Source organism: Paenalicyclobacillus cellulosilyticus (genome assembly GCF_014647315.1).
In the GTDB taxonomy this organism is placed as follows: Bacteria; Bacillota; Bacilli; order Alicyclobacillales; family Alicyclobacillaceae; genus Alicyclobacillus_J; species Alicyclobacillus_J cellulosilyticus.
In genome coordinates, this window is sequence record NZ_BMOY01000002.1 from 55971 (window position 1) to 112272 (window position 56302).

At 64.8% G+C, this 56302-nt stretch carries 65 protein-coding genes and 1 other annotated feature (1 of these 66 running past the window's edge); of the genes, 6 read left to right on the top strand and 59 right to left on the bottom strand.

The genetic code is table 11. From position 1 onward, the window contains the following. Window positions 1-413: 413 nt before the first annotated feature. The 19 genes from IEX97_RS00990 to spoIIIAA form a co-directional block, all read right to left on the bottom strand. Window positions 414-1319 carry a polyprenyl synthetase family protein gene (locus IEX97_RS00990; protein WP_188880691.1) on the bottom strand — a complete coding sequence of 302 codons (906 nt, stop codon included), beginning with the start codon at window positions 1317-1319 and terminating at the stop codon, window positions 414-416. Window positions 1320-1324: 5 nt separating this feature from the next. Continuing rightward, window positions 1325-1567 carry an exodeoxyribonuclease VII small subunit gene (gene xseB / locus IEX97_RS00995; RefSeq protein ID WP_229776195.1) on the bottom strand — a complete coding sequence of 81 codons (243 nt, stop codon included), beginning with the start codon at window positions 1565-1567 and terminating at the stop codon, window positions 1325-1327. Continuing rightward, window positions 1533-2927, bottom strand: coding sequence for an exodeoxyribonuclease VII large subunit (gene xseA, locus IEX97_RS01000; RefSeq protein ID WP_188880612.1), 1395 nt, complete (start codon window positions 2925-2927; stop codon window positions 1533-1535). The genes xseB and xseA overlap by 35 nt, the downstream gene beginning before the upstream one ends. A gap of 179 nt (window positions 2928-3106) precedes the next feature. After that, on the bottom strand, window positions 3107-4114 hold the full coding sequence (locus IEX97_RS01005) for an NAD(P)/FAD-dependent oxidoreductase (RefSeq protein WP_188880613.1): 1008 nt from the start codon (window positions 4112-4114) through the stop codon (window positions 3107-3109). Window positions 4115-4250: 136 nt separating this feature from the next. Next, complete coding sequence (locus IEX97_RS01010; protein ID WP_229776196.1) at window positions 4251-5345, bottom strand: Kae1-like domain-containing protein; 1095 nt, start codon at window positions 5343-5345, stop codon at window positions 4251-4253. Between the two features lie 94 nt (window positions 5346-5439). Beyond that, complete coding sequence (nusB, locus tag IEX97_RS01015) at window positions 5440-5859, bottom strand: transcription antitermination factor NusB (RefSeq protein WP_188880615.1); 420 nt, start codon at window positions 5857-5859, stop codon at window positions 5440-5442. A 53-nt stretch (window positions 5860-5912) separates the two neighbouring features. Next, entirely contained in the window at window positions 5913-6143 is a 231-nt protein-coding gene (locus IEX97_RS01020; RefSeq protein WP_188880616.1) for a DUF2273 domain-containing protein, read from the bottom strand. A gap of 3 nt (window positions 6144-6146) precedes the next feature. Next, on the bottom strand, window positions 6147-6704 hold the full coding sequence (amaP, locus tag IEX97_RS01025) for an alkaline shock response membrane anchor protein AmaP (protein ID WP_188880617.1): 558 nt from the start codon (window positions 6702-6704) through the stop codon (window positions 6147-6149). A 33-nt stretch (window positions 6705-6737) separates the two neighbouring features. Next, window positions 6738-7160 (bottom strand): Asp23/Gls24 family envelope stress response protein, encoded by a 423-nt coding sequence (locus IEX97_RS01030; protein WP_188880618.1) that lies wholly within the window; start codon window positions 7158-7160, stop codon window positions 6738-6740. Between the two features lie 36 nt (window positions 7161-7196). Further along, window positions 7197-8537: an acetyl-CoA carboxylase biotin carboxylase subunit gene (gene accC, locus IEX97_RS01035; protein WP_188880619.1), complete on the bottom strand. Its 1341-nt coding sequence runs from the start codon at window positions 8535-8537 to the stop codon at window positions 7197-7199. A gap of 11 nt (window positions 8538-8548) precedes the next feature. Continuing rightward, a complete protein-coding gene (gene accB / locus IEX97_RS01040; RefSeq protein WP_188880620.1) occupies window positions 8549-9061 on the bottom strand; it encodes an acetyl-CoA carboxylase biotin carboxyl carrier protein in 513 nt (170 codons plus the stop codon). 140 nt (window positions 9062-9201) lie between these two features. Continuing rightward, window positions 9202-9858 (bottom strand): SpoIIIAH-like family protein, encoded by a 657-nt coding sequence (locus IEX97_RS01045; RefSeq protein ID WP_188880621.1) that lies wholly within the window; start codon window positions 9856-9858, stop codon window positions 9202-9204. Window positions 9859-9873: 15 nt separating this feature from the next. After that, window positions 9874-10458 carry a hypothetical protein gene (locus IEX97_RS01050; protein ID WP_188880622.1) on the bottom strand — a complete coding sequence of 195 codons (585 nt, stop codon included), beginning with the start codon at window positions 10456-10458 and terminating at the stop codon, window positions 9874-9876. 4 nt (window positions 10459-10462) lie between these two features. Next, on the bottom strand, window positions 10463-10981 hold the full coding sequence (gene spoIIIAF, locus IEX97_RS01055; RefSeq protein ID WP_188880623.1) for a stage III sporulation protein AF: 519 nt from the start codon (window positions 10979-10981) through the stop codon (window positions 10463-10465). Then, window positions 10978-12201, bottom strand: coding sequence for a stage III sporulation protein AE (gene spoIIIAE / locus IEX97_RS01060; RefSeq protein ID WP_188880624.1), 1224 nt, complete (start codon window positions 12199-12201; stop codon window positions 10978-10980). The genes spoIIIAF and spoIIIAE overlap by 4 nt, the downstream gene beginning before the upstream one ends. Before the next feature lie 45 nt (window positions 12202-12246). Then, complete coding sequence (gene spoIIIAD, locus IEX97_RS01065) at window positions 12247-12633, bottom strand: stage III sporulation protein AD (protein ID WP_188880625.1); 387 nt, start codon at window positions 12631-12633, stop codon at window positions 12247-12249. 10 nt (window positions 12634-12643) lie between these two features. Next, window positions 12644-12847 (bottom strand): stage III sporulation protein AC, encoded by a 204-nt coding sequence (gene spoIIIAC / locus IEX97_RS01070; protein ID WP_188880626.1) that lies wholly within the window; start codon window positions 12845-12847, stop codon window positions 12644-12646. A 36-nt stretch (window positions 12848-12883) separates the two neighbouring features. After that, window positions 12884-13399 carry a stage III sporulation protein SpoIIIAB gene (gene spoIIIAB / locus IEX97_RS01075; protein WP_188880627.1) on the bottom strand — a complete coding sequence of 172 codons (516 nt, stop codon included), beginning with the start codon at window positions 13397-13399 and terminating at the stop codon, window positions 12884-12886. Further along, on the bottom strand, window positions 13392-14414 hold the full coding sequence (gene spoIIIAA / locus IEX97_RS01080) for a stage III sporulation protein AA (RefSeq protein WP_188880692.1): 1023 nt from the start codon (window positions 14412-14414) through the stop codon (window positions 13392-13394). Before spoIIIAA ends, spoIIIAB begins: the two co-directional genes overlap by 8 nt. 153 nt (window positions 14415-14567) lie before the next feature. Between spoIIIAA and IEX97_RS13880 the strand changes: the two genes are divergently transcribed. Continuing rightward, the gene (locus IEX97_RS13880; protein WP_268238296.1) at window positions 14568-14693 is read left to right on the top strand and encodes a hypothetical protein; all 126 of its coding nucleotides are present in this window, start codon (window positions 14568-14570) and stop codon (window positions 14691-14693) included. Window positions 14694-14731: 38 nt separating this feature from the next. Here IEX97_RS13880 and efp read toward each other — a convergent pair whose 3' ends face one another. The 3 genes from efp to IEX97_RS01095 all read right to left on the bottom strand — a co-directional run bounded on the left by efp (window position 14732) and on the right by IEX97_RS01095 (window position 17037). After that, window positions 14732-15289, bottom strand: a complete 558-nt coding sequence (efp, locus tag IEX97_RS01085) for an elongation factor P (RefSeq protein ID WP_188880628.1) — start codon at window positions 15287-15289, stop codon at window positions 14732-14734. 147 nt (window positions 15290-15436) lie between these two features. Further along, window positions 15437-16516, bottom strand: a complete 1080-nt coding sequence (locus IEX97_RS01090) for an aminopeptidase P family protein (protein WP_188880629.1) — start codon at window positions 16514-16516, stop codon at window positions 15437-15439. After that, window positions 16513-17037 carry a type II 3-dehydroquinate dehydratase gene (locus IEX97_RS01095; RefSeq protein ID WP_188880630.1) on the bottom strand — a complete coding sequence of 175 codons (525 nt, stop codon included), beginning with the start codon at window positions 17035-17037 and terminating at the stop codon, window positions 16513-16515. The genes IEX97_RS01090 and IEX97_RS01095 overlap by 4 nt, the downstream gene beginning before the upstream one ends. Window positions 17038-17237: 200 nt before the next feature. Here IEX97_RS01095 and IEX97_RS01100 point away from each other — a divergent pair, with 200 nt between their 5' ends. The 3 genes from IEX97_RS01100 to IEX97_RS01110 are packed head-to-tail and all read left to right on the top strand — an operon-like array spanning window position 17238 to window position 20560. Next, on the top strand, window positions 17238-17849 hold the full coding sequence (locus IEX97_RS01100; protein ID WP_188880631.1) for a histidine phosphatase family protein: 612 nt from the start codon (window positions 17238-17240) through the stop codon (window positions 17847-17849). Between the two features lie 42 nt (window positions 17850-17891). Continuing rightward, window positions 17892-19658 (top strand): DEAD/DEAH box helicase, encoded by a 1767-nt coding sequence (locus tag IEX97_RS01105; RefSeq protein WP_229776198.1) that lies wholly within the window; start codon window positions 17892-17894, stop codon window positions 19656-19658. Continuing rightward, window positions 19655-20560 carry a YqhG family protein gene (locus tag IEX97_RS01110; protein ID WP_188880632.1) on the top strand — a complete coding sequence of 302 codons (906 nt, stop codon included), beginning with the start codon at window positions 19655-19657 and terminating at the stop codon, window positions 20558-20560. The genes IEX97_RS01105 and IEX97_RS01110 overlap by 4 nt, the downstream gene beginning before the upstream one ends. Before the next feature lie 53 nt (window positions 20561-20613). Here the strand turns inward: IEX97_RS01110 and zapE are convergent, their stop codons facing one another. The 23 genes from zapE to IEX97_RS01225 all read right to left on the bottom strand — a co-directional run bounded on the left by zapE (window position 20614) and on the right by IEX97_RS01225 (window position 37472). After that, on the bottom strand, window positions 20614-21534 hold the full coding sequence (gene zapE / locus IEX97_RS01115; RefSeq protein WP_188880633.1) for an AFG1/ZapE family ATPase: 921 nt from the start codon (window positions 21532-21534) through the stop codon (window positions 20614-20616). Between the two features lie 4 nt (window positions 21535-21538). After that, window positions 21539-22099, bottom strand: coding sequence for a shikimate kinase (locus tag IEX97_RS01120; protein ID WP_188880634.1), 561 nt, complete (start codon window positions 22097-22099; stop codon window positions 21539-21541). A 90-nt stretch (window positions 22100-22189) separates the two neighbouring features. Then, window positions 22190-22630 carry a hypothetical protein gene (locus IEX97_RS01125; protein WP_188880635.1) on the bottom strand — a complete coding sequence of 147 codons (441 nt, stop codon included), beginning with the start codon at window positions 22628-22630 and terminating at the stop codon, window positions 22190-22192. A 75-nt stretch (window positions 22631-22705) separates the two neighbouring features. Continuing rightward, on the bottom strand, window positions 22706-23065 hold the full coding sequence (locus tag IEX97_RS01130; RefSeq protein ID WP_188880636.1) for a hypothetical protein: 360 nt from the start codon (window positions 23063-23065) through the stop codon (window positions 22706-22708). 76 nt (window positions 23066-23141) lie between these two features. Then, window positions 23142-23432 (bottom strand): hypothetical protein, encoded by a 291-nt coding sequence (locus IEX97_RS01135; RefSeq protein WP_188880637.1) that lies wholly within the window; start codon window positions 23430-23432, stop codon window positions 23142-23144. Continuing rightward, the gene (locus IEX97_RS01140; protein WP_188880638.1) at window positions 23429-23896 is read right to left on the bottom strand and encodes a prepilin-type cleavage/methylation domain-containing protein; all 468 of its coding nucleotides are present in this window, start codon (window positions 23894-23896) and stop codon (window positions 23429-23431) included. The genes IEX97_RS01135 and IEX97_RS01140 overlap by 4 nt, the downstream gene beginning before the upstream one ends. Continuing rightward, window positions 23893-24300 (bottom strand): competence type IV pilus major pilin ComGC, encoded by a 408-nt coding sequence (locus tag IEX97_RS01145; protein ID WP_308426172.1) that lies wholly within the window; start codon window positions 24298-24300, stop codon window positions 23893-23895. Before IEX97_RS01145 ends, IEX97_RS01140 begins: the two co-directional genes overlap by 4 nt. A 101-nt stretch (window positions 24301-24401) precedes the next feature. Beyond that, entirely contained in the window at window positions 24402-25433 is a 1032-nt protein-coding gene (locus tag IEX97_RS01150; protein WP_188880639.1) for a type II secretion system F family protein, read from the bottom strand. After that, window positions 25430-26431 carry a GspE/PulE family protein gene (locus IEX97_RS01155; RefSeq protein ID WP_188880640.1) on the bottom strand — a complete coding sequence of 334 codons (1002 nt, stop codon included), beginning with the start codon at window positions 26429-26431 and terminating at the stop codon, window positions 25430-25432. Before IEX97_RS01155 ends, IEX97_RS01150 begins: the two co-directional genes overlap by 4 nt. Before the next feature lie 116 nt (window positions 26432-26547). Further along, a complete protein-coding gene (gene obgE / locus IEX97_RS01160) occupies window positions 26548-27840 on the bottom strand; it encodes a GTPase ObgE (protein ID WP_188880642.1) in 1293 nt (430 codons plus the stop codon). After that, window positions 27827-28357 (bottom strand): Spo0B domain-containing protein, encoded by a 531-nt coding sequence (locus IEX97_RS01165; RefSeq protein WP_188880643.1) that lies wholly within the window; start codon window positions 28355-28357, stop codon window positions 27827-27829. Before IEX97_RS01165 ends, obgE begins: the two co-directional genes overlap by 14 nt. 105 nt (window positions 28358-28462) lie before the next feature. Next, window positions 28463-28777, bottom strand: coding sequence for a 50S ribosomal protein L27 (gene rpmA / locus IEX97_RS01170; protein WP_188880644.1), 315 nt, complete (start codon window positions 28775-28777; stop codon window positions 28463-28465). Window positions 28778-28838: 61 nt separating this feature from the next. Beyond that, window positions 28839-29183: a ribosomal-processing cysteine protease Prp gene (locus IEX97_RS01175; RefSeq protein ID WP_188880645.1), complete on the bottom strand. Its 345-nt coding sequence runs from the start codon at window positions 29181-29183 to the stop codon at window positions 28839-28841. 15 nt (window positions 29184-29198) lie between these two features. Then, window positions 29199-29510, bottom strand: a complete 312-nt coding sequence (rplU, locus tag IEX97_RS01180) for a 50S ribosomal protein L21 (protein ID WP_188880646.1) — start codon at window positions 29508-29510, stop codon at window positions 29199-29201. A 133-nt stretch (window positions 29511-29643) separates the two neighbouring features. Then, window positions 29644-30549, bottom strand: a complete 906-nt coding sequence (locus tag IEX97_RS01185) for a site-2 protease family protein (RefSeq protein ID WP_229776199.1) — start codon at window positions 30547-30549, stop codon at window positions 29644-29646. Beyond that, the gene (locus tag IEX97_RS01190) at window positions 30546-31298 is read right to left on the bottom strand and encodes a murein hydrolase activator EnvC family protein (protein WP_188880647.1); all 753 of its coding nucleotides are present in this window, start codon (window positions 31296-31298) and stop codon (window positions 30546-30548) included. The genes IEX97_RS01185 and IEX97_RS01190 overlap by 4 nt, the downstream gene beginning before the upstream one ends. 72 nt (window positions 31299-31370) lie before the next feature. Then, window positions 31371-32165: a septum site-determining protein MinD gene (gene minD, locus IEX97_RS01195; protein WP_188880648.1), complete on the bottom strand. Its 795-nt coding sequence runs from the start codon at window positions 32163-32165 to the stop codon at window positions 31371-31373. A 51-nt stretch (window positions 32166-32216) separates the two neighbouring features. Next, window positions 32217-32855 (bottom strand): septum site-determining protein MinC, encoded by a 639-nt coding sequence (locus IEX97_RS01200; RefSeq protein ID WP_229776201.1) that lies wholly within the window; start codon window positions 32853-32855, stop codon window positions 32217-32219. 114 nt (window positions 32856-32969) lie between these two features. Next, entirely contained in the window at window positions 32970-33491 is a 522-nt protein-coding gene (gene mreD, locus IEX97_RS01205) for a rod shape-determining protein MreD (RefSeq protein ID WP_188880650.1), read from the bottom strand. Beyond that, window positions 33488-34351: a rod shape-determining protein MreC gene (mreC, locus tag IEX97_RS01210; RefSeq protein ID WP_188880651.1), complete on the bottom strand. Its 864-nt coding sequence runs from the start codon at window positions 34349-34351 to the stop codon at window positions 33488-33490. The genes mreD and mreC overlap by 4 nt, the downstream gene beginning before the upstream one ends. Before the next feature lie 78 nt (window positions 34352-34429). Next, window positions 34430-35464: a rod shape-determining protein gene (locus IEX97_RS01215; RefSeq protein ID WP_188880652.1), complete on the bottom strand. Its 1035-nt coding sequence runs from the start codon at window positions 35462-35464 to the stop codon at window positions 34430-34432. Between the two features lie 37 nt (window positions 35465-35501). Next, the gene (gene radC / locus IEX97_RS01220) at window positions 35502-36134 is read right to left on the bottom strand and encodes a RadC family protein (protein WP_229776210.1); all 633 of its coding nucleotides are present in this window, start codon (window positions 36132-36134) and stop codon (window positions 35502-35504) included. Window positions 36135-36446: 312 nt separating this feature from the next. Further along, window positions 36447-37472 carry a hypothetical protein gene (locus IEX97_RS01225; protein ID WP_188880654.1) on the bottom strand — a complete coding sequence of 342 codons (1026 nt, stop codon included), beginning with the start codon at window positions 37470-37472 and terminating at the stop codon, window positions 36447-36449. A 257-nt stretch (window positions 37473-37729) separates the two neighbouring features. On the opposite strand from IEX97_RS01225, the gene IEX97_RS01230 reads away from it, so the two are divergent. After that, window positions 37730-37909: a hypothetical protein gene (locus IEX97_RS01230; RefSeq protein ID WP_188880655.1), complete on the top strand. Its 180-nt coding sequence runs from the start codon at window positions 37730-37732 to the stop codon at window positions 37907-37909. A gap of 153 nt (window positions 37910-38062) precedes the next feature. Here IEX97_RS01230 and murC read toward each other — a convergent pair whose 3' ends face one another. The 4 genes from murC to IEX97_RS01250 form a co-directional block, all read right to left on the bottom strand. Further along, a complete protein-coding gene (gene murC / locus IEX97_RS01235) occupies window positions 38063-39469 on the bottom strand; it encodes a UDP-N-acetylmuramate--L-alanine ligase (protein ID WP_188880696.1) in 1407 nt (468 codons plus the stop codon). A 5-nt stretch (window positions 39470-39474) separates the two neighbouring features. Then, window positions 39475-40827, bottom strand: coding sequence for a bifunctional folylpolyglutamate synthase/dihydrofolate synthase (locus tag IEX97_RS01240; RefSeq protein ID WP_188880656.1), 1353 nt, complete (start codon window positions 40825-40827; stop codon window positions 39475-39477). Continuing rightward, entirely contained in the window at window positions 40824-43490 is a 2667-nt protein-coding gene (locus IEX97_RS01245; RefSeq protein WP_188880658.1) for a valine--tRNA ligase, read from the bottom strand. Before IEX97_RS01245 ends, IEX97_RS01240 begins: the two co-directional genes overlap by 4 nt. 128 nt (window positions 43491-43618) lie before the next feature. After that, window positions 43619-43817, bottom strand: a binding site (T-box leader). Window positions 43818-43901: 84 nt separating this feature from the next. Then, on the bottom strand, window positions 43902-44381 hold the full coding sequence (locus IEX97_RS01250) for a hypothetical protein (RefSeq protein ID WP_188880659.1): 480 nt from the start codon (window positions 44379-44381) through the stop codon (window positions 43902-43904). A gap of 160 nt (window positions 44382-44541) precedes the next feature. Here IEX97_RS01250 and IEX97_RS01255 point away from each other — a divergent pair, with 160 nt between their 5' ends. Then, window positions 44542-44709, top strand: a complete 168-nt coding sequence (locus IEX97_RS01255; RefSeq protein ID WP_188880701.1) for a hypothetical protein — start codon at window positions 44542-44544, stop codon at window positions 44707-44709. A gap of 82 nt (window positions 44710-44791) precedes the next feature. On the opposite strand, the gene IEX97_RS01260 is transcribed toward IEX97_RS01255, so the two are convergent. The 10 genes from IEX97_RS01260 to lonB all read right to left on the bottom strand — a co-directional run. Beyond that, window positions 44792-46351, bottom strand: coding sequence for a LysM peptidoglycan-binding domain-containing protein (locus tag IEX97_RS01260; RefSeq protein WP_188880660.1), 1560 nt, complete (start codon window positions 46349-46351; stop codon window positions 44792-44794). A gap of 77 nt (window positions 46352-46428) precedes the next feature. Then, on the bottom strand, window positions 46429-47724 hold the full coding sequence (gene hemL, locus IEX97_RS01265; RefSeq protein WP_229776203.1) for a glutamate-1-semialdehyde 2,1-aminomutase: 1296 nt from the start codon (window positions 47722-47724) through the stop codon (window positions 46429-46431). Continuing rightward, window positions 47715-48698, bottom strand: coding sequence for a porphobilinogen synthase (hemB, locus tag IEX97_RS01270; RefSeq protein WP_188880661.1), 984 nt, complete (start codon window positions 48696-48698; stop codon window positions 47715-47717). The genes hemL and hemB overlap by 10 nt, the downstream gene beginning before the upstream one ends. A 19-nt stretch (window positions 48699-48717) precedes the next feature. Continuing rightward, on the bottom strand, window positions 48718-49566 hold the full coding sequence (locus tag IEX97_RS01275; RefSeq protein WP_188880662.1) for a uroporphyrinogen-III synthase: 849 nt from the start codon (window positions 49564-49566) through the stop codon (window positions 48718-48720). Window positions 49567-49574: 8 nt separating this feature from the next. Then, entirely contained in the window at window positions 49575-50492 is a 918-nt protein-coding gene (gene hemC, locus IEX97_RS01280; protein WP_188880663.1) for a hydroxymethylbilane synthase, read from the bottom strand. A gap of 12 nt (window positions 50493-50504) precedes the next feature. After that, entirely contained in the window at window positions 50505-51311 is an 807-nt protein-coding gene (locus IEX97_RS01285) for a cytochrome C assembly family protein (protein ID WP_188880664.1), read from the bottom strand. Between the two features lie 12 nt (window positions 51312-51323). Further along, complete coding sequence (gene hemA, locus IEX97_RS01290; RefSeq protein WP_188880665.1) at window positions 51324-52736, bottom strand: glutamyl-tRNA reductase; 1413 nt, start codon at window positions 52734-52736, stop codon at window positions 51324-51326. Between the two features lie 137 nt (window positions 52737-52873). Next, window positions 52874-53485 (bottom strand): ribosome biogenesis GTP-binding protein YihA/YsxC, encoded by a 612-nt coding sequence (gene yihA / locus IEX97_RS01295; protein WP_188880698.1) that lies wholly within the window; start codon window positions 53483-53485, stop codon window positions 52874-52876. Then, on the bottom strand, window positions 53485-55908 hold the full coding sequence (gene lon / locus IEX97_RS01300) for an endopeptidase La (protein WP_188880666.1): 2424 nt from the start codon (window positions 55906-55908) through the stop codon (window positions 53485-53487). Before lon ends, yihA begins: the two co-directional genes overlap by 1 nt. 232 nt (window positions 55909-56140) lie before the next feature. Then, window positions 56141-56302, bottom strand: partial view of an ATP-dependent protease LonB gene (gene lonB / locus IEX97_RS01305; RefSeq protein WP_188880667.1) — the 3' portion only. Its footprint extends 1530 nt past the window's final position; the window shows 162 of its 1692 coding nt (coding positions 1531-1692); its start codon lies off the right edge, out of view — the gene reads right to left on this strand; it ends in the stop codon at window positions 56141-56143.

Consider the following 56302-nt stretch of genomic DNA (forward strand, 5'->3'; position numbering starts at 1 on the left):
AGTACCACTCAAGGCAGGCTACGCTGCACACAGATTGCCTCCGCATGCAGGTTCATCCCCCAAGCCGTAGCGCGTGAAGGCACGCCACGAACTTGGGCCTCCGCGAAAGTTGGGTCAGATCCCGCATGCCGTTGCAGGTTGCCCAACTTTCTTAACTCCCAGCATCAACCCAAGGCTGGGCGCCTCAAGCCAACACCAGGAACTTCATCGATGTGCCCTTTGGCGGATTTTTAGCCCCGCCTTCAGAGACGGACGGTTGACTAGAATACTGCGCCACCCGCGCCGAACACCCTTGATTATATCATACGCAACGGATGGGGCCGAATCCGCCGGAACCGGCGTGCCGGGCGCCACAACCCGCGGCGAGCAGCCATCGCGACTGAGTGCTAACAGACGCCGGGAAGCTCGTCCGTTCACCGCTGCCGCTCCACCATCCGCTGTGCCAAGCCGACCAAGAGCGGGCTGTCGATCCCGGCTGCCGCCAGTGCCCCCACGGCTTCCGCCAAGTGTGCTTCCGCCTGCCGGCGCGTTTCCGCGAGCCCGAACAAACGCGGGTACGTCAATTTCTGCAGACGCTCGTCCGAACCCCGCGCTTTCCCCATCTCGGCCGCATCGCCGGCCACATCCAACCAATCATCCATAATTTGAAAAGCCCACCCCGCATGCAGTCCGAACCGGGCGAGCGCATCCCGTACGGATTCCGCCACATCGGCGAACCACGATCCGATGAGGACCGCTGCCTGGATCAGCTTGGCCGTCTTGTGGGTGTGGATGTACGCCAGGTCTTCCGGCGTCCCGTCGCGCCGCTCTGCTTCCAAATCGGCCATTTGTCCGCCGACCATGCCGTAACACCCCGCGGCATGCGCCAGCGTGCGCACCATCGCCATCTGACGGTCCGGCGGCACAGGCAGCGGTTGTGCCAACTGTTCGAACGCGTACGTGAGCAACGCGTCTCCCGCGAGCAGGGCGGTCGCCTCGCCGAACACCTTGTGGTTGGTCGGGCGCCCCCGGCGCAGGTCGTCGTCGTCCATGCACGGCAGGTCATCGTGGATGAGCGAGTAGCAATGCACCAGCTCGATGGCTGCCGCCGCGGGCATCACCACGTCCTCCGCCACGCCGAACGTGCGCGCGGTCGCCAAACACAAGACGGGGCGCAACCGCTTGCCGCCCGCCAGCAGGCTGTAATTCATCGCTTCGCGCAGGCGCGCGGGCATCGGCGCCCCTTCCGGAAACAAGGTGGCCAAATACGCGTCGACCGCCGGGGCGAACGATGTGAGATACGCCTGCGCCGCATCGACCGGAGAACGGGGATGCGACATCGTCATCACGCCTCCTCGCCCGGCTGCGCTGAAACCGCCGCCTGGGGCGGCTCCTGGAGCAGCTGTTCGATCTCCAACTCCGCCTTGTCCAACATCTCGCGGCAGAAGCGCACGAGGTGCAAGGATTCTTTATACTGCTCAATCGCCTCGTGCAGCGGCAGCTCGGCCGATTCCAACCTGCGAATGATCTCCTCGAGGCGCTTCATCGCGGTCTCAAAGGTCCAATCGGGCTTGTTCGGTTCGGTCATACCCATCTTCCTTTCCACCGGCCACCTTGGCCAGGACGCTGCCGTCCGCGAACTGAATGCGGACGGGATCGCCAGGTTGAACCTGCCGGACCGAGGTCAACACCTGGTCGGTGTCCGCCCGGTAGACGACGCTGTAGCCGCGGCGCAAGACCGCGAGCGGGTTGAGGGCTTCCAGCGCGGCCGCCACCCGCTCCCACTGTGTCTTCGCCTGCGTCAGGCGCTGGAACATCAGGGTGCGTGCGCGCAGGTGGCGCTGTTCCAAGATGGATGACGCGCGCCGAACCGGCATGCGGACGTCGAGCCGGTGCAGCCGCTCCTGCAGGCGATTCACCTGCTCCCGCGCGATGTGCACCCGGCGCACGCCGAACCGGCGGGCCTGGCCCTCCAGGTGATCCACCACCTGCCGGCGCAGGTCAAGCCACCGCTTCGGCTGTGCCCACGCTGGCGACCCCACGGCCCGCTGCAGGCGTTCGTGCGCCACGTCCAACTTCCAGCGCAACGCCTGCCGCGCCCGCGCCTCCATCTGAAGCAAGGCGACGCGCAGGTCCGCTTGATCCGGAGCGACCATCTCCGCAGCCGCCGTCGGTGTCGGGGCGCGCTTGTCCGCAGCGAAATCGCAGATGGTCACGTCGGTCTCGTGGCCGACCGCCGACACCACCGGCACGGGACAGCCGGCCACCGCCCGCGCGACACGCTCTTCGTTGAACGGCCAGAGCTCTTCGAGCGATCCGCCGCCCCGCCCGACGATGATGACGTCGACGCGCTCATCCCCTTGCAACCCGGCCAGGCGCTGCAGCGCCGCCTCGATGGAAGCGGCCGCCTCCGGACCCTGCACGAGCGCCGGGGCCAACACCACCGAGGCCAGCGGATAGCGGCGCTGGAGCGTGGCGCAGATGTCGCGGATCACGGCTCCGGTCGGAGACGTCACCACACCGATGCGCCGCGGGTAACGCGGCAGCGGGCGCTTGCGCGCCGGATCGAACAGCCCTTCGGCGGCGAGGCGGTCACGCAACTGGAGAAACGCCACGTAAAGCGCGCCAATCCCGTCCGGCTGCATCTCTTCGACATAGAGTTGATATTGGCCGTCGCGCTCGAACACCCCGACGCTGCCGCGGCAGATGACCCGCATCCCGTCTTCCGGGCGAAACGTCAGATTCCGGTTGCGGCCGGCGAACATCACCGCCCGGATGCGGGCCTGGTCGTCCTTGAGCGTGAAGTACATGTGGCCGCTGGTGTGGTGCTTGAAATTCGAGATCTCCCCCACCACCCAGCAGTTCACCAACCGCTCGTCCGACTCCAGCCTGGCTTTGATGAGAGCGGTCAGCTGGCTGACCGACCAGACGCCATCCTCACCCTTCACCCCATCTCCCCCTTGGCGAGAGGAAAAAATTCACACCGCCCGCGCGCGGTGTGAACAGGATGTCTGCACTACGAGGAACGGGCCGGTTCCGCCTGAAGCGGGATCCGTCCCGCCCGCCGCCGGGACGCCGAGCCGCCGGGTTTTGCTGCCATGCCATACAAGGACAAGCAGGCCGCGGCTCACTCCTTGCGGTTGCTGCTGTGCCCTGGGAACAGCCTTGCTTTCGGATCGATATACGTCTTGGCGTTGTTGACCGCCGTCGGGGCCTCGCCCAGCCCGGTGGCGATCAACTTCACCTTGCCCGGGTACGTCACGATGTCCCCCGCGGCGTAGACCCCGGGGATGTTCGTCTCCATCTTGGTGTTGACGACGATCTCGTTGCCCTCAATCTGCAGCCCCCAGTTGGCGATGGGCCCGAGCGAGGCGCTGAAGCCAAGGCCGCTGACGATGGCGTCCACCTCGATGTCGAACGTCTCCTTGGTCTTGTTGTGGATGAGCGTCGCCCGCTCCACCCAGTCGCCGCCGTGCACCTCGTGGAGTTCCACGAACGTCTTGACCTCGACCGACGAATTGAACAACTGCTTCACGCTGTCCTCATGCGCGCGGAACTGGTCGCGGCGGTGGATGAGCGTCACCTTCGCCGCGACGCTCTCCAGCATCAAGGCGAAGTCGACGGCCGTATCGCCGCCGCCGATGACGAGCGCCCGCTTGCCCCGGAACTTCTCCAGGTCGTCAATGAAGTAATAGACCCCTTTGCCCACAAACTGCTTCGCGCTTTGCGCCGGCAACTCCTTGGGCGTGAACGCGCCGATGCCCGCGCAGATGATGACCGCGCGCGAATAATGGGTCCCTTTGTCCGTCACCAACTCGATGATGCCGTCCTCCCGGCGGCGGAGGTGTTCCACACGTTCATTGAGATGCACCGCCGGGTTGTACTGGAACGCCTGTTCCTTGAGTTGTTCCACCAACGTCCTCGCCTTGATCTTCGGAAATCCGCCCACATCGTAGATGTACTTTTCCGGATACAAGGTGGCCAATTGGCCGCCCAACTCAGGCAGGCTGTCGATGATTTTGCACGTGGCGTCGCGCATGCCGCAATAGAATGCCGCGAACAGCCCGGTCGGCCCCCCGCCGATGATGGTGATGTCGAATACCTTTTCCGTTTGCGCGCTCGGGGTATTGCTCAACGTGGCGTACCTCCTCTTGCCGCTCGTACACGCGAATCATCGCCTGTCCTACCGCGATGGTCGCGATCAAGCTGCGGGACCTGTTGGCATACTGCGCTCATTATACCGCGAATTTTGGCGAGAGGCCACGGATTTTTTAGAAGAGCACAGATAGCCCGCGCCACGCGATGTACGCCACGCCCACCGCGTTATCGGACGCATAGCGCGCCGGGGCAAACGCCACCGCCAAGCCTGGGCACGCCTTGGCCAAACGCCGCTCGATCCGATCCCGCACATACCGGTTGCTCGCCACGCCGCCCGCGACGATGCAGCGCGGCGCCGGGCGTTGCCGGTACGCATAGGCCACCGCCTTTGCCACCGCATTGGCGATGGCGCGCTCCACCCCGCGCGCCACCTCCGCCGCCGGTGCCCCGCCGTCGATGGCCCGCAGCGCCGCGCTGCACGGACCGGAAAAACTCATCCGCGCCCCGTCGACCCGCACCGGGAAGGTCAGGCCGTCGCCCGCCGCCTCCGCGGCCAACCGCTCCAAGGCAGGCCCTGCCGGAAACGGCAGGCCGAGAGCCACCCCGACGCGATCGACAAACTGCCCGGCGTGCAGGTCCGCTCCCTCGCCCACCATCTCAATCCGGTAGCCCCACCGCGTTCGTTCGGCGTACAGCACGTCCGATGTGCCACCGGAGAGGTGGACCGCGAGGAACGGGGTGTCGGACGAACCACGGGTGCCGTGGGATGATGAGGCGTCAAGCGCCGGATGGCCGCCGAAGGCGGAGAAAGCATGCGGCGCCTCCACCTGCTCCCGCGCCGCCTCCACGCGCGACCCCGGCCCATGGAGGAAGTACTCCGCCGCCGCCAGGTGCCCCTCTTGATGGGACGTCGGGATGAACACCAATCCCGCCGCGCGCGCCAACGACCAACCGAAGCTCACGCCCGCCGTGAACACCGGCATGTAGGAGCGTCCGAACGGCCGCGGACGGACCGACGCCCCGACCGCACACCACCGCCACTTCGTACATCCTCGTCCACGCAGTTGACGGACCAACTCGTCCATCAGCGACGGCAGGCGCTGGATATGAAAAAAGAGCGCGTCCGATTGCCGCAGCCCGCGCTCCCCTTCCGCGACCGGGAGCACCCTCCGCACGTCGGCCAGGAGCGTGCCGTCCTCTGCGGAGAGCGCACACAACGAGGTGGTGTAGTTGCTGGTGTCGATGCCAAGAATCAATCCGGCCGGCAAGCCATCCCCCTCCCGCCGCCACGCGCTGATCCCGCGGTGTGCTCCAAAGCCGGCAGACATCCGCGCGCCGTGTCTGCGGTGAAACGACGGACCGTCAGGCCCGAAACGCCGTCGCCGCCGGCAACACGCGCGCCAACACACCGTTCACAAAACGTCCGGACGCCTCGGTGCCGAACTCCTTGGCCAATTCCACCGCTTCGTCGACGATGGTGGCCACATCCACGTCGCGTTCGTACATCAGCTCGTACACCGCGAGACGCAACACGTTCAAATCCACCTTGGCAATCCGGTCGAGCCGCCAGCCCTGCACGTGCTTGGCGAGCAGTTCATCGATGGCCTCCCGGTGGGCGGCGGTCCCTTCCACCAAGGTGCGCACATACTCGGCGTCACGCTCGCGCTTGGGATGCTCCGCTTCCGCCAGGACGTGCGCGACCGCGGCCGCAGGCCGAACCCGTCCGACATCGATTTGATACAGTGCCTGCAACGCGCACCGGCGCGCTTCATGCCGACCCATCTCGTTCCTCCTCCCGCCGTCCCCGCATCCGCTGTGTCCATGCGCTACCCGAACTATTCCCCGAACCTGTCGGACAGCAGCTTCTCCACGACGTCGCGCCACGACTTGCGCTGTTCACTGAGCAGACCGGCCGCGTATCCGAGCCCGGCGAGAACAAGCAGACCCAACGTGGCCCAAAACCCGAACAGCATCCACAAGGCCCAGATCCCGCAACCCGCCAGGCAACCCTGCCACCGCCGCGGGAGGTTCCGCAGCCACATCCAGACGGCCAGCAGCCAGTTCATGGCTCACTCCACCCACGCCCGGGTGCTCTTCACCGGCGGCGGCGAACCGGCCAGCGAGACCACGTGCACGAACACCTTTTCCACGCCGACGCCCGCCGTCTGTTCCACGTACGACTTGACCGCGCGTTGGATCTCCGCGCTCATCTGGGCCAAATCCACGTCGGGCAAAGCCCGGACGCGAATGGACAACAAGACACCCGTTTGGCCGCCGCGCACCCGGGTATCGAGATCGTGCACACCGCGGACAGTCTGACCCGTACGGTTCGCCAATTCCCGCACCGTGTCAAACGAGATGCGGATGCTGCCGTGATCCCCGCTCAGGACGACGGCGTGCCCGTCCCGTGCCCCGCCGATGCGGTAGAACAAAAAGCGCACGCCGAGCAGGATGAGGACGATGCCGGCGATGACCGCGTACACATCGCCAGGAAACGCGGTCACGCCGTTGAATACCGCCGCGGACCAATCGCCGGGCACCCCGATGCCCAGCGACAAAAGCACAATTCCCGCGCCGACGCCCGCCAGGGAAAGGATGACGAGCAGGATCCGATCCAACGCACTCACGCGATCCGCCTCCTCCGGCTCACGGCCCGCCCCTCACGGCTTGCTGCGGCGCTCCCCGCCTGCGTCCGGGAGCTCCCTTCCTTTCTCCTGCTGAAACACGATGCCGGACACATGGAGGTGCACAGCGGAAACCTTCAGGCCGGTCATGCTCTCGATGGCCTGTTTGACATTCTCCTGGACAGCGAGGCCGACCTCCGGGATGTTCACCCCGTATTCAAGCACCACCGACAGGTCCACCGCACAACTTTTATCCTCGTCTTCGAAGCGGACTTTTACACCCTTGGCCAGATTCTTGCGTCCAAGGATAGACTCGGTCAGCCCGCCGGCGAAGCTCCCGCTCATCCCGGCGACACCCGGTACCTCGCTCGCCGCCAAGCCGGCGATGACCTGGATGACCTCGTCGGCAATCTGGATCTTTCCGAATTCCGTCGCCTGAAAACCCATCTCATCCGCCATGGGCCGTCCTCCTGTTCTTTCGTCATGGCCAGTATATCAGAGCGGGTGCTCCTCCAGGAAGCGGGTGGTCACCTCGCCGCGCTGGAAGCGTTCGTTCTGCATCAACTTCATGTGAAACGGGATGGTGGTCTTGACGCCTTCAATCCGAAACTCGCCGAGCGCACGCAGCATGCGCTGGATAGCCTGTTGCCGGTCCGGCGCCCACACAATCAGCTTCGCGATCATCGAATCGTAGTAGGGCGGCACCACGTACCCCGGGTACGCCGCGCTGTCCACCCGCACGCCGATGCCGCCCGGCGGCAGATACTCGGTGATCTGCCCGGGACAGGGCATGAAATTACGGTCCGGGTCTTCCGCGTTGATCCGGCACTCGATGGCGTGTCCGCGCAACACCACGTCCTCCTGCCGGATGGACAACGGGTACCCCGCTGCCGCGAGGATCTGCTCGCGGACGAGATCGACACCCGTCACCCACTCCGTGACCGGGTGCTCGACTTGGATCCGCGTGTTCATCTCCATGAAGTAAAACGAGCCGTCCAACGAATAGATGAATTCAACGGTGCCCGCCCCGACATAATCCACCGCGCGTGCCGCCGCCACCGCCGCCTCGCCCATGCGCCGGCGCGTTTCCTCCGACAAGACGGGACACGGCGCTTCTTCCACCAGTTTCTGCAGACGGCGCTGCACAGAGCAGTCGCGTTCGCCAAGGTGGATCACGTTGCCGTGGCGGTCTGCCAATATCTGGATTTCCACGTGCCGCATCCGTTCAATATACTTCTCGATGTACACACCAGGGTTGCCAAACGCCGTTTCCGCCTCATGCTGGGCAGTGGCGAACGCCTGCCTGAGCGACGCCCGGTCGTGGACAACGCGGATGCCCTTGCCCCCGCCACCCGCGGTCGCCTTGATGAGCACCGGGTACCCAATCTCTTCCGCAATCCGCTCCGCTTCGTTGGCGTCGGCCACCAACCCGTCACTGCCCGGTACGGTCGGTACGCCGGCACGGCGCATCGCCGCGCGGGCGGCCGACTTGTCCCCCATCGTTTCGATGGCCCGCGGACTCGGGCCGATGAACGTGATGCCGCAGGCCTCGCAGACATCCGCGAAGTCGCTGTTTTCCGCCAAAAACCCGTATCCAGGGTGAATCGCGTCCACACCCGTCAACGCCGCGACCGTGATGATGCTCGGGATGTGCAGGTAGCTTTGCTTGCTCGGCGTCGGGCCGATACAATACGCCTCATCGGCCAACTGGACATGCAACGCGTCGCGATCAGCCTCCGAATACACCGCCACCGTCTCAATCCCCAGTTCCCGGCAGGCGCGGATGATGCGAACGGCGATCTCGCCTCGATTTGCGACCAAGATGCGGTTGAACATATGGCGATTCCTCACCCGAGCCGGACGCGGAACAACGGCTGGCCGTATTCCACCAACTGGCCGTTCTCCGCCAATACTTCGATGATCTCCCCGCGGCACTCCGCCTCAATCTCGTTCATCAGCTTCATGGCTTCCACGATGCATACCACCGTCTTTTCCGTCACCCTGGATCCCACATCCACATACGGCGGCGCGTCGGGCGACGGCGCGCGGTAAAACGTCCCCACCATCGGCGAGGTGATGGTGTGGATGTTCGCCTCTTGCACCGGCGCCGGACCCGCCGGCCCTGCCGGGGGTGCAGGGTCGGCAGCCGGCGCAGCGGCGGCCTCGGGGGAAGGCAAGAACGAGGCAGCAGCTGCCGGAGGCGGCGCGACGGCCGCGGCCGCTGCGGCAGGCGGTGTCACGGGGGCCGTCAGGGCCTTCTTGAGGCACAGCTTCATGTCTTCCGTCTCTATCCTCAACTCCGTCAAGCTCGATTCGTCGAGCAGGCGGATCAGGTCCCGGATGTCGTCGATCTTCAACAACGGTCACCCACTCCTCGGCGGTCCCCGCCTCGAACTTGCTCGTCCTAGTATAGCATAGGCGAAAACTGCCGTGCATGCCGGTGCCGCCCATAACAAGCGCCCCGCCGTGCACCGGCGGGGCGGCCGCATCCTCTCTGCGGTCACTTCCAATTGACGTACACATGGTTGATGGGCACGTTCATCTGGCGCGAGACGATGTTCATGATCTGCACCGCTTGATCGGCCGTCAGCCCTTTCGGCGCTTGCACGTATACCGTGACCGAGTTGCCGTCCACGTTCGGGACAATCACACAGTTCTTGTACCCTTCGCCCTTGATGGCGTCCATCGCGTCCGCCATGCCGCCCTCCAGGTTGTGCAACTGCTGCAACTCCTGCTCCGCGCGCGCAATCTGCTCGGTCGACGCGTTGTTGTTGGTGAGGATGCTCTGGTACATGTCTTCCTTTTGCGACAAGTTCTGTTCCACCTGGTTCTGATAATTGATGAACCAATCGCTCACCGACTCGTTCGGCACGCCGCTCGTCGTTTGCGCCGATGTGCTCTTCGCATTCGCCGGGGTCGTCGCCGTGGCCGCTTGCGTCGCCTTGGTACCCGTCCCTTGGGCGGGAGACGTTTGCGGCGCATGCGCTGCACCTGTCTGGGAGCCGCTTGGCGCCGGCTCGACGGCGGTGCTCACCATGGGGCCGTTGTCGTTCGAGGTCGCCGCCTGCTGGCCGCCGTTGTTCATGGTGTAATAACCGATGAGCATCAGGGACAACACCATCATCGTCGAGAGCCAGACGGTTTGCCGTTTGACCATTCCCTTCTCCTCCCATCACTCGCCGTTTGCTTGCTCGGGCGCCACGCTAATTTTATATGCGGGCACGTCCAGCACATGACTGACCGCGTCCACAATCTCGCTCTTGGCGACATAGAAATCGTCCGCCGCGACCGTGACGAGTACGCCGCGAACCGTGGGTGTGTCCTTGCGGACCACAAACGGGACCTCCGCCCCGTCGGCGGTGTGCTCCACGAACACTTGTTTGTCCACCGTCTGGGAAGACGAACTGCCCTGACCGCCGTTCTGCCGCTGCGTCGTCGTCCGCTCCTGGGTGGCCACCTGGAGCTGCTCGGTGGAATCCAGGGTGACCATCACCGACACGTCGTGGATCCCCGCAATGCGCCTGAGCATCTGGGTCAACCGCTGTTCGAGCTGGCTTTGGTATGAGATGAGCGAACCTGCGCCGCCTGCGCCCGTCCCGGCAGCGCCTTGTCCCCCGGTATCCGCCCTGGTCATCGCGGGTGCGGCGGCTGGCAGACGGCTGGAACCTTGCCACCAAGTGCCCGCCAGCAGACAGGCCACACCGGCAAGCCCCAGGACAATCAACCACCGGTTTTGCTGCACAGGCTTCCAATCCATCCCTTCACCCCCCTCCCGTCCGGATCACGACCTGCGCGGGTGCCACGCCGAGCCATGCGGCTACACCGTCGCGCAGCGCGATCGCGTCGATGGGCGCGGGCCGCGGTATGTTGACGAACACCCGGAGTGCGCGCACGCCTTCGGCGCTGCCCGTCACGGACACCTGCGCGCCGTGCACGCCGAAGCGACGAGCGAGCTCCTCGGCGATCGTGCGCGCCAGATACTGGTCCGCCGTCGCCGCCGCCTGCCGCTCCATACCGGCGGTGTAATCCTTGAGCGCCGGCGTGGCCACCTGGGCCGGCGGGGCGCCGAACCACTCCGTCTCGACCGCCTGTGCCAGATGCTGCATCCAGTCCCCGCGGAAAAACGGGATCACCGGTTGCAGCATGGCGGCCACGACGGCGAGCCCCAACACGGTGCGGACGTATTTTTGCAGAGTCTGCGTGGGCAGAAGCATGTCGGTGATGACCGCGAGCAGCACGAGGAGGATGATCTGTTTCAGCCATGCGCCGAGCACCGTCACCGCATCACCACCGCCAGGTTGGCTGACGCGAGGAGCACGCACACGCTGAGAAAGAACATCAGCGCCACCACCGCGACCGCCGCGAACACGTGCAGCAGGCTCTTCGCCAGCGCGCCGAGGCAAGCCACCATCGGGTTGTCCCCCAACGGCTGCATGAGCGCGGCGCTGCCGTTGTAGACAAACACCAGGGCGAGGATCTTCACCGCGGGAAACAGGGCGATGCACGCCAGGATGATGACCGCCGCGATCCCGACCGCGTTCTTCACCAACATCGAGGCGCTCGCCACCGTTTCCCAAGCATCCGACAGCGACTTGCCGACGACAGGGATGAAATTGCTCGAGACGAACTTCATCGCCCGCAGCGCCACGCCGTCCGCGACGCCTTTGCCCACCCCTTGCACGGCGCTGACGCCGAGAAACACGCTCATCGAGATCCCGAGGACGAACACTCCGCCCGAACGGAGCAACGATGCGAGCCGTGTGAGGGAATACCGGGGCGAGAGGGCGCTGGTGATGTCGAGCAGCGCGGCGAAGAAGATGAGCGGGAACACGACCAGCAAGACCACGTTGCTCACGAAGTTGACCGTCAGCATCAACATCGGCTTGAAGAATGCGGCCGATGCCACCGAACCGGACGCCGCCAACAGGGCGATCAGCACCGGCACCGACGCCATCATGAAGTCGACCATCGCCTGGATGGCGTGTTTTCCGTATCCAATCGCCTCCGTGAACGAACCGATGGCCAGGACCATGAGGACCATAAAGACGGCAAAATACGCGACCTGGCTCACCGTCTGGCGTTCGAACGCCGTCTGCAGCGACGCAAGCACCGCCGCCAGCACCGACAGCATGAGCATGGTCCCCAACAGGCGTGCGTTATCGAACAACTCCGACAAAAAGTAGCGCAGCAGGCCCTTGCACAAGCCTGCCACGTTGAAGCCGCCGCTCTCCAGGACCGCCCGGGTGAGATTCGTTCCCTGTGCATCAGGCAGATACCCGCCGTACTCAGACACAAGCTGCCGCCAGAACTGATCGATGGCCTGGGTCGGCACTTCGTCCAGCTGTTCCTCCGCTTGCGCCTTGACCCCGGCGGCCGCAGTTTGCGCATCATCCGCCCGCGCAGACGGCACCCACAGGACGCAGCAAGCTGCGAACCATGCCAGGAAAGCCAAGGACAACAGGAAGCGCGTTCGCGGACGGCGAGGCCGACGGCCGTGCATGCGACAGCCCTCCTCTCCGAGAGGGATACCCCTTTGCCTCGGTGCTTACGGCAGCAGATGTACGAGCGCTTGCACCACATCGGTCACGATGGGGATGGCGAGGACCGCGATCCCGACCTTGCCTGCCAGTTCGATCTTCCCCGCCAGCGCGTTTTCCTGGGCGTCGCGCGCCACCTGCGCGGCGAACTCCACGATGTACGCAATCCCGATGATCTTGAGCACGGTGGTCAAAAAACCGTGATCGACCCGGGCGGCTTCGGCGAGCGCGGAGAGGGTTGCGAGCACCGGCTCCATGCCGCCGACCACCATCCACAGGAGCACCACGCCTGCCAGCATGCCCACCAGCATGGCGAATCCCGGCACCAGAGGCCGCAACAGGGCCACAAGCACCGTGGCCACCATGCCCACGCCCACCATCTGCAGCACGTGCATCGCAGCCCACCTACTGGTGGAGAAAGACTTGTTCAATCTCACGATACAGGTGGTCCACGTACCCGATGACGACAATGAAGACCACCACCATGCCCAGAAAAGCGGTCCAGTGCGCAAACTCCTCTTTGCCGCTCTGTTTGAGCAGGGTGTGGAGGATGGCGACCAAAAACCCGATGCCCGCCAGTTGAAAGACCACCCGAATCTCCGGCGTCATGCGTGTCCCCTCCGTCGCAACAGGTTGGGCTGACGGCTATGACAGCAGGATGAGCAAGGCGATCCCGGTGAGGACGCCCAGGTATTGCCATAGTCGTTCGTTGCGTCGTTGCAGATCGCGCGCCTCCCGTTCGAGCGCCGCCAGATGCTCCAGCGTGGCCGCGATGTGCTGCGTTTGGTGCAACCGGTCCGACGTCCCCAGCGTGCGGCCGAACTCCCACAGCACGTCGTAGTCCTGCTTGCGCAACGCCGATTGGGCATCGAGCGCGGCCATGCCCGCCTGAAAGGCCGTGTCCAACGTCTGTTGCGGATCGCGGAGACCTTCGGCCGCCGTTTCGAACAACACCTTGACGGGTGCGGGTGCACGGCGCGCCACACGCTCCAGGGCTTGCGGCAGCGGCGTCGCCGTGTATTCAATCTCGGTCTGCAGCACCCGCAGTGCATGCATCAGCCCGCGCAATTGGCGCGGCCGCTCCCGGTAGTCGCGGGCGATGCGAAAGCCGATGCCTGTGCACGCGACCATGATCAGTGCTGCGCCGAGCAGCCTAACCATCGCTCTGCCGACCTCGTCCATGCCGGTCCAACGTCCCGAGCGGCGTCCCTTCCCGGCCAAGCACCTGCTCGATGGTCCCCGGGCCGCGGCGCCGGCTGAGAATTACGTAGCGGTCGAATACGCGCGCATCGAACAGGTCGCGCATGTACGGCCGCGATCGCCACTCGTCCACGCTGCGGGCGTGGGCGCTCGCCACCACCGCCACACCGGCGTGCGCGGCCTCCAAGATGGCATCGCGGTCGGCTTGGCGGCCGATTTCGTCGGTGACCAACACCTCGGGCGACAGGCTGCGGATGGCCATCAGCATCCCCTCCGCCTTCGGACAACCGTCCAAGACATCCGTGCGGGGACCCAGGCGAAAATACGGCACCCCGTGGACACACCCCGCGATCTCGGATCGTTCGTCGACGATGCAAACCTTCCGCGGCCTGATGCCGCGCCACCCGCCCTCGCTCCAACTGCGGGCGAGATCGCGCAACAACGTGGTTTTGCCGCACTGCGGAGGCGAAAGGATGAGCAGATTGCAGGGAGCGTCCGTCCCCGGGTGGACGACGTACGGCGCCAAACCGGCGGCTGCGCCGAGGCGTTCGCGCGCAATCCGGACGTTTAACGACGTGATGCTGCGCACGGTGCGAACCTGTCCGCTCTCAAACAAAACCGCCCGCCCGGCGATGCCGACGCGGTGCCCGCCCGGGATGGTGACAAAACCGCGGCGCAGGTCTTCCTCGACGGCGTAAAGAGACGACTGGGTCACCGCCTGCACCATCTGGGTCAAGGTTTCCTGCGTGACCACGTAACCTGCACGGGTGTCGTCCGTCAAGCCGTGGTCTTGGTGGAGGAACCTGTCGAAGTCCCTGCCGCACAGTTGCAGCGGCTGGCCGATGCGGAAGCGGATTTCTTCGGCGTGCGTCCATACGCTGGCCGGCAACTGGGCCAGGCGGCGCTGGATCTCGGCAGGGCACAGCCGCACCACCGCCTGCCACCCTGCATCCTGACCCCATGTCTCTCTCTCCATCCCGGCCACGGTTCTCGTCCACCTCCCCAGTCAGTGCATGTATATGGACGCACCCTGAGGGATATGACCTTGCCCGGCAGGTGACAGGAACGATTCGACGCCGTACAGCATGCTATGGCAGGGAACGAGGTGCAAGGCCACACGGAGGAGGTCGTGATGGTGGATGCAACGAGCATGATCCGTTGGATCGTCGTGTTTCTGATGGTCTTTGTGATCCTGATGTTCTTCGTCTTCAGTTTCGCCCGCCAAAAAACCGCGCACGAAAAAACCGGCGGCTGAGGGAATGCCCTCAGCCACCGGCAGCAGGCCGCGCCGGGTCAGGCGCGGGAGATGTACTCGCCGGAGCGGGTATCGATGATGATCCGGTCGCCCTCGTTGACGAACAACGGCACCTGCAGGGTGTACCCGGTCTCGACGGTGGCGGGTTTGCTGCCGCCGGTCGCGGTGTCGCCGCGGATGCCCGGCTCGGTCTGCACCACCACCAGCTCCACGGTGTTCGGCAGGTCGATGCCGATGGGTTGACCCTCGTGGAGCACCACGTAACAGTTCATGTTCTCCTTCAGGAAATTCAGCTCGTACTCCAACTGCGACCGCGGGATCTGGATCTGTTCGAACGTCTCCGTGTCCATGAACGTGTACAGATCGCCGTCGTGATACAAATATTGCATTTCGCGCGTCTCGATGCGGGCGCGCGGCACCTTCTCCCCGGCGCGGAACGTCTGCTCCTTCACGGCGCCCGTCTTGACATTTTTGAGTTTCGTGCGCACGAACGCGGCGCCCTTGCCGGGCTTGACATGCATGAATTCGATGACGCGATAGATCTCCCCTTCGTACTCAATCGTCGTCCCCGGGCGGAAGTCGTTGCTGGAAATCACCCTTGTAGCCTCCTTGTCAGCCGCGGTATGGCGGAACTCCTCTCCAAATGCAGATTTGCCGCGCCCCGCGCGTTTTTTTCACGTAGGTCGACGCCATCGACGCAAAGGCTCGCCCCGACGGGCGCCGAAGCACGCAGCCGCTGCCGCTCACAGGCAGATGAGGCGCTTGTCCGCATGGGTCAACAGCCGCTTTTCGCCGTTCGGGGCGAGCCACACGTCGTCTTCAATCCGCACCCCGCCCCATCCCGGGAGGTAGATGCCTGGCTCCACCGTCACGACGGTTCCAGCGGGGACCGGATCCGGATTGCGCCACGACAACCGCGGCTCTTCGTGTACATCCAAGCCGATGCCATGGCCGAGCGAGTGCCCGAACGCGTCCCCGAACCCTGCGTCCGCAATCACGTCGCGCGCCAGCCGGTCAATCTCGGCGCCGGTCATGCCGGCTTGCATTTCGTCCAACGCCCGTTGCTGTGCATCCAGTACGACGCTGTACACCTTGCGCTGTTCGTCGGTCGCGTTCCCGAGCACCACGGTGCGCGTGATGTCTGAACAGTATCCTTGGTAGACAGCGCCGAAATCTAGTGTGACGAACTCTCCTTTTGCCAATACTTTCTCGCTGGCGACACCGTGCGGAAGGGAAGAACGCCAACCGCTCGCGACGATGGTCGTGAAGGAAGGGCATGACGCGCCTTGGCGCCGCATGAACGTCTCGAGCTCCCAGGCGACCTCCCATTCCGACAAGCCCGGCCGCAGTACGCCGAGGATGTGCGCAAACGCTGCGTCGGCGATGGCCGCCGCCCGCGCGATGCACGCCAGTTCTTCCTCGTCCTTGATGACGCGCAGGTCTTCGACGAGGCGGCGCGCCGGGATCAACGCCAGACCCGGGACGTCTCGGACCATCCCGGCAAGCTGTTCGTACAGGGTGTACGACACATCGTCCGGATCAAACCCGAGCCGCTGGACGCAAAGTTGCACCAGTTGCTCGCGCAATGCGGCCAACCCGTCTTGGCCTTGGTCCACAATCACCCACCCGGCGCACTCCGCCCGGGCTTGCTCGAGGTAACGAAAATCGGTGAGAAACACGGCGGCTTGTTCCGTGACCAAGGCGACACCCGACGTCCCGGTGAAACCGGAGACGTACCTCCGGTTGTGCGGTTCGGTCACCAAGAGCGCATCCAGCCCTTCCTGCCGCAACCGTTCGCGCAATCGCGCCAATCGCGCCGTCATGATGTCTCGCTCCCCGCCTCCGGCTGCGTGCTCGCCTTGGGCTGTGTGCTTGCCTCTGACTGCGTACCGTCTCCTGCCCCTGTGCACAGGGCCATCAAATAGCGGGCCGCCGCCTCGTACCCGTACGTGCCGAGGCCGACCACCTGGCCGGTCACCACGCCGGCGAGCACCAGTTGATGGCGAAACGGTTCCCGTTTGTGGACGTTCGAGATGTGTACCTCGACGGCGGGGATGTGGATGTCTTCCAAGCAATCGCGCAACGCCCATCCGTAATGACCCAGCGCCCCCGGGTTGATGATGAGACCGAGCGCACCTGGTCCTTCCGCCTGCAAAAAATCGATGATGGCGCCTTCGTGGTTGGACTGAAAAGCGCGGACCTCCACGCCGTACGCGCGGGTCACTTGTTCGACACGCCGCCTGATGTCCGCCAGCGTCTCCGCGCCGTACACATCCGGACGGCGCACACCCAAACGGTTCAGGTTGGGACCGTTCACCAACAAAATGTACCGAGATCCGGCCAAACCGCATCGACCATCCTTGTCTGTCGGGGTAGGGACAAGGCCGGTGTCATTGTATCATATCGCTTGTTATACTGGAACGGTGAGCTTGAACACGTTCTCTTTCCCTGCCTGGAACGAACGGACGGCATACCTCTTTGCGTATGCACCGTCGCGCACACATGACTTGACCACCCTATCCACCGAGAGAAGGAGGGAAGGATTTGTTCGAAATCTGGCTCGTCCGCCACGGTGAGACCGATTGGAACCACGCCGGCCGGCTGCAAGGATGGACGGACATTCCGCTCAACGAAGCGGGGTGGTGTCAAGCCCGCCGGCTCGCCGCCGCACTCCACGGCGTCCCGTTCTGCGCCGTGTATACCAGCGATCTCGTCCGCGCCCGGACGACAGCTTCCCTCTTGCAGCGTGAACTGAACGCCCCCCTCCTCGTGACCCAGCAGTTGCGCGAGCGGTGTTTTGGCAGCGGCGAAGGATTGACAAGACAGGAGATTGCAGAGCGGTTTCCCAACGGCATCCCGGACGCGGAGCCAGAAGCGCAACTGTCCGCGCGCATGGCGGACTGGTTCCGGCGCGTATTGGCCATCCATCGCAAAGGGCGCATCCTCGCCGTCACGCACGGTGGCTTCATCCGCCAAGCCCTGCGCATGGCGGGTGTGGATCCGCCTGCCACGTTGGCGAACACGTGCGTCAACCGGTTTCGCCACACCCCGGACGGTTGGCGCGCACTGGCGGTGAACGCGGCCGAACACTTGGCCATCTGCCATCCTTCTCACGCGGCAGCGAGCCATACATCGCGCCCATCTGCGCCATACTAAGGACGCTTCACACTCACCGGCATGCGAAGGGAGGACGTCGCCATGCACAGCCATGCACACCATCGCCTGCCGGACCCAAGCGTCCTTGCGCCAACACCTCCACCCGTCCCCGTACCCATCCAATGGATGGAAAGCGCACGTCTCGAAGCGTTTCAAGCCTTTCTCGCATCCACCGCCGACCAAGCGCCCCCTGCCGCTTCTTGGACGCTGTTCACGTTGTGCCATACCGCCTTGCGGGCGCAGTTGGCGGCCGGATTTGAGCGGCTGCTCGCCTTGGACCACCTCGTCGGCTTCACCCCGCTGCCTCATCAGGTGGAGACGGCGGAACGCGTGATCCGCGAGATGCGAGGCCGTGCCATCCTTGCGGATGAAGTCGGGCTCGGCAAGACCATCGAAGCGGGGCTCGTGATCAAAGAGTATATGTTGCGCGGCCTCGTCAAGAAGGCCCTCATCCTTGTCCCCGCCTCCCTGGTGTTACAATGGACGCGGGAATTAACCGAAAAATTCAAGATCCGCTGCTTTGTCCAGCGCAACGCGTGGAGCTGGGCAGAACACGACGTGGTCATCGCCTCGCTCGATACCGCCAAGCGCGAGCCGCACCGTACCCAGGTGTTGAACCAAGCTTGGGACTTGGTCGTGGTCGACGAGGCGCATAAATTGAAAAACCCGCGCTCGCGCAACTGGTTGCTGGTCAATCAAATCCCCAACAAATATATGCTCTTGCTCACCGCCACGCCGGTCCAGAACAACCTGCGTGAACTGCACGCGCTGATCACGCTGTTGAAACCGGGTGAACTCGGGAGCAGCCAGCGTTTTGCGTCCGAGTTTTTGATCACCCCTCGTGCCCCGCGCGATCCGGAGACCTTGCGCCAACGCCTCACCCAGGTGATGGTACGCAACCGGCGCCGTGACGGCGCGACCAACCTGCCGAAACGGCATGTCGAGGTCGTCAAGCTCACGTTGAGCGATGCGGAGCGGGTGTTCTACAACAGGGTCAACGACTTCTTGCGCGACGAGTACCGTCAGCGGAGCGAGGCACGGGTTTCGATGCTCCCCCTCATCACCCTGCAGCGGGAGATCTGCAGCTCCCCATACGCCGCCATGGTCACACTCGAGAAGATGATGAAACGTGCGCGCGATGAGGAGCTGAGATCGTCCCTGGCCCGCCTCATCCAGCTCGGAGAACAAGTGCAGACCTACACCAAGGTGGAAAAAGTGTTGGATATCCTCGCGGGTTTGCAGGACAAATGTGTCATCTTCACCGAGTACCGCGCGACACAGGACTTTTTGCTTTACATGCTGCGGCGACAAGGCATCACCGCGGTACCGTTTCGCGGTGGATTCGGCCGCGGCAAGAAGGACTGGATGCAGGATTTGTTTGCCCGCAAGGTTCAGGTGTTGGTCGCCACCGAATCGGGCGGCGAGGGGATCAATCTGCAGTTTTGCCACCATATGATCAACTTTGACCTGCCCTGGAACCCGATGCGTTTGGAGCAACGGATCGGACGCATCCACCGTCTTGGCCAAACGCATGAGGTATATATTTACAACCTGTCCACCGTGGACACCATCGAAGCCCACATCGTCGAACTCCTGCTGGAAAAGATCCGGATGTTCGAACTGGTCATCGGAGAACTCGACTATATCGTCGGCGACCGGCGCGTATCCGCCCGTCAGTTCGAGAAGCGGATCCTCGACTTGGCGATGACCAGCGAGGATGAACAGCAGTTTCGCGCGCGTCTGTTCGCCTTGGGCGAAGCACTCTTCCAGCCAGGACAGCGGAGCAATAAGGAGAGGCATTCACCATGAACCACGCGCTCCCTCTGCGCACACCCGAGGAACGGCAGGCGTTCTGCGAGGCATACTTCGCCGCCGTCGGAGCGAAGTGCGTCTATCAAGCGGAAGCGTACCGGGAGTTCGAGTTGCCTCGTGATGTGGACAAGGAATTGACCGACCGGCCATATTACTGGCTGTGGGTGGAACAGACAGGCCAGGTCGTGCCGCCCACCGTGCTGCGCCTGGCGTTCACAGAAGACGCCGCGGAACGGGAAAACGTCCGTCTGCGGACAGAAGCGCTCGCTTCACCGTCTTACCAACAATTGTCCGACTTAGAAAAACAGTTTTTCCGGCCGCCTGTCTCTGAGTTGATGACACTCGGCAGCTTCCGCTTTGAAAAACTCATGGCCTCCGTCGCATCACGGGGCCGTTTCGCCAGCGTCCGCCCTGCTGATGCAAACGCCCATCGTACCGTGCCCTGGCTGATGGTGAATGTGCGCATCACCCGCCGCTGTGATTTGAATGAACAGAGCCTGTGGTCCGTCGGGTGTTGCTTGGTCAACCGGCAGGTGGTCGACGGGTTCTACGACGCCGTACACCGGCTGGCGATGGTGCCCTGCCCCCCTCGCCAGCTCCTGAGCGAAGCACGGATAGGGCTTCAGGAAGCGTTCACGGCCGTAACCCAACACGTCGAGCGCCGTCTGCGCACGGAACCACATGCTTGGGCACGAGAGGCGCAAAGGCGGCTCGACGACGAACTGCGGCAAGTCTGCACATACTACCAGAGCCTGTTGCCCGAGGTGACGGAGGAAGAACGCACCATCCTCCAGGTTGAACGCACCAAAAAAGAGCGGGATGTGCGAGAACGGTATACGCCGCGGCTGGAGGTTGAACCGGTTCAGTTGGCGCTCGTGGGACTCTTGGAACGCATCTAAACGCCCGACACGCAAACACTTTTCCTTTCCGCTGTGCTGTGCTGCGCGCCGCTTCAAGTCAATGACTCCAAGTGGCGTTGCCGGGCGTCCTCGCCGTCCATCTTTGCCAGTTTGGTCATCTGCATGATGCGGCTGCGCAGCGGGCCGACCGATTCGACCAGATCGGCACCGTTGCGCCGGTACAGGCTCGGCGGCGGGAAGTTGCTCGTGAACCACGTCGGCAACTGGGCGTGAAACCGGAAGTTGATGATGCGGAACAACTTTTCCAATGTAAACTCATTGGCCCGTTCCTGCCCAAACTCGTCGATGCCGAGGACGGGTACCGTGGAACACGCGTCCAAAAACGATTCGAGGTCGCCGTCGGAGGCGATGATCTGCCGCATCTTATCGAACAGCGCGTCCGAACGCACGAACAGGCACGGCACGCCACGCTCGCGCAACCGGTTGATGACCGCCAAGAGCAGATGCGTCTTCCCGACTCCGGGCGGACCAAAGATGTACACCCCGGTCCCGGGCTGCCCCGGTTGATACGTCTCGGCGAACTCCTCTGCGAAACGGACGAGCCGCGGATACTTCCGTCGCTGTTCCGCCGGGAAATTGGCGAACACAAACCGGCTGTCCTGTTCCATCGTCCCTGCCAACTGCGCCCACCGGGCCACCCGCTGCCGCAACTGGAATTCTTGATATGGTGGGCAGCGGTGGACGGCGGCCGCCAACTGACCTCCGTACCGGACAAGCGTCTGTACGAAGCCGCGCATGTCGCCTTCCTTTCCACATTGCTCATACCCGGTGCAACGGTTGCAGATGGCATGCTGGCGCAGGTGTTCCAGCAACAACGCGCGATGACGTTCAATCTCTTCGTCCGCAATCCCCCATTCGGCGAGCTCCGGGATGGCGCGGCGGAAGAAATCGGCGTCGTACTTGGCAGCCGCCCGCCGCCACCGGCGAGGAAGCAGGTCTTGAATGTGGTGCATTCCCTCATTCCCCCTCCCGGACACGTTGGGAGCTGACGGCGCCGCACCACGACTGGATGACCTGTTCAGCCACCGCGGCCACACTCAACCCGTCGACATCGACCACAGCATGGGCCACCTCCCGGTACCAAGGGGTACGGATCCGTGCCAACTCGCGTACGCGCATGGCCAGGGGATGGCCCGTCTGCAAGAGCGGGCGTTCCGCCTCGTCCCGGGCAAGCCGTTCAACCAACGTTTCCACGCGCGCCCGCAACCAGACCACGTGCCAGGATGCGCGAAGCAGGGTACGGTTTTCCGGAGTGACCACCACCCCGCCTCCGGTCGCCAACACCCCGCCTTGCCCGGCCCGGGCCATGGTGACATCCTGCAGGACGTCGTGTTCCATGCGGCGGAAACCCGTCTCCCCGGAAGCCGCAAAGATGTCTGGTATGGAACACCCTTGTCTGCGGACAATCTCTTCGTCCAGGTCGATGAACGGCACCGCGAGCCGCTCCGCCACCTCCCGGCCCACGCTCGTTTTCCCCGCACCCATCAAACCGACCAACGCGATGCACGGTCGCCTCACCCGCATTCGTCCCCCATCACGCTGCGCCCATGCGGCGCGTCTGTCTCTTTTCCCATGCTACCACAGGGAAGACGTCCGCGCAGCCGCCTGTCAACCCGGTGCAGCGTCTTGCCACATGACCACGCGCCCGATCCGCGGGTCGTACATGAGGCGGACGGTATGCTTGGCATGGACCGTCGTGGCGGTCACCACGATGGACCAGACGCTGCTTTGGGTTACGGTCACCTGAACCGTCCCGTTCGGGCTTTGCAATGGTTCCGCACCCGGGGAAAGCGACCCTGCTTCGACTTGGCGGAGGACGCTCAGAGCACAACTGCGCGCAAGCCAATACGCCTGCCGCTCCCATGCTGATTCACGGGTGATCTCCACCTCCCCCGCCATCACCACGCCGAGCACGACGAGAAAACTGGTCGCAAACAGACACACCGACAGGACGCTGAGCAAGACACTGCCTTCAACTTTGTCGCGCAGCCGACGGCCGCGCACCGTCATGGCGGCGGCGCCGCGAACCCTCGCACGTGGTTTCGTCATGCAGCGCACGCCCCCCGGACAGATTGAATAAGATTTCTCTCTGGCGAAAAGGCCGCCCTGGCCCAGCATCTCCGATCAGGCGGTGAGGCCGCACACGTCGGCTTGAAACGTCTGTCCCGAGGGAAAACGGGCGCAGAGTGTCAGCAAAGGCCATGCGATGCGTGCATCGACGCTCGTCACCCCGGACATCAGAACAGCTGTTCCCCCGCCCGCCCGAATACGAACCCACTGGCCTTGGTTGTTGACCACGTACGTGTACTGGGTGCCGTCGGCACTGGTCAACGTCAGGATGCCGTTCCTCACTGTAGCGATGCGGCTGCCATGCAGGTCATGAGCGAACACGCGCCATCCGGCAGCCCACTCCCTCGCTTCTTCCGCGTCACGCTCCATCCGTGTCGCACCAGAACCCATCGACCAGGCCAAGCTCGATGCCATCCAAAGCCCCAGCGCCCCTACCCAGAGGGCGACCATCACCTCGAGCAGTGCGAAGCCGCAGGAGCGGGCTTTGCCCTCAGCCCCGCAGCCACAACACTTGGCTGGCGTTCCCCACGCGGGATTCAATCCGCACCCAGTCCTGTCCCTCCACACTTTCCGTCACCTCCGTCCTGCCTTCTCCCGCCATGGGTTGAGGTGCCGGCGCACCAGCACACCACCGTTCGGCCGCGTTATCGGCGGCAGCCACCGCCTCGCGCTCCGCGGCAAGCGATTCGTGACAGCGGACGTACGCAGCCCAAGCCATCCCCGAAGACATCCCGAAGACCGCCAACACGAACACGCTGCATACCGCTTCCGCCAACGTCAAGACCCTGCGCCTCCCATCGTCAAAGTCTGCAAACCGGAGCCGAGATAAAGATGAATGTCCGCTTCATCCGGACCATCGACCAACCGAATGACCCCGCCGACTTGGCTGTTCCCTGCCACATCGTACTGAATGTTCGGCGTGTTTAACTGCAGATATCCGTCGAAATAGTTCACGCCAGGCAGAAACGCGTATTGTCCCAGGCACTGGGTGCCGTTGCCAAGATACAGCGCGTAATCCGGCGTGAAACCAGACATGCGCACCAGACCATAGACCCCGTGCGTCTGCGCCAACTGCTGCATCGTCCGCAGGTGGACGAGGAGGCGATTCGCCGTGACCTCCAAGTCTGCGTACCGCCAGGCGCGGGCGGTTACCGGAAGCATCCAGGCGGTCGCCGCCACGGCGAGTACCAACGCCACGACGAGTTCGACGCAGGTCAAACCGTGCTCACGTCCGCGCACGATCACGGTGCACCTCCCAGATTGCCGTGGATACTGCAGGTGACGACAATTTGGTCGGGATCGGTTTCATCGACGGTATACTGACCGCCGGCTGGCTCCTTCGGCACCGCGTCGAGCAAGTGGTCCGCGACCAGAGCCTGAAGTTGCGCCGCTGTGTCACCAGCCGGGAACTGATGGTGCAGCATGTAGTACTCCGCCAGCGCGTCGCGGATGGTCCGCTCGTTTTCTTGGCAAGCGAGCGCCTGCGCACGCTGCCCGGCGCCAAGGAGATGCGGCATCGCAATGGCCGTCATCACCGCGACAATCATGACCGCAATCATCATCTCCATCAAGGTAAATCCTCCCTCACGACGGCCGTTCCGGCAGGTGCGCGCAGACGCCGGATTTCTGGAAATCACATTTCTTACCACCTTTTACTCCTCCTTCGTCATGCCCTGGATGTCCCTGTGCCTGTCGCCTTGTCGTCGGTTTGCACAGCGAAGCAAACGAGAACCTCGTCCGGTTTCTCCCTTCACCATGTCCGTGCGCCGGTGCTGACGGTGGAAATGAGGTGATATGTGGGAACGAAGACCGCGAACATGATGATGCCAATCATGGCGCCGAGCAACACGAGCAGCACCGGCTCCGCCGTGCGCGCGGCGCGATCCAGACCTGTCCGCAACCGATCCCGGCTGTACCACTCCATACGCCGTACCGCCTCCGCCAGTTCGCCCGTGTGCTCCGCCTGTTGCAACAGCAGGCCGAACACCGGGTCCCAATCGGCGGCAAACGCCTGCGGTAAGGATTGACCCGCGAGGATGCGCAAACGGATGGCGTTCGCCACAGCCGCCAACCACGTCCTCGGCGCAGCCTCCGCCATGGCCGCGAGGGCTTCGACGGCCGGAATGCCGGCCATGAGCAGACGTGAGAGCAACAGGCAAAAACGATGGGTTCGTGCCAAACGCCACAAACGGAACCCGGGCGTCAGGCGCTTGGCCCAGCGAGCGGCGCCAGGAATGCGGTCACGAGCGCGCCAGAGTGCAGCCAAGCAAAGCGCGTATCCTGCCACCGCCAGACCCAGCGCGGCGGGTATGATCACCATGGCCTGGGCCAGCATAGCCAAAAATCGCGGTTCGATCCCGCCCATCTGGGCGTACAGCGCCATGAAGGCCGGCAACACCGCCCCGCGGACAAATGCCAAGAGGCCAAACGCCAGCAGGATGAGCGCAGACGGGTAACTGGCCGACTGCCAAACTTGACGCTGCCAATCCTGACGCGCACGCACGTCCTCACACCAGCGTGCACACGCGCCGGCCACATCGCCCGTGTGCTCGCTCGCCCGCAGCAGCAGCCACAGCATCTGCGGACAAACCGGCTGCCAGGCCTGGGACAGAGGCTGACCGGCCGTCACCGCCGCCTCGCCCTCCTGCAACCAGCGGACCAACGGCTTTGGGGCCATCCTGGCCGCGTGGTGCAGCGCGTCGGACAACGGGATGCCTGCCGCGAGCAGCGCGCCGAGATGGTCCATCGCATCGAGCCACCATGCATTCCTCACGTTGTTCATACGCCTTCTGCCCCCGCCCGCAACGCCGCCCATGACGCATCGGACGCGAGACGCGCCGCCCACTCCGGCGTGACCTCCAGGATGGCAAACGCGGCCGCGCGCTCCGGGTCCATCCCGCTCTCCGCGCAGCGTGCACAGCCGATCCCGCCGCACGCCCGGCAGGGTGCGGCAGTCAATGACTGCGTGATCACCGCCAGCAACACGTCCGCGATGAGCGGCCGCGGTACCCCGAGCTCGGCGAGACGCGCCGCCGCACCGACGAAGTCGCGCGCATGGGTGGTGGAGAGCACCAGATGACCGGTCAACGCGGCGCGGACGGCGACGCGCGCGGTCTCTTCATCACGGATCTCGCCAATCATGATGGCATCCGGGTCGTGGCGCAGCAGCGCTTTGAGTACGGCGGCGAAGGTGACACCCTGCCGTTCCCGCACCTCGACTTGATCACACACGTCCAACACGACTTCCACCGGGTCTTCGATGCTGACGACGTGCCGCCCGGAGCGGGCGAGTTGCGACATCAGGGCGTACAGGGTCGTCGTTTTCCCTGCACCGGTCGTGCCGGACACCAGGATCATCCCGCTTGTCCGCTGCAGCAGCCGCTCCACCTGCGCCACCTGCTCCTTGCGCAACCCAATCTCGGCCAGCGCCATGGCGCCACTCGCGACGAGCAACCGCAATACCGCGGCCTCTCCGTAAACCGTGGGCATCACGGCTGTCCGCACGTGGTAAACTTCTTCGCCACGCTGCCAGACGAATGCCCCGTCTTGCGGAACCCGTGTCTCCGCCACATCCATGCGCGCGAGAGCCTTCACGCGCCGGATGAGACTCGCCCCGAGGTCGTTCACGCGCAGGTACGGCATGACCCGGCCGCCAACGCGGAAGCGCACGTCGAGTTCCGACCGTTGTGCATACAGGTGAAGATGGATGTCCGACGCCCGGCGGCGTATGCCGTCGTCGAGAATGCGCTGCAAAACATCGACGGCCGACAGTTCTTCCACGCTTCCTCCCCCCCTTTGCGAGGGAGAGAATTCGCGGCAGAACGCCGGCCGCCTGTTCCCCGTGTTTTGCAGAGGATACGATTTTGAAGAACATTCCAAAGCGAAATGATGTTGCATCAATCGACGAAATCGAATTCCATCTCGCCGATGCGGATCAGATCCCCGTCCTTCGCGCCATGCTCCCGCAGTGCGTCGTCCACGCCGCGCTGGCGGAGGATATGTTGAAACCGCCGCACGGCGTCCTGCAGGTCGAAATTTGTCATGCGCACCAACTTTTCCAATTCCGGGCTCTCGACGACGAACACCTCGCCATCGCGGCGAATGGTGAATTCGCGGCGCTTTGGCGGTACATACCGGTATACCCGCTGCGGGGCAGGGCCAAGCGCCCCGGCCTGTGCCTGCGCCGCCTCCTGCGCCCGAACCTCGTCCAACAAGTCAGCGACGGCGCGCAAGAGTTCCTGCAACCCTTGCCGCGTCGCGCCGGAGACAGGATAGACGCGCAGGTGCGGGTATGCGTCACGAAACCTGGCCAGATTTGCCGCTGCGTCCGGCAAGTCCATCTTGTTCGCGGCGATCACGGTCGGACGTTCGGCAAGCGCCGGATCGTACAGGCGCAGCTCTTCCGTAATGACCTGGTAGTCCGTCACCGGATCCCGCCCCTCGACGGCAGCCACGTCAATCACGTGCACAATCACGCGCGTGCGCTCGACGTGGCGCAAAAACTCGTGTCCCAGCCCGTGACCTGCGTGCGCCCCCTCGATGAGGCCAGGCAGGTCGGCCATCACGAAACTTCGCCCGTCCTCCACGCGCACCACGCCGAGGTGCGGGTGCAGGGTGGTGAAAGGATAGTCGGCGACCTTGGGCCGCGCCGCGCTCACTGCCGCCAAGAGCGTGGACTTCCCCACGCTCGGAAAACCGACCAATCCAACGTCTGCCAACACTTTCAGCTCAAGCAAAAGCCACCGTGCTTCACCTGGCTCCCCGCGCTCCGCGATTTCCGGCGCTTTGCGGGTGGGCGTGGCAAAGTGCGCGTTGCCGCGGCCACCGCGGCCCCCCCGCGCCACCACCAGCCGTTGCCCGTGCGCCACCAGATCGCCCAGGATCTCGCCCGTCTCTGCATCGCGCACCACGGTTCCCGGCGGAACCTTCACCACCAGGTCGTCCGCGCTTCTGCCGTGCTGGTTCTTCGGCCCGCCGTTCTCTCCGCGCTCGGCTTTGAAATGCCGCTGATACTTGAAGTCGATCAAGGTGCGCAAGCCCTCGTCGACCTCAAGGACCACGTCGCCGCCGCGGCCGCCGTCTCCTCCGGCCGGCCCGCCCATGGGCACATACTTCTCACGCCGCCACGCGACGATGCCGTCACCGCCGTCCCCTCCCTTCACGAAGATTTTCGCTTCATCGACAAACATGGCGCTTCCCTCCCGGGTGTGCCTTGATGGAAGAAACCCAATGCAGCGCAACCCGCGGGTTCGCGTGCGTCGGTGCATCCGCCAACGGAAACGATGGTCCGCCGCTCGCCTCGAGATGCAACCGCACCTGCTCGATTCCGTCCGCCCCGGATACCACCGCCTCCCCGCGTACCCAAACACACGCGGTGTTGTGCGCGGCCGCCTGTTCGTCCAACCATCGCCAAGCGTCCGCGAGCGCGGCGGCGAGCGGCCGTGCCAGCTTGCGCTTTGGCCACAGTTCCACCGCCGTCACGCGCGGGCAACGCGCGACCGCCCACAACACCTCGTGATCCTCCGCCTCCAGGCGCGCCTGCCACAGCGACAGGGAGTGCAGCCAAGCGGCGAGGCGATTGACCCACGCGTGCGCATCTTCGCCGCGCCCCATTTGAAGGTATGCCTTCACCATCTGGAGTCCATTCAACACCTCGTGCCGGTGTGCACGAAACGACTCCCAGGCCGCGGCAGCATCCTGTTCCATGGCGCTCCCTCCCACAAAACGGGGGCCTGGCGCATGACGCCAAGCCCCCGCCATCCCTGCATATGCACGGGCGTTCGCCACCCCGCCGCCCCGCGCAGCGCCGGATCACGCCTGTGCGGCCGTCGCTTCCGCGGACACCTCGGCCACGGGATAGACGCTCACGCGCTTGCGGCCGTGGCCGAACCGTTCAAACTTCACCCGGCCCGCCACCTTGGCGTACAGGGTGTCGTCCTTGCCCCGGCCGACGTTGAAACCTGGATGGATCTTCGTGCCGCGCTGGCGAACCAAGATGCAGCCCGCCTGGACGAACTGACCGTCCCCGCGCTTCACCCCGAGGCGCTTCGCTTCGCTGTCCCGGCCGTTGCGCGTGCTCGAAACACCCTTCTTGTGCGCAAACCGTTGCAGATTCATCCACAACATGGCTCATTCCTCCTGTCTGTGTCGCGCATGTCATCCCGCGATCCGCCGTCATCCCGCTCCGTCACGTCGAACGAACGCCGTGGCGGCCGCTGCGTCTGCGCACCACCCGCACGTGCTCCGGGTAAGCAGCCGCCGTCTGTTCGACACCGAACACCATGCTGTGCAACAACAGTTGCACCTTGGCGTCCTCGCCCGGCGGGGGAACCCGGCACTGCAGCCGTTCTCCGTCATCCGTCACTTCAAGCGCGATCCCGGCGAACCGTTCGCAGCTGTTGATGGCGTTGTAGACCAGAGCCGACACGGCTGCACAGACGATATCACGCCCCGCCTCCGCATATCCGGCGTGCCCGGTGACGACGAACCCGCGGATGTGCGGCCCGTCCTCCACCACGCGCAAGGTGATCATCGACCGCGGCCCGCTTTACGCTTCAATGGAGACAATTTTCAGCGCCGTGTACGGTTGGCGGTGGCCCTGCTTCTTATGATAGTTTTTCTTCGGCTTATATTTGAAAACCACGATCTTCTTGCCTTTGCCGTGCTCCAACACTTCAGCGGTCACCTTGGCTCCGGCGACGACCGGATTGCCCACCCGCAGGCCGTTCGGGCCGCTGACCAACAGTACCTTGTCCAGCGTCACCGTCGTGCCCGGCTCAGCCGCCAGCTTCTCCACCCGGATGCGGTCACCTTCCGCAACCCGGTACTGCTTGCCGCCCGTCTCAATGATGGCGTACATGGTTCCCTCCACTCCGACACGCTGTCCCGTGGGACCCTGGCGCGGGATTTGCTCACCCACGGACATGCGGTGATGATACGACATGTTTCATCTTACCACGCGCGCATCCGCCGAGCAAGACGCGCTCATGGCGCTAGCCGCGGGCAATCCAGTCGGCGAGGCGCTCGGTCCACCGTCCGGCGAACACGGCGGCCAGAACCTCGTCCTCCTCGAGGATGGTTTGCACCGCGCCGTCAGGGCCCAGGACATAGACCATGTGGTAACGGTCGGGGGCAAACTGGCGGGCGACATCGCGAATGGATGCGTGAGCCGGCGCGGCAATCGCGCGGACGCGCTCCGGCACACGAGGTTGCCTGCGCTTCGCATCGAGGAAGCGGACCGTCTCCATGGCGAGATCGCGCCGCCCGCGCCAAGCCGCGGCGAACAAGAATCCGGAGAGCAGCACCATCCCCAGGTGCGGATGGCCGGCGGCCAAGCTTGCCAATCCCAAAGCGGCGAGCACCGCCGCAATCGCCAACGACACCGCATACCCCTCCTGCGTGGCGAGCTCGAACCCGACCGAACGTACGCGCGCCGCACGCAGCAGCCTGCCGCCGTCCAGCGGCAACCCGGGCAGCAGATTGAACAGGACGATCCAGGCGTTTTGTTCCACCACCAGGTGAAAGAAGGCATCATCCCACCCGTGCAGCGCGTGCACCACGTACGCGAACACCACGAGCGCCAGGTTGACCACCGGGCCGGCCATCGCAATGACCGCCTCATGGCGCGGGCGAAACCCGATCCATCCGTAGGCGATCTTCGCCACGCCGCCAAACGGGAGCAGCGAAACTTCTTCCACCACGTAGCCCAGATGCGCCGCCATCGCCGCGTGCCCCATCTCGTGCAGCAGAATGAGGAGAAACAGCACCGCGACATCGCGCCATAACCCTGCCGCGATCGCCAGCACCGACAGCAACACAAACCACGGATGCAGGCGGACGCGGCCGAGATCTCCCATCGGCACAGCGGGAAGAGGAGGAAAGCGCCATCCCCGCCTCATGCGCCATCCGCCGGAAAATGGATATAGTCGTGCGGATTGACGGCACGTCCGTCGCGCACCCAGGAAAAACGCAACACGGGACGGGCCACGTCCGGAAGTCGCCCGATGACCTGCCCGGCTGACACGTATTCGCCCGGCGCGACCGCCACGTCGCCGAGTCCCATGTACACCGTCTGCCCAGGGCTGCCGTGGTCGATGGTCACGACGTCGCCGCCGCGGCTGCGGGCCACCCGTATCACCGTGCCGGCTCCTGCCGCAAGCACCGGCGATCGCGGTGCACCGGCGATGGTCACTTCCGGATGACCAGGACGGAAGTCGGACACCACGGGGCCTTGGAGCGGAATATGGAACACCATCGCGGCAGGCAAACCCGCGACGGCAGAGATGTCGATGCCGTGGCGAAGGAGGAATGTGCGAAACGCCACGCCCACCGGTTCAGAGTAATCGGCGGCAAATGCCGACCGGTAGAGCGTCCGCACGTCGGCGGACAGCACGCCGTCGTGGTGTGCGCTGTAGTAGCCGGTGGCCAAAAGGACGGCGGCAAAAAACGACTGCACCACCCAATCCGGAACTCCGGCCGCTTTGCTCGCCGGCCTGTCCGCGGGTTGCGCCGACCGGCCCGGACCTTGGCCCGACAAGGCGAAGCCGGGGCCCGCGACGCCGGACGAAGGTTCCGCATCCAACGGATCATCGCGCAGCCAACGCACCTCGGGTTGTGATGCAGTGGAACGATGCCAACCCATACCCATCGGACCAGCCCTCCTCAGTCCACTCTACGGACATGCATATGAGCTGGCCGGGATGCGTATGCAGGAGGCGAACTAACCGCGGCTGAAGACGCGCCGCACCCTGTCCCAGAATGTCGGGGGTTCATCCAGGAGTTCCAACGGCACGGGGTCGCCCAACATGCGGCGCGCAATGTTTCTGTACGAGAGCGCCGCACGCGAGTCGGGGCGCACGACCGTCGGTTCCCCTTTGTTGGCTTGGCTGATGATGGTTTCATCGTCCGGGACAATTCCCAACAGGTCGATGGCCAAGACCGAAACGACCTCGTCGATGTCGAGCATGTCGCCCGTACGCACCATCTTCGGGCGGATCCGGTTGATGATTAGCTTGGGATTGCGAAGATTCGCCCCTTCGAGCAACCCGATGACGCGGTCGGCGTCGCGCACCGCGGTATGCTCAGGCGTCGTCACCACGATGGCCTGGTCCGCGCCGGCAACCGCCACCTTGAACCCGTGTTCAATTCCGGCCGGGCAGTCGATGATCACGAAATCGAATGACTGTTTGAGCTCTTCCACGATGCGCTTGACCGCATCCGGGGACAGGGCGTATTTATCTTTCGTCTGCGAGGCAGGCAACAGCGTCAACCGGTCGAACCGCTTGTCGCGGATGAGCGCTTGTTCCAACCGGCAGGTGCCGTTCGCCACGTCGACGATGTCGAAAATGATCCGATTCTCAAGCCCCATCACCACGTCGAGGTTGCGCAAACCGATGTCCGCGTCGACCAGGCAGACGCTTTTGCCGAGCAGCGCCAGAGCCGTCCCGATGTTCGCGGTCGACGTGGTCTTCCCGACACCGCCTTTCCCCGATGTGATCACGATGGCTGAGCCCATGCACCCAGTCCTCCCCCAGCTCGATTCTCCGCGGCCGGCTCGCCGCTTTGGTCAACGCGGCCGCAACGCGGACAGGTACTGCAACCGTTCAACCGCCATGCCGTCCGGGCCCAAGTACGCAAACTCCATAAACGTCCGCGGCGGCCAGCCTTCTCCTTCGGGCGGACGGCTGACCGTCCGGGCGATGCGCAATTGCAAAGGGCGTAACTCTGCCGCAGCGATGATGGCTCGTTCATCCCCGTCGATGCCCGCGTGCGCGATCCCGGCCAAGCGGCCGAAGATGTATACGTCGCCGACGGCCGCCACCTCGCCGCCTGGATTCACGTCCCCGATGACCACCAAATCCCCATCCGACACCACGCGCTGTCCGGAACGCACGGTGCCTTTGTGGATGGTCTGTCCCGTCATGGCGCCGCGCGTATTGAGCAGGGCCCGGCGTGCAGCCGTATGGGCACCCCATTCCCGAATCAGGAAGTTTTCCACCCTCATGAACAAGCCCAGCAGACGGCGGGCATCCTCGGCACTGAGCTCCCGGTTTCCATAGTCAATGGAAACCGGTACCACAGGGCCGTCGAAGACGCTCGCCGTATCGCCGTGCAACAACTGCGTCAGGTGTTCCAACAGGGCATCCATGGGGCACTCCTCGTCGAGAAGAAACAACAACCCGTCGTTGACCCCTTTGACGAACACGGGCGGTTTGTCACCCGGCCGTGGATGAAGCCGTGAAGAAGCGACGGTCGACACCCCCTGTCTCGAACCCTGGCGAGAGATCATTCGTGACCCATCTGCCTTTCTCCTGCCCCGTCAGCCCGCAGGTTCCTCCTCATCCGTCCGGTAGCGCGAACCGCCGCGCGCGGTGAACCACCGGGTCAACAAGGGATAGAGAAGCAGGGTGCAGATGCCGTCGACCAGCATGTCCCACAGGCTGTGCGCCAACACCGGGCGCCACCCGGAGGTGGTCATGTCGAACAGCCGGGTAATCCCGTACGTCACCCAATCGAAGGCAAACGTCTGCCCGATGGCGACCAAGAACGTGAGCGCCACGTTGCGCTGCAAAAACTGCGCAAACATCGCGGCGGCAAAGTACCCGGTTAAGCCGTAAGCAAACGCGTACAGACCGACGAAGGTGCCGTAATCGAAGTCCTGGATGAACCCAATCAGGACGCCGAGGACGAGCGCAGGGCGGACGCCGCGTGCCAGCGCGACGAAGCAGAGGGTGACCAGGACAAGGTTCGGCTGCACGAGGCGGAGCGGCTGCACCTGGAACAAGGTCGATTGCACAATGAGCGCCAACCAGAGGATGGCAAACGCCAGGACATTCCTCATCCGCCCGTGCCACCCCGAGGAGAAGTGACCACAAAGACGTCCTGGAGATAGTCGAGATCGGCTGCCGGCCGCACGAGCGCACGTTGCGTCAAGCCCTGCAATCCTGGCTGCACGCGGACGACCGTGCCAATCAACAAGCCGGGGGGGAACACGCTGCTCAGTCCGGACGTCACGACCGTATCGCCGGGCTTTACGTTCGCCAGCGGCGATAAGAATTCCATATCGAGCAGGTTATCGGGACGGTTCGCACCAAGCACGATGCCAAAAGGTTGTTCGGCACTGCCGTTTTGCACCTTTGCCGACACGCCGTCCCCTTGCTGCGTGTCGGTGATGAGCACCACCTTGGAACTCCACGCGCCCGCCAGCGCGATGCGGCCCACCAGGCTCCCGTCGGCAGAGATGACCGCCATGTCTTCCCGCACACCCTGCCGGCGGCCGACGTCGATGGTGACCTCCGCGTTCCACTGCGACGGATCCCGGCCGATGACGTGCGCGGGCACCGTGGCATATTTCGCGCCTTGCTGCGACTTGAAGCCGAGCATCTGTTTCAGGCGCCGGTTTTCAGCTTCCACGTCACGGAGCTGCACCTGCAACCATGCGTAATCGCGCAACTGGGCTTTGAGCTGCGCATTTTCGATGTACAGCTCGCGCAGGTCGCGGATTCCGGCCAAAAACCCGCTCACTTGACTGACCGGGCGGTAGATCAAGGCCCCGACGGCATTCTGAATGTCGAGGATCACCCGCTCCGGCCATGCGACGAGCGCCGCCTGACTGCGCAGCGTCAAACCGGCCATCGCGGTCAAAAGGACAAAGCTGGCCAGAAGCACAAACAGCGTTCGATTGCTGAAGAGTCGGGACACCCGCATCCCACTTCCCATCGCCGCGAATTCACCCGCATCGGCGGCGCCTCGAGCCATGCCGAACGCTGGTGCGCAGGATTACGCCCGGCTGCGCGATCTGCGGGCAGCCAGGTTCCGCCGCCGGTATACATCGTAGTTATCCAACGCCTTGCCTGTGCCGATGGCCACGCAGTCGAGCGGATTGTCGGCCACCACGACCGGCATCCCAGTCTCCTCGCTGAGCAATTTATCAAGGTTGCGCAACAACGCGCCGCCGCCGGTCAGGACAATCCCGCGGTCCATGATGTCGGCCGCCAGCTCGGGCGGCGATTTCTCCAGCGTGACCTTGACTGCGTCGACGATGGCGCGCACGGTGTCGGACAACGCCTCACAGATTTCGTTCGAAGTGACGGTGAACGTCCGCGGCAGACCGGTCACCAAGTCGCGGCCGCGGATGTCCATCTTTTTCGTCTCCCCGGTCGGAATGGCTGTGCCGATGTGGATTTTCAAGTCCTCCGCGGTTCGCTCCCCAATCATGAGATTGTACGCCTTTTTGATGTATTGGATGATGGCTTCATCCATCTCGTCGCCCGCAACGCGGATGGAACGGCTGGTGACGATCCCGCCGAGCGAAATGATGGCCACTTCGGTCGTGCCGCCGCCGATGTCGACCACCATGCTGCCCGTTGGTTCGCCGACAGGAAGCCCGGCGCCGATGGCGGCCGCCATCGGCTCTTCGATGGTCTGCGCGTCCTTCGCGCCCGCTTCCAGCGCCGCGTCTTCCACCGCCCGTTTTTCGACCGCCGTAATGCCGGAAGGGACGCTCACCATCACCCGCGGCTTGCCGGACCATCCTGACTTGTTTTTCATCGCCTGCCGGATGAAGTAGCGCAACATGGTCGCCGTGGTTTGGAAGTCGGCGATGACCCCGTCCTTCATCGGCCGTACCGCGACGATGTTGCCGGGCGTACGGCCAATCATCTGTTTTGCCTGTTCGCCCACAGCCTCGATCACGCCGGTGTCCGTGCGGATGGCGACCACAGACGGCTCCCGCACGACAATTCCTTTGGATTTGACATAGACGAGCGTGTTTGCCGTCCCCAAGTCGATGCCCATGTCCTTGCCGGAAAACATGTTGGTCTCATCCTCTCATGACGTCTCGCGCTTCAGGTCATGTGCAGTACCCCAAGGCTTTGAGGCTCACGAAGCGGCCGTCGCCGACCACCAGATGGTCCAGCACATCGATCCCGAGCACGCGGCCCGCCTCACACAATCGTTTCGTCACGGAGATGTCCTCCGGACTTGGCGTCGGATCTCCGCTCGGATGATTATGGACGCACAGGATGGCGGACGCACTCCGTCGAACCGCGAGCTTGAACACCTCTCTGGGGTGAACGATGGAAGCATCCAGACTTCCCACCGATGCGAGGTCTTCACCGATGACGCAGTGTTTCGTATCGAGGTGCAGGGTGAGAAAATGTTCCTTCTTAAGGTGTCTCAACCGGTCCATCACATACTCGGCCGCATCTGCCGCCGAGCGGATGCACACTTTCTGCGCCGACGGACGCCGGACGACGCGGCGTCCCAACTCGACAGCCGCCGCGATCTGCAGGGCTTTGGCCGTACCAATCCCCGGGATCTGACGTAACTCCTCCATTTCGATGTCAAGCAAGCCCGGGAGGCCGTCGACGGCCGCCAAGACACGCTGCGCCAATTCATACACCGAGTGGCCTCGTCCACCCGACTGCATGATGATAGCCAACAACTCATCGTTGCGCAACGCCTGCGCGCCGTGGCGCAGCATGCGCTCCCGCGGCGGATCGAACCAAACGGCACTTCGGGGCGGAAATGGTGGTCGCTTGCTCGGATGTTCCACGAAAGGCCCTCCCATCGCGTCGCAGCCGCCCGCCGCAAGGCGGTGTGTCCCACAGAACGGCTGCCATCCAGTGCAACTCCACGATAGGACACCGCCGAGTCTTGCGGCAAACGCATTGCGATGAGGTGCTTCATGTCGAGTGAAACTCATACAGAAATCCATACATCTTCCGCAAGCGCCGTGCACTCGGGAACGAGCCCAAGCGTCCGCCAACCTATCCACTTGGCACGCAACCGGGTTTTATTTCGACAGATGGCGAGCGAGTCCTGCACGTTGTGTCGAATCTGTGTGAACGGACGGTGACAACCCCCGCAATACCGCATCTGCGGCGACCGCGGTCTGAACGGCTTCGATGTGGCGGCCTTTCGCCGCAAGCCGGTACGCTTCCGTCAACAAGTTCGAATACCGTTCCAATGCCGGTCCATACCCCGACCGCGCGAGGCGTGCGGGACCCGGCAACAGGCGGCGTGACGTGTTGTACGCCGTCCAGGCGTCGCGGCTCGGCGCCCCGTCCATCAAGGAGGCCAGAAGCGTGCGCAGGGCGCTCTCCCCTGCCGCGAGCCAGTCGGACAGCGCTGCTGCACTGCGGTCATCCAACCCGGAGCTGCCACGGAGCGTGAAAGCCGGTTGCACGACTTGCGTCACCCAAACCTTGACCCCGTGTGATTGCCATGGTTGCTTGAGGCGGGTGAGATCGGACGCACGCATGGCCGCGGCCGCCACCGCACCGTCATGGCCGGCAAGCACAGGATAGATCACCGGTTTCCCCCAAAGCGCGCCCATCGCAGGCGATGTCGCTGCCGCCGTGTCGACGCACAACACGAACATCCGGATGCCAGGGACGGCGAAGGCAACTTTGCTTTCGCCTGCAGGACGAGGAACGGCAGGTTGCGTTGCACCCGGATGTATGTCAAGCTGCTGCGGAGGTAACGCGGCGTCGCCGGCGGGATCCGTGACCGTGCTCCCGGCAGCACCCCGCGGCACCATCTCGGTTTGCCGGGCCTTTCCCGGCTGGCTGGCGTTTCCCGGCGCCGCGACAGGCAGATGGGCCATCACGGCGTGGAACACCACCATCGCCAGGCAGCCCAGGCTCATCCCGACCAACAGACCGCGGTGGAACGCAGCGCGCCAGCCCGCATGCACCCTTGTTCGCTCCACGCGGCGGACGGTCTCCGACCGCCACGGCTTGTCCCCTGCGCGCACCCGCACAGCCGTCCACGGCTGCGACCGCTTCACCGCCGCGCCTTCGCCCTCCTGCCAAGGCACGCCTATCCCTCCTTCTTCGTTTCTGCCATCTCGCAAGGCGTAGTGTGCACTTGTTCCGGATCTTATGTCACCCGCTGCAAATCTATGAAACGGCAGAGCCAACGTGGGCATACGAACAGCGTCGAACCGTGGCGGAGAAGACTGCGTACCGCGTATTCTCCGCCGGGGGAGTATGGTATACTGAAAAAGGTAGAGGGACAGGCCGCAAGCGGCTCCGTGACACGTTGGGCGGACGGGGCCAGGGGAGTGAAGAAACCATGTCGAACGTCTACCGGTCCATCCTGTGGGGCGTCATCATCGTCGTGGGCATCGTCGTACTCGCATTCTTCATTCGTTTCTTGCTTGAGGTCGCTGTCGTGGCCGCCCTGCTCGCGCTGGCCTACTACTTGTTCACACGTGCCACGGCGACGTGGCGGCAGAACCGGCCTTGGCGGTAACCCCGCCGTGATCAGCAAGATCTCACCAATGATTTCACCGCCATGAATAAAGGGACGAAAGGCGCGGCCGGCCTTGGCGCCAAGCCGAGCGCGTTGCGGAGGCGCGAGCAACCTGCTCGCGCCCTTGCTGTGTTCTTACGCAGTGGGCGTTTCTTATGCGTAAGACGCTTCCGACCGGGCGGCGAGGACATCTCCCAAGCGGTGCGCGACTTGCCATATGTCGCCAGCCCCCATCGTCAACACCAGGTCACCAGGGCGCACGGTCGCCGCCAGGTACGCCAATACCTCGTCCTTGGTCCGCAGGAAGCGGGTGTGCGGATTGCTCTCTTTGCGCACCTGCTCTGCCAATCGCTCCGCGGAGACGCCCTCCAGCCGAGGTTCCCCCGGCGGGGAGTAAATATCCGAGATCACGACTTCGTCCGCTTCCGCAAACGCCCGCGCGAATGCGTCAAAGAGAAAATACGTCCGGGTGTATCGCTGCGGCTGAAACACCGCCACGATGCGCCGGCCTGTGGCGCGGGCGGCGGCGATGGTCGCCCGGATCTCCGTCGGATGGTGGGCATAGTCGTCCACCACCAGCACACCGTCCACGTCGGCCAGCACCTGAAACCGGCGCTTCGCGCCGTGAAACTCGGCGAGCGACCTCGCGACAGGTTCATACTCCAATCCGACCGCACGCGCCACCGCGATGGCTGCCAAGGCGTTCATCACGTTGTGCGCCCCCGGCAGCGCCAGCACCAGGGACCCGAGGCGTTGGCCGCGGTACCACACCTCGCAGCGGCTGCCGCGATCGAACAATTCCACGCCGGCCGCGACATAATCCGCGGCTGCGCGGCCTTCCTGGCCGTCCAAACCGAACGTCACCACCGGGCAGCGCGCCGCCCCGGCAAGCTGACGCAGATGGTCGTCTTGGGCGGACACGACGCACAGCCCGTCCGGTTGCACTTGGCGGATGAACTGCTCGTACGCCCGTTTGAGGTTTTCAAAATCTCCGCCGTAGTGCTCCAGGTGGTCGGGCTCCACGTTGGTGACGACCGCGAACTTGGGATGATAGTGCAGGAATGAACCGTCGCTCTCATCCGCTTCCGCGACGAGGTACGGCCCGCGGCCAGCCTTCGCGTTGTCCCCGATGTCGCGGACGACGCCGCCGACGATAAACGTCGGATCCAAGCCGCAGCGCTCCATCACAAACGCAATCATCGACGTGGTCGTCGTCTTCCCGTGTGCGCCGGTGACCGCGATCCCGATGCGGTCCTCCATCAGCCGGGCCAGCATCTGCGAACGGTGCAGGACGGGGATTTGCCGCCTGCGCGCCTCGCACAACTCCACGTTGTCTTGCGGAAGGGCTGTGCTGTACACCACGAGGTCCGCGCCGTCCACATGGTGGGCCGCGTGCCCGACGTAAATCCGCGCTCCCCGCTCGGCCAAGCGTTGCGTCAACTCGTGCGCGGACACATCCGACCCGGACACGTCATACCCCAAATCCAGCATCACGCGCGCGATGGCGCTCATCCCGTAACCGCCGATGCCCACGAAGTGCACACGCTGTGCGCCCGCCACGCCGATCACCGACCTTTCTCCGCAAACTCTGTTTGCCCGTGTCGCATAGCCTGCCTCGCCTCGTCGACCGTATACAAGGAACCCCAGCAACACACCGGCGCTTCGCCCGCCCGCGCCAGCGCCAGGGACAGGGCGTCCGCGACAGGCACCGCCACATCGACGCGCGCCGCCGGCTGCCGCTGGCGCACCCAGCGCGCCAGGTCTCGCGCGTTGAGCGCACGCGGATTGTCCGGCTGGGTGCAGATGACCGACGCCGCCAACGGGAGCAGCATATCGAGCATCGGCAACAGCGCTTTGTCCTGCAACACCCCGATGACCATGATCCAACCGCGCCCGTCGAACCGCAACTGACTCGCCAATTCTTCCAATCCCCGGCGCAAGGCGAACGCACCTGCCGCATTGTGCGCGCCGTCCAACACCAGGAGCCGCCCGTCGGCCAGCATGTGCACCTCGAAGCGTCCCGGCCACTCTGTATGCCGCAGTGCCTGCCGCAGGCGCGCGTCCGAAAGCGGCGGGCAGTGGCCGCCCGCCACCGCCGCCTCGTACATCGCCAGCGCCACGGCGGCATTCGCACACTGGTGGGCGCCGAACAACGGCACGGGCACACCGAACACATCGCGGCATCGCCCGCGGTAGTGGATGAACTGCAACGGCCAAGCAACCGCTTCGCGCGCGTAGCCGAACACTTCGCCGAGCCGCCACACCGGCGCCGCCACCTCCCTGGCGATCCGCTCCATCACAAGGTACGCACTGTCTTGGGCGGCGGTGACCACCGGAACGCCGGGTTTGATGATCCCCGCCTTGTGCCAGGCAATCTCCGGGATGGTCCGGCCGAGGACATCCATGTGGTCGTACGTCACGTTGGTGATGGCGGTCACCGCCGGCGACACCACGTTCGTCGAGTCGTAGCGCCCGCCGAGACCGGTCTCCCAGACGACGTGATCGACCCCGGCGGCGCGGAAGTACAAAATGGCCATCGTGGTCAGAGCCTCGAACTCAGTCAACGGATCATCCGGTGCGTCCGCCGCCCGGCTCGCGGCCATCACCTGTTCCGCCAAGGCGGCGAACGTGGCGTCGTCCACAGGTTCCCCGTCGACGAGGAAGCGGCCGCGGAAGCCGTCGAACGCCGGCGAGGTGAACGTTCCGACCCGGCCGCCGGTCGCACGCAGAATGGCCGTCAAAAACGCGCACACAGACCCTTTGCCGTTCGTTCCGGCGACGTGGTAGAAGCGCAGTCCCGTTTCGGGATGGCCAAGGTACGCCAAAATCCGTTTCATCCGTTCCAGACCCGGGCGTACCCCGAACCGCTGCCGGGAGGAGAGCCAGGCCACGGCCGGATGCACCTGCCGCGCGTTCACACCCCTTCCGCCAAGGCGCGCAACCGCTCCTCGACAGCCTCCAGCTTGCTTCGATAATTCGCCGCCTTCTCCCTCTCCGCCTCGACGACGTGCGCCGGCGCTCTGGCGACAAACTGCGGGTTCGCGAGCTTTTTCTCCGCCCGTTCGACTTCCGCCGCCAGGCGATCCCGTTCCTTCTCGAGCCGTTGCCGCTCCTCCGCCAGGTCGACGAGATCGGCAAGCGGGATGAACAACTCCGCGCCGGTGACGACCGCGGTGACGGCGTGCGCCGGCACGGCGACCTCTGTCCCGATGTCCAGGGTGTGCAGCTGACAGAACCGCATCAGGTACGGCCGGGCTTCGGCAAACAAGCGCGCCGTCTCCTCGTCCTGGACCCGAACCGCCAAGGCGACGGGTTTACCGGGCGGCACGTTGCGCTCGCTGCGCACGTTGCGCACGCTGCGGATGGCCTCCTGGATCACCTGCATTTGACGGGCAATCCGCTCATCCACGTCGGCCACCTCCGCCTGCGGCCAGGCGGCAACCGCCAAGGCGGGGGCGTCGTGGACGGGGAGATGGCGCCAGATCTCCTCCGTGACGAACGGGATGAACGGATGCAACAGCCTGAGCAGCGCGTCGAGCACGTGCACCAGGACCGCCCGCGTCTGCGCCTTCGCGGCCTCATCCGATCCATACAGCGACAGCTTCGACAGTTCGATGTACCAGTCGCAGAAATCGTCCCACGCGAAGTCGTACAAGGCGCGCCCCGCTTCGCCAAAGTCCAAACGGTCGAGGGATGCGTCGACCGCTTGCACGGTCAAGGCGAGCCGGTGCAGGATCCATTTGTCCGCGATGGTCAGCGCCTCCCGCCGCAGCGGCGGCAACGGCCCGTCCCCCAGGTTCATCAGCACGAACCGGGAGGCGTTCCACACTTTGTTGATGAAGTTGCGCGACCCTTCGACCTTCTCCCAGTAGAAGCGTTGGTCATTTCCCGGCGAGGTGCCGGTCGCCAGCGTGAAGCGGAGCGCATCCGCGCCGTACTTCTCGATCACCTCGACGGGATCCACGCCGTTGCCCAAGCTCTTCGACATCTTCCGGCCCTCTGCATCCCGGATGAGCCCGTGCACCACGACGGTGTGAAACGGCATGCGGCCTGTGAAGCGCAGGCCGGTGAACACCATCCGCGCCACCCAGAAGAAGAGGATATCGTACGCGGTCACGAGGACCGACGTCGGGTAATAGCGCGCCATGTCCGGCGTCGCGTCCGGCCAGCCGAGCGTGGAAAACGGCCAGAGGGCGGAAGAGAACCACGTATCGAGGACGTCTTCATCCTGACGCACCTCGGAGCTGCCGCAGTGGCTGCACGCGGTCACATCCGTCCGCGACACGGTGATGCCGCCGCACGCGTCGCAGTACCATGCGGGGATGCGGTGCCCCCACCACAGTTGCCGGGAGATGCACCAATCGCGCACATTTTCCAACCAATGGAGAAACACGCGCTCAAACCGCTCCGGAACGAACTGCAGTTCTCCGCGCCGCACCGCCGCGATGGCCGCTTCCGCCAACGGGGCCATCCGCACAAACCACTGTTCGGAGAGATACGGTTCCACGACCGTATCGCAACGGCTGCAGTGTCCGACCGCGTGGGAGATCTCCTCCACCTTGCGCACAAGACCTTGGCGCGCCAAGTCTTCCACCACGCGCCGGCGGGCCGTCTCCCTGTCCATGCCTCGATACGCACCGGCCGTGTCGTTGAGCCGACCATCCGCTTCGATACAGCGCGGTGCCGGAAGTTGATGGCGCATGCCGACTTCAAAGTCGTTCGGGTCGTGCGCCGGGGTGATCTTCACGCACCCCGTACCGTATTCCCGGTCGACGTATTCGTCGGCGATGACCGGGATCTCCCGGTCGGTCAGCGGCAGTTTCAGCATGCGGCCGATAAGTCCGCGGTAGCGCGGGTCTTCCGGATGCACCGCCACCGCGACGTCGGCGAACATCGTCTCCGGACGCGTCGTCGCCACCACCAATTCGCCGCTTCCGTCCGCCAGCGGGTACGCCACGTGCACCAGCCGTCCCGGGAGATCGCGGTGTTCGACCTCGATGTCCGACAAGGCTGTCCCGCAACGGGGGCACCAGTTGATGATCCGGTTTCCCCTGTAGATCAGCCCCTCCTCGTAGAGCCGCACGAACACCTCCCGGACTGCGCGCGAGAGCCCCTCGTCCATCGTGAACCGCTCGCGGGTCCAGTCGCAGGACGCGCCAAGCGCCCGCACCTGACGGGTGATGAGGTCCCCGTACCTGTTTTTCCATGCCCACACCCGCTCGACGAACGCAGCCCGCCCGAGCTGATGGCGGGTGAGGCCCTCCTCGGCGAGGAGCGTCTTCTCGACGCGGGTTTGCGTCGCGATGCCGGCGTGATCGGTCCCCGGCACCCAGACGGTGTCAAACCCCTGCATCCGCCTGCGCCGCACGAGGATGTCCTGCAGGGTGTTGTTCCAGGCGTGGCCAAGGTGCAACGATCCGGTCACGTTCGGCGGAGGCATGACCACGGAAAACGCGGGCCGTCCCTTGGCGGACGGGTCCGGCGTGAAAAAGCCTCCTTCTTCCCAGAAGCGGTAAATCCGTTCTTCGACGTGCTGCGGTTGGTAGACCGTCGGCAAGTCGGTCGTCCGCGCGGTCGCCATGTGGCAGTGAACCTCCTTTGGCCTCTTCCCAGCGCGCACTTCTCGCGCCGGTTGGCTGACAGGCATGGCCGCATCCGAATCATCCGGACCCATGGTGCATACCGCCAAACGAAAAAAGACCTTGCGTCCATCAGGACGGAAGGTCTCCGCGGTACCACCTGACTTCCCATGTAACCCATGGGCACTCGACGCCGATAACGGGGCGGATCCGGCCATCCGGCTGCTCCAAGGCGACGTTCAGGCGGACCTTCGGGGCGGCTTTCAGCCGCAGGCCGCCCTCTCTGGGCGAAGGCACCCCGCCTTACTCCTCCTTGTCATCGCATCCTATGCACGCTTCGCGCTTGTACGATCACGTCCATGTCGAGGACAGTTCCATATTTTAGCTTCCGGCTGCTTGCCTGTCAAGGGGCATCAACGGCGCCGCTTTTTCTTCTTGCGATGGCGACGGACAGGCGGCGGCGCCTCGGCATCCTGCTGGCGCCGGCGGCTCTCCAGTTCCTCCCGCTTGCGCTCCGACCAGATGGTCAAGCGCAGGTACAGGTAGGCCATGGCCAATCCTACCGCCAGCGCGAACCCGTTCGCCTCGGCGACGACCAGCCAACCTTCTTTCAGAAGCAGGGCGCGATCGAACACCCACTCCAAGAGGAGGTTCACGAGAAACATCGCCACGACGCCGGCCAAGGTGTTCGCCAGACGGCGCTCCTTGACGCGCGGCGCCGTCATGTACGCGACCACAAGCAACGCCAGCGGCAGACTGGTGGTGATGGGGTAGTGCAAGAACGCCGCGGCCAGGCTTTGCAACACAGCCACCGCGAGGACGAGCAGCGCCAGAAAGCGCCAGTACCAACCGTTCCAAATCCCTTGCTGCGTGGTGTATTCGCCCAAAGACATCCTCCTGATGCCGGCGGGACGCACCGCGCCCGCCCTTCTCTGTCTCCGCCTTCATCGTACCAGACGGCGCCAAGGTTGTCATCCAGGTTGGAACGCGGATGCATGAGGTCAGCCGGACAGGTCCGCGCATATACATAGAAGGGATCAAGGCGGTGGGGGTGTGGACGTGGGTTTCTTTTACGGCATCGTCCGGTTTGTCAAGCTGTTGCTCGCCATGGCGATTTGCCTGCTGTTTTTACGCGCCATCTTCTGGCCGACACCGCTCGACCTCATCGTCCTCCTGTTGCTGTTCATCGTGTTCGCCGCGATGTTCATCGGTGCCCCGTAGGTCCGCCTGCCGCGGGCTGCCCGCCCTGCCGCCGCGCGTCTTGACCGCCTGCCGCCAGCAGGCGCAGGTGTCCCGCGGGACGTCAGCGCTTGCCAGCCGCCACAGGCGGCACGCGCAGGGTTTGGCCTGGGTACACCGTATCCCGGTCAAGCTGATTGACCCGCATCAGGTCTGCCTTGCTGCAACCGACGCGATCCGCCACCGCATCGAGCGATTCATCCTCCTGCACCACCACGTACCGGATGGTGTACCGGGTCAAAGGCGCGTTGAAGTCGACGAATGACCACAGGGAGTCGCGCGCATGTGCGGCAGCGCGCGCGGGTTCGCGCGGCCATGCACCGGCTTCTGCAGGTAACTCGTCGGCAGCCGTCGCAGCGGGCGGTTCATGACCAGGTGCATTTCCGCCCGCGGCAGCACCTTCGCCGTCGCGTCCGGGTGTTGGTCGCGCAAAGCCGCCCGCGGCTGCTTGTGTTTCTCCCCCGTTCGGCGGGGACTGCACGCGAGGTACGAATCCGGCCGCAGGGTGGAACCCATCGGCGCCCAGGCTGCGCGACGGCACAAACTCCCCTTCGTCAGCCAAGCCCGGCATGGCGGATGCCGCGTCCGCGGAAGCGGATGCGGTTGCAGGTGCGGATGCGGATGCCGCGTCCGTGGCTCCAGTTGCCATCTCCGGCGTGGCGGATGCCGCGTCCGTGGCTCCAGTTGCCATCTCCGGCGTGGCGGATGCCGCGTCCGGCGGAGACAAACCGGGATCGTCGGTGCCCAATTGGTACACAAACTCAAATTCCGCCCATGGCGCTTCCGGTCCAACATCACCCCGCGCCGGTTGTCCGGGCGCATGAAGGGCGGACGGCTCGTGGCCAGCCCCGGTAAACGCGCGGTCGAAGGCTTGCAAATCTGCCTGCAGCGCCCGCGCCGGTGCGTCGTCTTCACCTTTCGTGCCGGCAGGAGGCTCAGCACGCACACCTGTGGACGGCGCAGCCACATCCCCCGCCGGCACCCCCGTTCGCGCCCCGGCGCGCTCCCCCGCCGGCACCCCCATCGGTTCCCCGGTGCGCTCCCCGGGCTCCGCATCCGAACGCTCCTCTTCCTCCGCTTGATGGCGGGCTTGACTTACGGCTGTGACCTCATGGTCGACCGCAGCAAGCGGCGTGGTCCCGAAGAAAAGGTCGCCCTCCTCCTGGGCCCCGCATTGGAAATGATATCCTTCCCGATGGTTCAGGCCGGTGATGGTCAAATGGGCCGCGATATGAACCCACGCGTCGTCCACCACCTCCAACCGCCAATCGGTGATGCGGCTGGTGACGTTCACCAACCCGCGCGGCTGGGCGCGAACCGGCACCCGCAACCAAAACGGCATCCGATGCTGGATGTGCTGGACAAACGGGCCATCCGCCCCTTGGGGCGACCAGGCCTGCTCTTCTGCGTCCGGCCCGGATGGCCATGCCGCGGTACGGCGCGAAACATACCCCGAAAACAGGATGGCGCCCTCGAGCACGTACGCATCACCCACCCGGTCGAACGACGTGACCTCGGTGGCCACCGTCGCATCTTCCAGGGTATCGCCGGCGCGCACTTCATCGATGAACACCTGTTGATCAATCTCCAGGCGTACCACGGGGGTGCGATCCGCATCGGTCACGAACATCCCCTCCCTGGTCACAAGGTCTCATCATCACCTTATGTCCGGGGAAGGGGGGATATGTGGCGCTTCCGACTTCACAAGCGTGCGAACGCGCGCTCCAGGGCCGCCACCGTCTCAGCCAGCTCCGCCTCCGTATGCACCGCGCTGAGAAACCCGGCTTCCAACTGCGACGGTGCCAGCGCCACACCCTCCTCCAACATGGCGTGGAAGAAGCGGGCGTACATCCGGGTGTCGCACGCCTTGGCCGCCGCGTAATCGGTCACCGGACCCTCGTGGAAGAACAGCCCGAACATCCCTCCCACCGCGACGCCAAAGGTGGGAATGCCTTTGCGCCGGCCCAAGGCCACAAACGCATCGACCAACGCCTGCCCGTACCGCTCCATGCGTTCGTACAAGGCGTCGCCGGCAGCCGCCAACATCGACAGCGACGTCCATCCGGCCGCCATCGCCAACGGGTTGCCGGAAAGGGTGCCCGCTTGATACACCGGTCCGTCCGGGGCGATGAGGGACATGATCTCCCGGCGGCCACCGTACGCGCCCACGGGCATCCCGGCACCGATGACCTTGCCGAGCGTGGTCAGGTCAGGCCGGACGGAAAAGCGCGCCTGTGCGCCGCCGAGCGCGACGCGAAAACCGGTCATCACTTCGTCGAAAATGAGGAGTGCCCCGTACCGCTCGGTGAGGGCGCGCAACCCGGCCAAAAATCCGGGTTCCGGCAAGACGCAACCCATGTTTCCTGCCACCGGTTCGACAATCACCGCCGCGATTCGTTCACCGTGGGCCGCGAACAGCGACTCGACAGCCGCCAAATCATTGTACGGCGCCGTGAGCGTGGTCTTGGCAGTCGCCTCCGGTACCCCGGGGCTGTCCGGCAGACCGAACGTCGCCACGCCGGAACCCGCTTTGACGAGCAGGCTGTCGGCGTGCCCATGGTAACAGCCCTCGAACTTGACGATGACCGGACGCCCCGTGTACGCCCGCGCGAGGCGCAGCGCACTCATCGTCGCTTCCGTACCGCTGTTGACCATGCGCACCACTTCGATGGACGGCACGAGGGAAATCACCAACTCGGCCATGCGCGTCTCCCATTCGGTCGGAACCCCGAAACTCATCCCGCGCGCCGCCGCTTCCGTCACCGCCCGGACAATCTCCGGATGGGCGTGGCCCCAGATGAGCGGGCCCCACGACATCAGGTAGTCGATGTAGCGGTTGCCGTCGATGTCGTACAGGTATGGTCCCTCGCCGTGATCGGCGAAAAAGGGCGTCCCTCCGACCGCCCGAAACGCCCGCACCGGGCTGTTCACCCCGCCCGGCATCAAAGAGAGCGCCTTCTCATACGCCTTCTGCGATCGCGCCTGCTTCAGCGCCATGACGATGCCTTCACCCACTTTGCTGCTTCTTTCGCGTGGTATGTGAGGATAAAATCGGCGCCCGCCCGTTTGAACGCCAGCAGCGTCTCCTCCACCACCGACCGTTCATCGATCCAGCCCTTTTCCGCCGCGGCCTTCACCATGCTGTACTCTGCGCTGACGTGATACGCGGCGAGCGGCAGAGGAAACGCCTCCCTCAGGGACCGCAGGACGTCGAGGTAGGGCAAGCCCGGCTTGACCATCAAGGCGTCCGCCCCTTCCTCGACGTCGGACGCCGCCTCACGCAAGGCCTCGCGCGCGTTCGCCGGGTCCATCTGGTACGAGCGCCGGTCGCCGAACGCGGGCGCCGAATGGGCCGCCTCCCGGAACGGTCCGTAGAACGCCGAGGCGTATTTGACCGCATAGGAGAGAATGGCCACATCTGTCCAACCGTGTGCATCGAGGGCCTGGCGGATGGCTGCCACCCGCCCGTCCATCATGTCTGACGGCGCGACCACGTCGGCGCCGGCCTGGGCGTGGGAAACGGCTGTTTTCGCCAACAATGTCAGGCTTTCATCGTTGACGATTTTGCCGTCGCGCACCACGCCGCAGTGGCCCGCCGGGTTATACTGGCACAGACAGACATCGGTCATGACCACCAGGTCGGGATGCTCCGCTTTGGCTGCCCGCACGGCCTGTTGCACGATGCCGTCCTCGCGGTATGCGGATGTGGACCACTCGTCTTTGTCCGCCGGGATGCCGAACAGGATGATCGCCGGGATGCCGAGTTCCGCCAGCTCCGCCACTTCGCGCCGGAAGGCGTCTAGGCCGAAGTGGTACACGCCCGGCATGGCGGCAATCTCCTCCTTGCCGTTCAACCCCTCGCGGACAAACACGGGGTACACCAAATCGTCGACTTGCCATGCGTGTTCGCGCACCAACCGGCGCAGGTTGGCGTGGGCACGCCAGCGCCGGTGACGACGAAAGCCATCCATCAGCAAACGCCTTCCTCTCTCAATCTTCTGACGCGCAGTCGCAACCAGGGTCCACACCGCTGCCGGGGCGTGCACCGCCGGCAACCGCGGCCAGGACGGCCCGCCACAATCCTTCTTCCGACGGCTCGTCCGCCACGCGCGCGACGGGCAGGCCGGCAGCGCGGCATGCCCGGGCGGTCGTGGGGCCGATGGCGACGATGCGCACGTCGGTGGCGTCCAACCACGCCTTCTCCGCAGCCGCCGCCGCGACCGCCGACGGGCTCGCGAACACCACCACCGCCACCCGGTGTCGGCGCAGACGCTCCGGCCACGACGGCACCGGTTTGCTCGACGGCCGGGTGGTGTAGACCACACACGTCCTCACCTCGTGCCCGGCCGCGGTCAACGGGGCAAACGCCGTGCCATCCGCCCGGTCGCCGAGCGGGACGAACCACCGCCGCGGCGGGAGTCCCGCGAGGTGCGCCACCAGGTCCGCTGCCGTTTTGCCGGGCGGCACCTCGACGTGTGGCCATCCCGCCGCGCGGGCGGCCGCCGCGGTCGCCTTCCCCACCGCGAAACACGCCTGGTTTGCCAGCGCCGGGCGCACCTTTGCCCATATTCCCCACGCCTTGGCCAACGCCGTCACGGCCCGCACCGCGTTGGCTGAGGTGAACGCCACCGCGTCCGCCGGCAGCCACGCCTGCAACAAGCACGCCTTGACGGCCGGTTCGCACAACCAGGCGATCTCGATGAGCGGCGACACCCACGCTTCGCCGCCCGCGGCGTTCACCCGCGCCGCCAAGGGAGCCGCTTGCGCGGGCGGCCGCGTGATGACCACGAGGACGCCCGCGAGGTCGGCTTGCGCGCCCGTTCGCCTCTCCCCCGCCATCCTGCCGGTCACCCGCCTTGGGCGGCCGCGATCACGCCGCCCGCCCCTTGGGCTTGCAGGGCTGCGGCGACCGCCCGCCCGACCTCGAACGGGTTGTCTCCCCTCGCCTCGGCGCGCAGGACGCAGGTTCCCTCCCGGTCCGCGACCATGCCCCGCAGGTGAATCCGACCGTCCGGCCCGACGGTGGCATACCCCCCTACCGGCACCTGGCAGCCGCCTGCCAATTCGGCGAGCAGCGCCCGTTCCGCCATCGCCGCCGTCCGTGTCGGTCCGTCGGTCCAACGGCGCAGTGCCTCACACAGGACGCGGTCGTCCGCCCGGCACTCCACCGCCAGCACGCCTTGGCCGACGGCGGGGGTGAACAGTTCCGGATCCAGGTACGCGGAGATCCGGTCGGCCCAGCCCATCCGCTTCAACCCTGCCGCGGCGAGGACAATGGCGTCGAACCCATCCTCCGCAAGCTTGCGCAGCCGGGTGTCGATGTTGCCGCGCAGCGGCTCAATCCGGAGGTCGGGACGCAGGGCGCGCAGCAGCGCCATCCGCCGCAAGCTGGATGTGCCCACGCGCGCACCGGGCGGCAGGTCGGCCAGCGATTCGGCGCTGCGCGCGATGAGAACATCCCGCGGGTCTTCCCGCGGCGGCATCCCGGCCAGGGCCAAGCCGTCCGCCACCTCAGCCGGCACATCCTTCAGGCTGTGCACCGCGATGTCCGCGCGCCCGTCGAGCAAGGCCTGCTCCACCTCGGACACGAACAAGCCCTTGCCGCCCAACTCCGCGAGCGACACGTCCAACATGCGGTCACCCTGCGTCACGATGGGCACCACCTCGAACGTCCAGCCCGGAAGATGCGCGGCCAGGGAGGAGATGACCCAGCGTGTCTGCTGCAGCGCGAGCGCGCTTTTGCGCGATGCCACCCGCACGCGCATGGGCTCGCCTCCTTATCCCGTGTGGTGAAAAGCGGAAAGATTGCTGACAACCATGAAGTTGACCATCACGCCGCCGAAACAAGCCGCACAGGCCGCCACCAGCGCCCGGTCCGCCCAACCTGTGCGCCGGCGCAGCCACAGGCACACCGCGTACGAGAGCCACAGAACGCTCGTCGCGACCAACTTCGGGTCATGCCAGTACACGCGGCCAAACGCCACGACGCTCCACAAGACGCCGAACACCATCGCCATCATCAGAAACGGCAAGCCGAGAAACACGGCGCGAAACGTGTAGCGCTCAAGGGTCGCGAGCGGCAGCAGGCGAAAGTACCACGATGTCCAACGCTTGTGCCGCAAGCTCCACGACTGCACCAGGTACATGACGGCGAAGACAAACGAAAACGCAAACGCGACATAGCTCGCCAACGCAAACGCAATGTGCAAAAGCAAAAGGTCTCCACTGCGAACCTGGGCACTCGCCGCCGCCCCCGGCGCGAGCGGAGCGAGCACCACCAGGGCGAAGCTCACCACGCTCGCCAAAAAGGGCAACAGATCGACGCGCAGCCAGGAGGAGGCGAACCACGCCACGAGCAGGATGACCCACGACACCCACAGGGCCGCGTCAAACCGGTCAAGCACCGCGCCGGTCAGGTGTAGACGGTCGAACAACCAACCGGTTTGCACCAGAAGCACGACCGCCATGGCCCATTGCGCCAGCCGCTGCAGCCAACGCCTTCGTTCCATCGCGTCGAAAAACCAGAACAACACGCACAAGGCGTTTCCCAAGGAGAACGCATCGTACGCAACCTGTGCCGCCATCCTCGCCGGCTCCTATCGGGAGGCCACCGGACAGGCTGAGAACGGCTCGCCTTCCCCTTCTCCGAGGAGCGACTGGCTCCACTGGCGCAGCCAGGCCGCCCACTTGGTGAGCGCACGTGCATCTTCCGGGGCGCCATCCGGCAACCGCGCCGCCCACTCCGCTTCGGATATATTGAACAATTGGGCGAACCACGCCAACTGTTGCACCCCGTCCTCCGTATGCGCCAATGCCTTCAGCCGGTGCACCGGGTGATGTAAAAGCTGATTCACGATGCTCATCGTGTGTTTGTCGAGCACGTCCCAATCCCGGTCGGACAGGTGCGGGAGCTTGCGCCGCAGGCTGTCCATCACGGCCGCCTGTACCTCGGCGCCGCGCGCGCGCACCGCCGCAATGAGCGGGACCACCGCCTGCTCCGCAAGCCATGCGCCGAACTCGCGCATGCCTTCGGCAATCAACCGTTCCACCGCGGCCGCGTGCCGCGCCCGTTCCGCCAGATTGGCGGCGACCACGCCCTCGAGGTCATCGATGTCATACAAAAATACGTTGCGCAGACGTGCCGCCTCAGGATCCACGTCCCGCGGCACCGCGATGTCGATGATGACCATGGGTTTCTGATGGCGCCTCCGCATGGCCGCCGCGACGGTTTCCGCCGCCAGCACCACATCCCGCGCGCCCGTATTGGCGATCACGATGTCCGCCGCGCAAAGCGCCTCCTCCAAGGCGGACCATGCCACCGCCTGACCGCCGACCGAGGCCGCGAGGCGCAAGGCGTGATCGAACGTGCGATTCACCACCCGCAGGTCGCGGATCCCGTTCGCCATCAGATGCTGCGCCGTCAATTGCCCCATCTTGCCGGCGCCGACGACCAAGACGCACCGGTCGCGCAAGTCGCCGAACACCTTCTTGACGAGTTGAACCGCGGCATAGCTGACGGAAACCGCGTTCTGCCCGATGCCCGTCTCCGTCTGGGCCCGCTTGCCCACGTGGATGGCGAGACGAAACACCTGATTGCACAGCCAACCTGTGTTCCCGGCTTCGGCCGCCTGCATGTACGCCGCACGAACCTGGCCGAGGATCTGGGTTTCGCCCACGACCAAGGAATCCAACCCGGACGCGACGCGAAACAGGTGACGCACCGCGGCGTTGCCTGTATGCGTGTACAGGTGGCGGCCCGTTTCCCCCGCCGGCAAGCCAGCGCGGCGCGCGAACCATTCACGGAGCCATCGTTCCGCGGCCGCTGTGTCCGCCGCCACCCCGTAGACCTCGGTCCGGTTGCAGGTGGAAAGGACCACCGACTCCGCAAGCTCACCCTGCGCGCGCAGCCGGGCCAGGACGTCATCCGTTTCGAAGTCGGCCACGCTGACCCGTTCGCGGAGTTCCACCGGGGCCGTCTTATGGTTCATCCCAACCACAAGCAGGTTCACGACCAACCCTCCGCAGCGCGCGGTGTGAGGCACAGGACGAACCGAGTCCTTTCACCTCTCCGCCATATTCTCCGCAATATTATACCACGCTGTGCGGGAGCGGCGGGCGGCTTATGTGAACATGCTGTGGACACGCTTCAACCGCGCGCGGGCGAGGGAGACCCGCCTTTGGCCTGGTTCAGGTCTGCGGCGAGCAACGCCCAAACGTCGTCGAGCCCCTCCCGGGTCGTCGCCGAAGACGGCAGCACGGGCGCATCCGTCCGCAACACAGTCTGGATGCGCCGCACTTGCACCATCCGTTTCGATCGCGACACCTTGTCGGCTTTCGTCGCCACCACACACACCGCTCTTGCCCCGCGCAGCCATCGGTGGACGTCCACGTCGTCCTGCGTCGGGTCGTGCCGGATGTCAATCAGGTGCAACACGCGCAACAGCGGGCCGCGCTGGCGCAAGTATTCGGTGATCATGCGTTGGAAGCGGGCACGCTCCGCCTGGCTGACGGCGGCGTAACCGTATCCAGGCAGGTCGACGAAGCGGAAGCTGCCATTGACACGGTAAAAGTTGATCTCCCGGGTCTTCCCCGGCGTGGCCGACACCCGCGCCAACGAGCGGCGACCCAACAGCGCGTTGATGAGGGACGACTTGCCGACATTGCTGCGGCCGACAAATGCGAATTCAGGCAAGCCGTCCTGCGGCCACTGCCGCGCATGGACTGAGCCCAACTCAAACTCCGCAGTACGCACGACCATCACTGGCGCGGCCCCTCCTCGGCGTATCCGCCATGGACCAGCTCATGCAACGAAGCCGGCGGCGACGGAAACACCGGCTCCTCTTCCGGCGCCGGCAGGAGCGCCAAATCCAGCACCTCGTCCATATGCTTGACCGGCACAAACTTGATGCTCGCACGGACGGATTCCGGGACATCCTTGAGGTCCTTGACGTTCCCCTCCGGATAAATGACCGTCTCGACGCCCGCCCGATGGGCGGCCAGGCTCTTCTCTTTCAACCCGCCGATGGGCAACACCCGTCCCCGCAGCGTGATCTCGCCGGTCATCGCCACCTTGCGGGAGACAGGGCGGTTGGTCAGCGCGGAAGCCAGCGCCGTGGCCATCGTGATGCCCGCTGACGGGCCGTCCTTCGGGATGGCGCCCTCCGGGACGTGGATGTGGATGTCGTTCGTCTCGGTAAAATCGGCCGGCACACCAAGTTCCCGGGCCCGCGAGCGGATGAACGACACCGCCGTCTGCGCGCTCTCCTTCATCACGTCACCCAGGTGTCCGGTGAGCACCAGCTTGCCCTTGCCAGGGACGACCGACACCTCGATGGTCAAGGTATCGCCACCCGCCTCCGTCCACGCCAAACCGGTGACCACGCCCACCTGGTCCGACTCTTCCACTTGGCCGTACCGGTAGACGGGCGGCCCGAGGAACTCGTTCAACAGCTTAGGCGTCACCGTCACGCGCGCCCGGGAACCATCCGCAATCTGGCGCGCGACCTTCCGGCAGATGGACGCCAGGAGCCGGTCGAGTTGGCGCACACCGGCCTCCCGCGTGTAATACCGGATGACCTCGAGCAACACCTCATCCGGCACGCGGATGCGGTTGCCGTCCAACGCGTGCGCCTTGCGTTGCTTCGGCAGGAGATGGCGTTTGGCAATCTCCAGTTTTTCGAGCTCGGTGTAACCGGAGAGCTGAATCACTTCCATCCGGTCCCGCAGCGGCCCCGGAATGTCGTACAGGTTGTTCGCCGTCGTGATGAACATCACGTCCGAGAGGTCGAACGGGATTTCAATGTAATGGTCGGAGAACGCGGCGTTCTGCTCCGGATCGAGCACCTCCAGCATCGCCGCCGCCGGATCGCCCCGGAAGTCGCTCGCCATTTTGTCGATCTCGTCGAGCAGAAACACCGGATTGCGCTTGCCCGCTTGTTTCATGCCTTGAATGATCCGCCCGGGCAGCGCCCCGATGTAAGTACGGCGATGGCCGCGGATCTCCGCCTCATCGCGCACGCCGCCGAGCGAGACCCGGACGAACGGCCGGTTGAGCGCCCGGGCGATGGACTTGGCGAGCGAGGTCTTCCCCACACCCGGCGGTCCGGCGAGGCAAATGACCGGGCCGGTGAGTTTGGCCGCTAATTTCTGGACCGCAAGAAACTCCAGGATGCGCTCCTTCACCTTCTCAAGCCCGTAATGGTCCTCGTCGAGCACGCGCTCCGCGTACGCCAAGTCGACGGTGGAATCTGCCGCCTCAAGCCATGGCAAGGCGAGCAGCCAATCGATGTATGTGCGCGCGACCGTACCCTCGGCCGAGTTGGGCGGGATGCGCTCCAGACGGTCAATCTCCTTCTCCAACCGTTCGGCGACTGCCTCCGGCAGCGGCTTCTTGGCCATCGCCTCGCGCAGTTCCTCGACCTCCATCGCCCGCCCTTCACGTTCGCCGAGCTCCTTTTGAATGGCCTTCATCTGCTCGCGCAAGTAGTACTCCTTTTGCGTGCGCTCCATCTGTTTGCGGACGCGTTGGTGGATCTTGCGTTCCAGTTCGAGCACCTCGCGCTCGTCCGACAAAAAGCCGAGCAGCTTCTCGAGGCGCATGGGAATGGAGATGGCCTCCAGCACCTCTTGTTTGTCGCGGACCTTGAGCGGCAGATACGCCGTGATGGTGTCCGCCAGCCGTCCGGGGTGTTCAATCTCCAGGATGGCGGCATAGTTCTCCTGTTCTCCCCGCTTCGACAGCTTCATGTACTGTTCGAACTGCTGCGCGACGGCGCGCACCAAGGCTTCAATCTCCGGCGTGACGGGCACTTCCGCCGGTTCCGTGTACACCTCGACCTCCGCCTCGAACCATCCTTCGGTCCGGACGAAGCGCACGATGCGCGCCCGCGCCACGCCTTCCACCAGGACACGGATGGTGCCGTTGGGCAGCTTCATCATCTGCTTGACGCGGGAAAGCGTCCCAATCCGGTACAGGTCGTCCGCTGTCGGTTCATCGATTTGGCAGTCCTCCTGGGAGGTCAACAGGATGAGGTGCTCGCCGGCCATCGCCTTTTCCAACGCCTTGATGGAGATGTCGCGGCCCACGTCGAAGTGGAGCACCTGCGTCGGAAACACCAGCAAACCGCGCAGCGGCAACAGCGGAAAGACTCGTTGGGTGCTTATCTGCCCTTCCTCTTGCATCGTCTCGTCTCTACCCCCACCTGCCGGAATCCGTCCGTCGTCCAACGCGCCGCAGCGCATCATGAGCCAAACACCGGGCGTACGCGCATTTCCATTTTCAATTGGACCTTATTTTACTGAATCGCATTCCACCAACGCAAATGCCCCGGCCGGAGCGTGCGGCCGGGGCCAAGCGAACACCGGACGAACATCGACTGCGGGTTTGCCCATGCGGGATCGCCGCGGGTCCGGTTCAGGACGGAAGGGAGACGGTACCCAGCGGGCGCACGTTGTGAACCGAAACGTCCGGGGACTTGGCGATGGGATCTGCCATCCCGCCGACCAAGGAAAGCCGCAATACGTCCTCAAACCGCTCCACCGGAACGACTTTGACGCCCTGGACCTGTTGGTACAT

Excerpts from the sequence above, each read along its gene's own strand:
- spoIIIAC (WP_188880626.1), bottom strand. The coding sequence starts at position 12,847 with ATGACGCCGGAGATTCGGGTGGTCTTTCAACTGGCGGGCATCGGGTTT.
- IEX97_RS01110 (WP_188880632.1), top strand. The coding sequence starts at position 19,655 with ATGAACCACGCGCTCCCTCTGCGCACACCCGAGGAACGGCAGGCGTTC.
- spoIIIAE (WP_188880624.1), bottom strand. The coding sequence starts at position 12,201 with ATGCACGGCCGTCGGCCTCGCCGTCCGCGAACGCGCTTCCTGTTGTCC.
- IEX97_RS01020 (WP_188880616.1), bottom strand. The coding sequence starts at position 6,143 with ATGAACTGGCTGCTGGCCGTCTGGATGTGGCTGCGGAACCTCCCGCGG.
- lon (WP_188880666.1), bottom strand. The coding sequence starts at position 55,908 with ATGCAAGAGGAAGGGCAGATAAGCACCCAACGAGTCTTTCCGCTGTTG.
- IEX97_RS01285 (WP_188880664.1), bottom strand. The coding sequence starts at position 51,311 with ATGGCGGCACAGGTTGCGTACGATGCGTTCTCCTTGGGAAACGCCTTG.
- accC (WP_188880619.1), bottom strand. The coding sequence starts at position 8,537 with ATGTTCAACCGCATCTTGGTCGCAAATCGAGGCGAGATCGCCGTTCGC.
- IEX97_RS01105 (WP_229776198.1), top strand. The coding sequence starts at position 17,892 with ATGCACAGCCATGCACACCATCGCCTGCCGGACCCAAGCGTCCTTGCG.
- rplU (WP_188880646.1), bottom strand. The coding sequence starts at position 29,510 with ATGTACGCCATCATTGAGACGGGCGGCAAGCAGTACCGGGTTGCGGAA.
- IEX97_RS01250 (WP_188880659.1), bottom strand. The coding sequence starts at position 44,381 with ATGTCTTTGGGCGAATACACCACGCAGCAAGGGATTTGGAACGGTTGG.
- IEX97_RS01275 (WP_188880662.1), bottom strand. The coding sequence starts at position 49,566 with ATGGCGGGGGAGAGGCGAACGGGCGCGCAAGCCGACCTCGCGGGCGTC.
- IEX97_RS01175 (WP_188880645.1), bottom strand. The coding sequence starts at position 29,183 with ATGATCACCTTGCGCGTGGTGGAGGACGGGCCGCACATCCGCGGGTTC.
- IEX97_RS00990 (WP_188880691.1), bottom strand. The coding sequence starts at position 1,319 with ATGTCGCATCCCCGTTCTCCGGTCGATGCGGCGCAGGCGTATCTCACA.
- IEX97_RS01215 (WP_188880652.1), bottom strand. The coding sequence starts at position 35,464 with ATGTTTTCCGGCAAGGACATGGGCATCGACTTGGGGACGGCAAACACG.
- IEX97_RS01050 (WP_188880622.1), bottom strand. The coding sequence starts at position 10,458 with ATGGATTGGAAGCCTGTGCAGCAAAACCGGTGGTTGATTGTCCTGGGG.
- obgE (WP_188880642.1), bottom strand. The coding sequence starts at position 27,840 with ATGTTTGTCGATGAAGCGAAAATCTTCGTGAAGGGAGGGGACGGCGGT.
- IEX97_RS01245 (WP_188880658.1), bottom strand. The coding sequence starts at position 43,490 with ATGGCGACCGCGCGGACGACCGACTTGCCGACGGTCTACCAACCGCAG.
- IEX97_RS01030 (WP_188880618.1), bottom strand. The coding sequence starts at position 7,160 with ATGGCGGATGAGATGGGTTTTCAGGCGACGGAATTCGGAAAGATCCAG.
- spoIIIAD (WP_188880625.1), bottom strand. The coding sequence starts at position 12,633 with ATGCACGTGCTGCAGATGGTGGGCGTGGGCATGGTGGCCACGGTGCTT.
- spoIIIAB (WP_188880627.1), bottom strand. The coding sequence starts at position 13,399 with ATGGTTAGGCTGCTCGGCGCAGCACTGATCATGGTCGCGTGCACAGGC.
- hemB (WP_188880661.1), bottom strand. The coding sequence starts at position 48,698 with ATGGATGGCTTTCGTCGTCACCGGCGCTGGCGTGCCCACGCCAACCTG.
- minD (WP_188880648.1), bottom strand. The coding sequence starts at position 32,165 with ATGGGCTCAGCCATCGTGATCACATCGGGGAAAGGCGGTGTCGGGAAG.
- yihA (WP_188880698.1), bottom strand. The coding sequence starts at position 53,485 with ATGGTCGTGCGTACTGCGGAGTTTGAGTTGGGCTCAGTCCATGCGCGG.
- spoIIIAA (WP_188880692.1), bottom strand. The coding sequence starts at position 14,414 with ATGGAGAGAGAGACATGGGGTCAGGATGCAGGGTGGCAGGCGGTGGTG.
- hemL (WP_229776203.1), bottom strand. The coding sequence starts at position 47,724 with ATGGCGCTGAAGCAGGCGCGATCGCAGAAGGCGTATGAGAAGGCGCTC.
- IEX97_RS01090 (WP_188880629.1), bottom strand. The coding sequence starts at position 16,516 with ATGACGGCGCGATTGGCGCGATTGCGCGAACGGTTGCGGCAGGAAGGG.
- zapE (WP_188880633.1), bottom strand. The coding sequence starts at position 21,534 with ATGCACCACATTCAAGACCTGCTTCCTCGCCGGTGGCGGCGGGCGGCT.
- IEX97_RS01125 (WP_188880635.1), bottom strand. The coding sequence starts at position 22,630 with ATGACGAAACCACGTGCGAGGGTTCGCGGCGCCGCCGCCATGACGGTG.
- hemC (WP_188880663.1), bottom strand. The coding sequence starts at position 50,492 with ATGCGCGTGCGGGTGGCATCGCGCAAAAGCGCGCTCGCGCTGCAGCAG.
- xseB (WP_229776195.1), bottom strand. The coding sequence starts at position 1,567 with ATGACCGAACCGAACAAGCCCGATTGGACCTTTGAGACCGCGATGAAG.
- nusB (WP_188880615.1), bottom strand. The coding sequence starts at position 5,859 with ATGGGTCGGCATGAAGCGCGCCGGTGCGCGTTGCAGGCACTGTATCAA.
- IEX97_RS01045 (WP_188880621.1), bottom strand. The coding sequence starts at position 9,858 with ATGGTCAAACGGCAAACCGTCTGGCTCTCGACGATGATGGTGTTGTCC.
- IEX97_RS01190 (WP_188880647.1), bottom strand. The coding sequence starts at position 31,298 with ATGGGTATGGGTTGGCATCGTTCCACTGCATCACAACCCGAGGTGCGT.
- IEX97_RS01130 (WP_188880636.1), bottom strand. The coding sequence starts at position 23,065 with ATGGCATCGAGCTTGGCCTGGTCGATGGGTTCTGGTGCGACACGGATG.
- rpmA (WP_188880644.1), bottom strand. The coding sequence starts at position 28,777 with ATGTTGTGGATGAATCTGCAACGGTTTGCGCACAAGAAGGGTGTTTCG.
- mreD (WP_188880650.1), bottom strand. The coding sequence starts at position 33,491 with ATGAGGAATGTCCTGGCGTTTGCCATCCTCTGGTTGGCGCTCATTGTG.
- radC (WP_229776210.1), bottom strand. The coding sequence starts at position 36,134 with ATGCTGCGCCACGGCGCGCAGGCGTTGCGCAACGATGAGTTGTTGGCT.
- IEX97_RS01185 (WP_229776199.1), bottom strand. The coding sequence starts at position 30,549 with ATGAGGCGGGGATGGCGCTTTCCTCCTCTTCCCGCTGTGCCGATGGGA.
- IEX97_RS01150 (WP_188880639.1), bottom strand. The coding sequence starts at position 25,433 with ATGAACAACGTGAGGAATGCATGGTGGCTCGATGCGATGGACCATCTC.
- IEX97_RS01230 (WP_188880655.1), top strand. The coding sequence starts at position 37,730 with ATGTCGAACGTCTACCGGTCCATCCTGTGGGGCGTCATCATCGTCGTG.
- IEX97_RS01165 (WP_188880643.1), bottom strand. The coding sequence starts at position 28,357 with ATGGAACAGGATGCTGCCGCGGCCTGGGAGTCGTTTCGTGCACACCGG.